This window comes from Flavonifractor sp. An92 (assembly GCF_002159175.1).
Classification (GTDB): Bacteria; Bacillota; Clostridia; order Oscillospirales; family Oscillospiraceae; genus Pseudoflavonifractor_A.
Map to the genome: position 1 here is coordinate 285,556 of NZ_NFGZ01000001.1, position 55,882 is coordinate 341,437.

The window sequence follows — 55,882 nt, forward strand, 5'->3', positions numbered from 1 at the left end:
GGCGGGTCTCCGTCTGGGCGGGGAGATAAGAGGTGATGTCGTTGTTGACCTGAACCTTGTCGATGGAGGCCGTGCAGAAGAGCACGGCGGCAAGAAAGACCAGGTAGAAGGCCTTGCGCTTATCGACGATAAAGCGGGCCACTTTGGTCATCGGGCTTTCGGTACGTTTTTCCTGCATAAGAGTGCCTCACTGAATGGGGATGAATTGCTCCAGATTCGCCAGCAGATAACTGGTCGGGAGGGGTTCGTCGCTGGTAAGCCACCAGCGGATCAGCGCGAGCATGGCTCCGGTGTAGAAGTGGGCGGCCACCTGGGGGTCCACCTGGGGCGATGCCTCCCGGAAGCGGGGCTCGGACAGCAGACGGCACACCTCTCCGGCGGCGCAGTCCTCCAGTGTGTGGGCCAGAGTGTCCGCCCCACTGTTGGCGCAGGCCCGGTACAGTGCCCGGCGCTGGGCAAAAAACTCAAAGACGTTCCGCGCGGCGGTGAGCAGATACTCCCGCGGACTGCGTTCCGGGTCCTGGGGCAGGCAGGTTTCGGTGCACTCCTGTTCCAGCCGCTCCAGCAGGTAGTGCAGCAGCTCCTGCTTGTCGTTGAAGTGGGCGTAGAAAGTGGTGCGGTGGACCATGGCCCGCCGGCAGATGTCGGTGACCGACAACTCCTGGAAGGGCTTTTCCTCCAGCAGTTGGGTCAGCGCGTCTACCAGCTGCTTGCGGGTCTTGCGCTGTCGCAGATCCAGATGTTCCTCACGCGAATGTTCCATAAGCATACCTCCCGAGCGAATAGCGTCATTGTAGTCTTTTATCCTACATTTGTCAAGATACCATACATTCGTAGTTTATCTTTTCTGCCATATCCAACCGTAAAAAAGAGCGAGCTGATGTATAAAATCAGCTCGCTCTTTTTCCTATTTTCGAAAATCAGCAGAGATAATGAACTTTTCAGGACCTTAAAGTTACTCCCATTCGGCAAATTCAGATATAGTAGGGTGTATTTGAGGTGATTTCGCAGGAAAAACTTTCGCAAATATGTTAATATTCCACCTGCTATTTTCGGCTGTAAAGTTTATTAGTATCAAAATAGTATCACAAAAGGCTGGGAAATACAACAGAATTATGTGGAGCTCTACATAATTCCGGCACGGACGGACGCTGTCAGGCACAGCGGATAACAGCCTTGCAAGAGGCGTTGTACCTGCGCTGGATATATTCTTGATAGGCTTTCTGGTCTGTCATGGAAATTCCCCCTCTCTGAATAATAGTGCGGGGCGGCAGCACTCCTTGCTGTCGCTCCTTGACTGCCTAACTGCGAAACCGGGCGGGGCTGTCAACGGTGGGCGAAGCCCGTTCATCTTGACCGCCCGCTGGCTCGGCTGGCTTTGCTATTTACCCGACAAACTTGAATTTATTGTAAGGTATCACGTTTTACCTTCTTAAGCCTTACTATCATTACCATAGGAATTTCTTTGTTGGTTTTGAAACATTCTTCATAAAATCCATCAATGACAAATCCAGCTCTAAAACAAAGGTTAAAAATATCTTGTATGGAACGATGATAATAAATCTGCTCTTTCGGTTGCCCTTCAATCGCTATATCATAGTAACTGTGCGGTGTCATATATTTTTCAGTCAACGTGACAAAACAAGGGTGTTGCGTTGCAAAGACAAAAATTCCGCTTTCCTGCAACAGTTCATAAACAGCCATAAGAAGTGGTTCAATATCCGTAATATCCATAATTGCCATATTAGAAACTGCTTTCGTAAAGGCTCGATTTCTTTTTAATTCTAATATACTTTTTCTATTGGTCGCATCCGCCACACAAAATTCAATTTGTTTTGCATATTGTGATTGCCGTCTTTTAGCCAATTCTATCATTTTTTTGCTGTAATCAAAAGCGACAACCGAAGCGCCTCTTTGTGCAAGATACGAAGAATAATTTCCATTGCCACACGCAATATCCAAAATATAATCCGCAGGATTAGGAGATAGAAGTTCCGTTACTTTGGGACGCACTACCTCTCTGTGAAATTCATTAGATTCGTCACCCATTGCATTATCCCAAAATTGTGCGTTCTCCTCCCAGATTTTTTTACTTTCCTCTGTTCCCATGTTCTCTCCCACTCCCAAAATTTGCTTTTTTGCTTCCATTAAATCTTCCTTACGATATTCCATTGTTACCCTCCATAACTTCTGATTGTTGCCGTCTTGACGATTATGTATCTTTACATTACCTTCTGAAACATATGGCGCACCTTGTCCAGGCGGTTGTTTGGACGGCGGGGCTGGATGACCGGCTGGCCGACAGCGGCCTGATACCCTTTTAGCTCTGTAAGGCATACGCTCTGCCCGTTGGTGTAAAAGGCCAGATCAGTACGGTATGCCTGTATACAGCGGGCGGGAATCTCGCCAGTAAAGACAACTTCATCCTTTTTTACCTGGGCCGTTTCGATGGTGGCACAGTATTTCGGTGCATCATGATAAGCCCTGGAAAGGTATTCCTGGGGCGCATAGAGGGTGAAGGAGAGATAAGGTTCCAGCAGCTGCGTCCCCGATTCCTTCAATGCCTGTTCCAATACAATCGGGGCCAATGAGCGGAAGTCCGCCGGCGTGCTGACTGGACTGTAATAAAGCCCGTATTCAAAGCAAATCTTACAGTCCGTTACGTTCCAGCCGAACAAGCCCTGCTCCAGCCCGTAACGGATACCATCCCTGACAGCGTTTTGAAAACTCTGGTTCAAGTATCCCAGCGAAACCCGGCTCTCGTATTGTACGCCGGAGCCAAGCGGGAGTGGTGTAACAGACAGTCCGATAGATGCCCAAAACGGGTTGGGCGGCACCTCGATATGGATGGTGTGGCTGGCTGCTTTGAGCGGCCGCTCCATATAAATGACGGTGGGTTCCTTTACCACTGTTTCAATCTTGTATTTTTCCGACAGCAAAGCGGAAACGACCTCCAACTGCACCCGGCCCAAAAAAGAAAGAATGATCTCATGGGTGATGGAATCCACTTCGCAGCGCAAAAGCGGGTCAGTATCCGCAAGTTGCGTAAGAGCGTCCAGCAGCCGTTCTCTTTGCGCTGCCGTTTTCGGCGCAATCGTCGTCCGCAGCATGGGGAGGGGGGCCTCGCGCCACCTTTTACGAGGGAGCCGGGTTTGATCCCCTAATACATCGTTTAACCTCACGCTGTCGCTGGGAAGGATAACAATTTCGCCCGGATAAGCGGTGTCTGTCCGAACAATTTCCCCTTTGGATGGAATACGCATCTCTGTGATTTTCAGCTTTTCTCTCCCGGCCAGGGCCACCGTATCCCGCAGGCGCAGCGTTCCGCTGTATAGCCGCAGATAGACACGCCGCTGGCCGCAATCGGTGTACTCAACCTTGAAAACGCTGCCGCATAGGGTGGCGCTCCCCTGTTCCCCAATCGGTTGGAACAGTCCTGTCACCGCATCCATCAACGGTTGAATGCCAAGGCCCTTTTTGGCGCTGCCATGATAGACCGGAAACAGGGAGGCTTCTTGAACCCGCCGCTGTTCCTCCCGCGCAAGTTTTTCCTGGCTGATTGGTTCTCCTGCGATATACTTTTCCAATAATGCATCGTTATTTTCGATGACCGCATCCCATGCTTCTATGTCGGTATTTTCCTCCAGGACTATTTCCGGGGACAGCGACACCGTCTGCTTGATGATAATATCGGCGGAGAGCTTATCCCGAACAGACTGAACCACGCTCTGCAAATCAACGCCAGCCTGGTCGATCTTGTTGATAAAGATAACGGTGGGAATGTTCATTTTCCGCAGGGCATGGAACAGAATACGGGTCTGGGCCTGCACGCCATCTTTCGCGGAGATCACCAAGATGGCCCCATCTAAAACAGCCAAAGAGCGGTACACCTCCGCCAAAAAATCCATGTGGCCGGGCGTATCCACAATGTTAACTTTACATCTGTGCCACTGGAAGGAAGTGACTGCCGCTTGAATGGTAATCCCACGCTGCCGCTCCAAAAACAAGGTGTCCGTCCTCGTTGTCCCTTTTTCGACGCTCCCTGGTTCTGAAATGGCTCCACTGGCATATAGCAGACTCTCCGTCAAGGTCGTCTTTCCAGCGTCTACATGGGCAAGAATCCCGATATTGATAATGTTCATGTCTATCCTCCATACAAGGCCCGAATGGGCGCAAAAATCCCCAGCGGCTAATACTTTTACCGCTGGGGATCATGACTTCGGACACACAGAAACATACACGACTTACATAAGCCGCGGTCCGTCACGATATTTACTAAAAAGGCAAAAGTATTCTTAAAATTGGGTACAAAAACCAAGCCCCTGCAAGGGGCAATCATTTTTGCGCCCATTATCAAATTTTATTTAAGAATACCTTGCCGCATATTTGATAGACTCCTCAAATCAGGATAATAGCAGTATATCATAGTACGCTCTAAAAAACAAGAAATCATTTTACCGATTCCACAAATAAAATCGGAGGGTATTCACTGGAATACCCTCCGGTTTTGGTGATTATCGTGCGTCTATCCGAATTTTTGACTTTGCGGCCCGTTTCCGTTCCTTTTCGGCATGTTCCTGCTGGTAAGCTGCCTCTAATATTCTGTCCACTTGTTCTGGGCCAAAGGCCCTTTTGACCCGCTCATAGTCAGCGGAGACTTGCCGCATGGCCTTGTTTTCCAACTTGACCTCCTGCAATCGATCAGACAGGCGGATGTTGCTCTCCCTCACCCGGCCATAGTCCCCTTGCAGACGCTCAAATTTCCCCCGCAGCTCCACATAGGCCAGATACAGGGAGCGCAGCACCTTGACGATTTGGGCCAGCAGGGGCTTTGCCTTTTTCTCTCGGTAGGCCCGGCCTGTTTCCAGCGTTCCCGGCTCCGGCAAAATCTCCTCCGGATTGGCGGAGAAATCCGCTGCCAACCGCTCCATATTTTTCACCGCCGGGGCAAGTTCTTTGAGCCGCCGTTCCTGGCTCTCCACCTGGTTTTCTTTCTCCGCCTTGACCGTCTCCAGAACGGCGATCTCCTTTGCCCGCTGCTCTTTCTTGTAGTCCAGCACAGACAAGTGCTTGTCGTGGGTGCCTTTGTCCTCCCACTCAATCCCGTGGCGCTCCATGACCAGGGAAAGCTGCTCCTTTTCCGAGCGCACCCACTGGCTCCACTCTGTGTCCCCTCTGGTGCCGCCCTGGAAACCCTGGGCCGCTAACGCCTGTTTCAAAGATACCCTCGTGTCCAGCCCTCGCTTGCTCCCGGTGGTGAATGGTACAAAGTCAATGTGCAGATGGGGCGTAGCCTCGTCCATGTGGAGGTGGGCAGAGAACACCCGGAGTTGGGGGTTGCGCTCTTGAAAGCCCTTCATGTACTCGTCCAAAACCGCTGCCGCAAGCTGTCCCTCCTCGCTGTCGGCGCTCATATCATCTCGATTGCCCACTTGCAGGATGATTTCATGGAACGGCTTTTCCTGCTTGCCGGAGCGGATCTTCTCATAGTAATCCTCTATCCTTCTGTCGGCCCTGGTTTGTTTAGCGTTGTACCGTTCCAGAGCCTCGTCAAAGAGTTCATGGTACACCGCCTTGATATTCTCCTGGCAGTAGGTTATATTCAAGTGGGAGCGTTCCGGGTCAGTGTTCTTGGCGTGGAATTTTCTACTGTTATGGTTCACCGATCCTTGGCCCACCATGGCGCTGATTGTCCTTTTCAAATCAATCCCTCCTCCCTTTTCCGCCGCGCAAGCGGCGAGCCTTTGTTACTTTCTGCGAAAGTAACGCAAAAGCACTTTTGACAGCCTGACGGCCATCAAAAGCGCATTTGCGCCCTACGGGGTGGTGTGGGGGCTTTGCCCCCGGCAACTGCGGTTGCCTCCCCCAGCAGGGCCGCCCTTTGAAAAGGGCACCCTGCACCCCGCCTAAACTTTGTCACTCGCCGTTGGGCAGGGTGGAAAGGCCAGGGGCCTTTCCACCGCCCGGCAAGTGTTTTCCGTGGGCCGAAAGTCAAGGGGTACGGGTTGTATTGACTTGCGGCAATCTCCACCCGCAGGTATGCCCCCCTTGACTTTCGCCCCCGCTCCCCGTGACAGCCGTGACGACCGTGACGATGTTTTACACACCGCCTCCGCACTCCGAAAAGCTGTCACAGCTGTCACGGTCGTCACGCCTGGGGTTCCTCCAACGTGAGCTTGATACTCCGCCCGGCATGGGTTCGGGCGCTTTCATAGTGGATGTGGTACTCATAGGACAGCCGCCACGCCCGGACATTCAGCCGCATAGCCAGGGCATTGGGTTTCATATCCAGCCCCAGGGCGGCGACAAGTTCCGTGGCCGTCCCTCTCCACTCTGGCCGTTCCGCCGTTACCAGGGCGGCAACAGCCTCCAACACCGGGTCAGGCGGCTCCTGCCGCAGCTCCGTTTCCCGCCGCTCCAGCTCCCACACAAGCCGTTCCTCGTCCCGCTTGAGGTAGAGGCGCTGGTCTTGCTGATCCCGCCCAGAAATGTCCAGGGTGGCGGCGTTGTCTGCCCGCCGCTCCTTTTGGAGCAGAAAGGCCCCGTCTGCCGCACCCAATAAGCCGTTGGTGCCGGAGATCATATCAAACTTATCATCGGCCTGCTGCTTGCGGGTGTGATGTACAACCAGGAGGCAAACCCCGCTTATATCGGCAAACCGTTTCAGTTTGGTGATTACCTCATAGTCGTTGGCATAGCTGTACTTCTCTGCCCCGGCCTCCCGGATTTTTTGCAGGGTGTCGATGATAATAAGCCGGGTGTCCGTGTGTTCCCGGACAAAGCCCTTTAGCTGCTCCTCCAGGCCACCGCCGAGCTGCTTAGCTCCGATGGCAAAGAACAGGTTTCCGGTACTCTCTACTCCAAACATCCGGTACAACCGCTCCTGTAAGCGACGGTGGTTGTCCTCCAGGGCCAGATAGAGGACTGTCCCCTGGCGCACCTCATACCCCCACAGGGAAAGGCCCATACTCACATGATAGGCAAGCTGGGCCATGAGAAAGGACTTGCCCACCTTGGGAGCGCCCACAAAGAGATATGTCCCCGCATAGAGCAGACCGTCTACCACAGGAGGTCTGCCGGGGTACACCTGTTCGTAGAGGTCATTCATAGACACGGTAGGCAGATAGGCCGGGTCATTGACCCGGCTTATCTGCCGCAGGATTTCCTCCAAATCTCTTTCCGGGGGCTTGTGTTCTGTCACGCCCTCTGCTATACTTTGGTTAGGTTTTTGTGAGAGCGACTGTCCCCCGTCTGCGCCAACAGGCGGATATGGGGCAGTCGTTTTCTCTTGCAATCTATCCATCTATCAATCCTCCCTCATGCCGTCCATGATGGCGGCGATCAGCCGGATGGTGTCCAGCAACTCCCCATCCACGCCATTCCCGGCCTCGATACGCTCCAGTTCTTCCAGAACGGCGGCCAGCTCGTTCCGCAGGGCCTTATACACCCTGGGGTTGCCCTGTACCACCACATCCCGGCACAGCAGCCGTCGGGTGATGTAGTCCTGTTTGGTAAGGCCGGAGAGCCGCACAGCGGTTTCAATTTCCCTGTCCTCATCCGGGGACACCCGGAAAGCCACAGTTTTGTTTCTCCAGCGGTTGTGTCGGTCAAGATTTTTCACTGACATGATTTAGGCCCCCTTTCGCTCCATGTCCAGTTTGTCCGCCATCTCCGCCTGCCGGGTGGGGAACAGGTGGGCGTAGCGGTAGGTAATATCAATGCTTTCATGTCCCACCCGGTCAGCGATTGCCAGGGCCGTAAAGCCCATGTCAATGAGCAGCGAAATGTGGGAGTGCCTCAGGTCGTGTATTCTGATCCGCTTTACCCCGGCCTCTTTCGCACCCCTGTCCATCTCCCGGTGGAGGTAGGATTTTGTCACCGTGAAAATGCGGTCGGTGGGCTTCACCCCATACAGGCTCTTGATATAGTCTCGCATTTCTTCACAGAGGAAAGCGGGCATTTGAATGACCCGGTTGCTCTTAGGGGTCTTGGGGTCGGTAATCACATCCTTGCCCTTAATCCGCTGGTAGGACTTGGAGATGGTGACGGTCTGTTTCTCAAAGTCGAAGTCGCCAGGAGTGAGGGCCAGCAGCTCCCCCTCCCGGACGCCGCACCAGTAGAGCATTTCAAAGGCGTAATAGGAAAGGGGCTTGTCCATCATGGCCTCGGCGAATTTCAGATACTCCGCCTTTGTCCAGAACAGCATTTCCCGTCCCTTTGGCTTTCCCATATTGCCCGCCTGGGCAGCGGGATTGACCTTTAGATTGTAGTGCCGTACCGCATGGTTGAACACGGCGCTCAACTGATTGTGCAGCGTTTTTAAGTACACCGGAGAGTAGGGCTTGCCGTTCTTGTCCCGGTAACCCAGCATTTCATTCTGCCAGGCGATGACCTCCTTGGAGTGAATGTCGCACATCTTCCGCTTGCCGAAGTACGGCACCAACTTCTTGTAGAGGATATGCTCTTTCGTCCCCCAGGTGTTTTCCTTGATACGGCCTTTCATGTCCGCCACATAGACAGCCACGAAGTTTTCAAAGGTCATTTCCAGGTCGGCGGTCTGTTGTTGCAGGAATGTCCGCTCCCACTCCAGAGCCTCCCGCTTGGTGGGAAAGCCCCGTTTCATTTTCTTTACTTTCTTGCCCGTCCAGTCCTCGTAGTAAAAGGACGCATACCATGTGCCCTTTGCCTTGTCTTTGTATGCCGGCATTGTGGTTCCCTCCTTATTGTCTGTCCCGCAGCCCATAGAATTTTTCCTCGAAGTAGCGCCTGCTTACCCGTCCGGGAATGGTGAGAAAGCCTTTTTTCTTCAGCTCCTCGTTCATCTCCCGCACCAGCTTGTAGGCGTAGGGCTTGGAAATGCCCAGCTCCCTGGCGACCTCCTCTGCTCTCACAAACAGCTCCTTTTCCATGGTCAGCACCTCCTTATTTTAGTTTCGCAAATATGTTAATGTCACCATCTTCATTATACATTAACATAAGTGTTAATGTCAAGAATTTATTTCGCATTTTTGTTAAAGATTATCTTGCATCTTTCGCTTTTTTGCGCTATACTATTGGCAAAGGCGGTGGGATATTATGACAGTCGGAGACAAGATAAAGAAAATCCGCACCTTTCGAGGCATGACACAAAAGGAATTGGGGCTTGCTATCGGCTTTGAGGAAAAGGGAGCGGACAACCGGATCGCCCAGTATGAGACGAATTACCGTGTTCCGAAACGGGAACTGCTGGACAAGATGGCCGAGGCGCTGCGGGTAGACCGCCAGAACTTCTACACCATCGCCCCCGGCTCTGCCGAGGACTTCATGCGGACATTCTTCTGGCTGGACGAGGACAGCCCTGGCGCTATCCGCCTGTTCCAACTTGTCCGCAATCCGGGCAGAGCAGGGGCCGCTGATGATACCGCTGTACGGTACAATGATAGCGATGACTGGCCCGCACACCCTCCCGTGGGTATGTACTTCCAGTATGGCCTTGTGGACGAGTTCATGCGGGAATGGCTTTTTCGTCAGCAGGAGTTACACGCCGGGGAGATCACCAGGGAAGAGTATTTTGAATGGAAACTCAACTGGCCCCATACCTGCGACGATGGCCTGGAAAGCGAATATTATATCCCTTGGCGGAAAAATAAATAAGACAAGCAAAAAAACCGCCCTGCTGAATTTGTCGTTCAGCAGGGCGGTTTTGCTTGTCCTTTTGGGATTTTTCTCTTGAGAATACCGGGCGGACACAAATAGTATCAATCCAGTATCAAGAGCAGTATGGACGGGCAAAAAAGCCTGTATTCATGCGGGTTTTCGCCGTTTCGAGCGTCATTCCCATTCGATGGTGCCGCTGGGCTTGGGCGTCAGGTCGTAGAGCACGCGGTTGACGCCCTTGACCTCATTGGTGATGCGGTGGGTGATCTTCTGCAGCAGGATAAAGGGCACATCCTCCACCGTGGCGGTCATGGCGTCCACCGTGTTCACCGCACGCAGGATCACCGGCCAGTCGAAGGTCCGGGCATTGTCCCGCACGCCCACCGACTTGAAATCGGGCACCACGGTAAAGTACTGCCACACCTTGCCCTCCAGGCCGGCGTTGCGGAACTCCTCCCGCAGGATGGCGTCGCTCTCCCGCACCGCCTCCAGGCGGTCCCGGGTGATGGCGCCCAGGCAGCGCACGCCCAGGCCGGGGCCGGGGAAGGGCTGGCGGTACACCATGCTGTCGGGCAGTCCCAGCGCCGCGCCGCAGGCGCGGACCTCGTCCTTGAAGAGCATCTTCAGAGGCTCCACCAGTTCAAAGTTCAGGTCCTCCGGCAGGCCGCCCACGTTGTGGTGGCTCTTCACCGCCTTGACCGTCTTGGTGCCGCTCTCGATGATGTCGGGGTAGATGGTGCCCTGAGCCAGGAAGTCGATGCCGTCCAGCTTGCGGGCCTCCTCCTCAAAGACGCGGATGAACTCCTCGCCGATGATCTTGCGCTTGCGCTCCGGCTCGGCCACGCCGGCCAGCTTGTCCAGGAAGCGGTCCACCGCATCCACGTAGATGAGGTTGGCGTCCATCTGGTTGCGGAACACCTCCACCACCTGCTCCGGCTCGCCCTTGCGCAGCAGGCCGTGGTTCACGTGGACGCAGGTGAGCTGCTTGCCGATGGCCTTGATGAGCAGCGCCGCCACCACCGACGAGTCCACGCCGCCGCTGAGGGCCAGCAGCACCTTCTTGTCCCCCACCTGCCGCCGGATCAGCTCCACCTGGTCGGCGATGAAGTTCTCCATATTCCAGTTGGCCTCCGCACCGCACAGGCCAAAGACGAAGTTGGACAGGACCTGCTTCCGCTCCTCCGGATCGGCGGGCCAGGGCTTGTCCCCCTTGTGGTCGGCCAGCAGCACCGGCACAGGAGCGTTGTAGATGTCTTTGGATACGTCGATCTCCACGCCGTCCACCACCCGGTTGGGGCCGCCGTTGAGAATGATGCCCTTCACATTGGGCAGAGCGGCCAGCTCCTCTGCGGTGATGTCGTGGGGATGGATCTCGCTGTAAACGCCAAGGGCCCGGATCTCGCGTGCCAGACGAGGATTCTCCTCGCTGCCCAGATCCAGAATAAGGATCATATCCTGCTTCAAGTCGGTTTCCTCCCTCAATAAAATCAGTGGGGATGCGGTGCGCGGGCACAGCTTTTTACTACGCTCTCTATCATAGAAGATTTTGATGCTATTTACAAGTTCTTCTTGCAACTTTTTCCCTTGACTTCGCCCGATTTCGGCCGGCCGCTGCGGAACCAACTTTGGTTTTCTATATTTTCTCAATCGGAATCTCCGATATACCAATTATTTCCCGGAAGATTGTGAATTTTTAGTCAATCCTGCCGAATGTGGTCCCATTCCGCCTTCCCATAATTTCTACGGGGAAAAACCGTTGACTTTAGAGCCAAAATCATCTATCCTTAAACATATGCATTTTCATATCCTCGTATGATATAAGGAGGACTTTTTATGGTCACCATTCAAGGTAAGGGTGTCTCCTCTGGCGTAGCCATCGGACCCCTGTATTTCTACCGCCGGACCAGCAGCAACATCCGCCGCTACACCGTGGAGGACACGCAGGCCGAGTGGCAGCGCTTCAAGGACGCCCAGACCAGCGCCATCGAGCAGCTGGGCGAGCTGGCCGAGAAGGCCCGGGCCGAGGCCGGTGACGACGCCGCTCTGCTCTTTGAGACCCATCAGATGATGGCGGAGGACCAGGACTACGAGGAGACCATCCAGGAGCTCATCCAGGAGCAGGCCCTCAACGCCGAGGCCGCCGTCACCGACACCTCCGCCCAGTTCGCGGAGATGTTCGCGTCCATGGATGACGAGTATATGCAGGCCCGCTCCGCCGACGTCAAGGACGTCTCCCGGCGCATCATCGGCATCCTCCAGGGCGCCGAGGACGGCGGCATCAACAGCCCGGTCCCCGTGGTGCTGGCCGCTGACGACCTGGCCCCCAGTGAGACCGTGCAGCTGGACAAGAGCAAGATCCTCGGCTTCATCACCGCCGGCGGCTCCTCCTCCAGCCACACCGCTATTCTGGCCCGCACCATGGGCATCCCCGCCATCATCGGCGTGGGCGACGCCATGAAGCCCGAGATGGAAGGCCGCGAGATCATCCTGGACGGCGGCACCGGCGAGGCCGTGGTGGAGGCCGATCCCCTCATCCGGGAGACCATGCTGAAGAAGCGTGAGGAGCAGCTGGAGCTCAAGCGCCTGCTGGAGACCCTGAAGGGCCAGGAGAACGTCACGCTGGACGGCCAGAAGGTGAAGGTCTACTGCAACATCGGCACCCCCCAGGACGTGCCCGCCGTGAAGAACAACGACGGCGGCGGCATCGGCCTGTTCCGCAGCGAGTTCCTCTATCTCCAGTGCGACGACTATCCCGATGAGGAGATGCAGTTCCAGGCCTACCGGGAGGTCCTCTCCGCCATGGAGGGCAAGATGGTCATCATCCGCACCCTGGACATCGGCGCGGACAAGCAGATCGGCTATTTCAATCTGGACAAGGAAGAGAACCCCGCCATGGGCATGCGCGCCCTGCGCATCTGCCTGACCCGGCCGGAGATCTTCCGCACCCAGCTGCGGGCCCTGTACCGCGCCTCCGCCTACGGCAAGCTGGGCATCATGTTCCCCATGGTCACCAGCCTGTGGGAGGTCCAGGAGTGCCGCCGCGCCTGCCAGGCCGTGGCTCAGGAGCTGGAGGACGAGGGTATCCCCTACGACAAGACCGGCATCCAGATCGGCATCATGGTGGAGACCCCTGCCGCTGTGGTCATGAGCGATCAGCTGGCCCGGGCGGTGGACTTCTTCAGCATCGGCACCAACGACCTGACCCAGTACACCCTGGCCTGCGACCGGCAGTCCAGCACCCTGGGCAAGTTCTTTGATCCCCACCACCCCGCCGTGCTGCGGTCCATCAAGACCGTGGTGGACAACGCCCACCGCTACGGCAAGTGGGTGGGCATCTGCGGCGAGCTGGCCGCCGACCTGGAGCTCACCGAGACCTTCCTGGCCATTGGCGTGGACGAGCTCAGTGTCAGCCCCAGCGCGGTGCTGCCTCTGCGCAACGCCATCCGCAAGACCGACGTGAGCAAGATCCGCAAGTCGGTCATGGCCGACCTGCTCTTCCCCTAATCGAAAAAACGAGGGACACGGCAAATTGCCGTGTCCCTTTTCTTTTACTCTCCTCTTCGGGCCGGAAACAAAAAAGAGAGACACGCATCTGCGTGTCTCTCTTTGGCAGCGGGTGAAGGATTCGAACCCTCACATACAGAGTCAGAGTCTGCTGTGCTACCCTTACACAAACCCGCTATTTGGTTTTTCGCATTGGCCTCTTGCCGAGCGCAGGATTTATTATAACAGAAAGCCGCAGAAAGTCAAGCACTATTTTCAAGTTTTTTCGAAAAATTTTTTGACCCCCAAAAAGAACCGGCAGGCGGTCCCCCGACGGGGCCCGTCTGCCGGTCTGGCCTTAATACTTGCTGGTGGGCTCGCTTTTGTTCTGCGCGCCGTTGTGCTTGCAGTTCTGAGCGCTGCCGCTCTGCTTCTGGTCCTGAGCGGCGGGATTCTTGGCCTTGTTGCTCTTACGGAGATCATTGCCGTTGCTCTGCATGGATCTCACCTCACTTTCCATGGCTCTAGTCTGCCCAGCTTGTGCCGGCGTCATACCTGCCATGAAAAATAAGGATACAAAACCCCCGCAAAGCGTGCTATAATACTCAGGTAGAATGTTTTGAATCGCCCCGCCGTCCGGGGCTTGTCTGTACGCAGTCAGGGAGGTTGCGCACCTATGAGATGTCCTTATTGTGGCAATCTGGAGAGTAAAGTCGTGGATTCCCGGCCCTCCGACGAGGGCTCCAGCATCCGCCGCCGCCGGGAGTGTCTGGTCTGTCACCGGCGCTTCACCACCTACGAAACCATGGAGAGCCTCCCTTTGGTCGTCATCAAGCGGGACGGCAGCCGTCAGACCTTTGACAAGAGCAAGGTGCTCAGCGGAATGCTCCGGGCCTGTGAGAAGCGCCCGGTGTCCTTTGACACCCTGGAGCGCATCGCCAATGAGATCGAGCAGACCCTCCAGAATGAGATGACCCGGGAGATCACCACCACCAACATCGGCGAGATGGTGATGGAGCGGCTGCGCACGGTGGACGAAGTGGCCTATGTCCGCTTTGCCTCGGTGTACCGCCAGTTCAAGGACATCAGCACCTTTATGGAGGAGCTGAACAAGCTTCTGAAGGAGAAGTGAGCCCTCACTCCTCTCCGGCCAGATAGGCGGCGATCCGCTCGCCGTAGTCGGTCACTCCGGCCTCGGCATAGACGCGGGCGTCCCGCTCCATGCGCTGGGAGTAGTAGGCACTGAAGTCCTCCCCATCCTGATAATCCCGCATCTCCTCCGCGTAGTCCTGCGCGGCGGAGAAGAGCTGCAGGTCCCGGTAGCGCTCCGGGCTCTGCCCGTAGAGCTCCACCAGGCTGTGCTGATAGGCGTGGTAGCACTCGTGAAGCACCGTATCCAGAATATCGCCCGCATCGTCCTCCGCCAGGTGTTCCAGGCTGAGGACGATTTGATTTGTCACGGAGTTGTACCGCCCCATGACGCCTTCCTCCAGCTCCGCGGCCCCCACCCGCAGCTCGTGGGGCACCCCCAGATAGGTGCGCTCGATATTGGCCACCGTCTGGAGGAGATCCAGCCGCCCGGACATGGGCAGCTTCACCCACACCTCCGCCTGCAGCTGGGTGAGTTCCTCGATGTGCCCGGAGATGGTGTCCTCCGTGCCGTCGTAGCCGTCCTCCGCCCGCTGGCTGGGCATCAGCAGCACGCCGCCCCGCATGGCTGCGGCCAGCGCCATGCCCAGTATCACCAGGGTACACGCGCACAGGATGGTGCGCCCTCCCAGCAGGACCACCGCTGTGCGGCGGAGCAGGATGGTCCGGCGCTCCTCCGGGCGGCGGATGGGGCTAAGGAGCACCCAAAGGCCATATGCCAGCGCCAGAACGCCCCCCACGGCCAGCGCCCCCAGTGCAATTTTGGGGAAATAGCGGCCGTAGGTCAGCATGGCATACACCTCAAAGGGAAAGAGCACCGTCAGCGACGCATTCAGCCCATTGCGCCGGGTCCGCCGGGAGAGCAGATACCCCACCAGCACACACCCTACCACCAGCACCCACAGCAGCACCTTGGATTGGCGGCTGCTCAGCGCGAACACGGGGCGGAACAAGATGGTCCGGTACCAGAACATGACCATGGTGCTCCAAAACAGCAGATCCAGCCGGTACTCCCAATACTCCATGGTATTGCGCTGCCTCATCTCCCGTCGCCCCCTCTCTTGTGTACCTCTCATCATAGCACACCTGGGCGAACTTGGAAACGGCAATTTGCACCTCCCGCCTCCTCCCCACCAGAAACAATATGAGGACGCGTTCTGGATCGAAAAGTCCGATAAACGCATATTCTCCTATATTTTGAACTATATTTATACAAAAATATGATGACAAAATATGGTGAAAGTACCCGAAAACGCTGATATAATGGGACTCGTGAATCTGCGGCCGGTTCCAGGCCGGCCGGAGGAGCGAGTAAATATGAATTTTCGGGACCAGGTGACTTTTCGTAATTATGACCGCGAGCGGCTCATCATCGACAGCGTGGCCTCCAAGCTGACGGCCGAGGAGAACGCCCTGCGCAACCACATCATCAACGCCATCGTGGACACCCACCGGCCCTACGCCCCCACTGCGGAGGAGCAGGCCATGGTGGAGACCCTCCAGAGCAAAAACGCCCTGGCCATCGCCGAGGACGGTAAGATCTATTCCATCTACCCCGTCTCCGCCAAGGAGACCCCCCACCGTGTGACCCTGGCCGACGGCCGCACCACCTACGTTATGTGCGCCATTGACGCGCTGGGGTGCACCTACACCTTCCACCAGGACATCGTGATCGACTCGGTGTGCAGCAACAGCGGCGTGCCCATCCACATCGAGGTGAAGGACGGCAAGATCGCCTCCGCCTCTTCCGATGAGATCCGCATCCTCCACGCCGACCTGAAGGCCAGCGACAACTGGGCCAGCTGCTGCTGCTGCCAGATGCTGTACTTCAACTCCCAGGCCGACTATGACGCCTACGCCAAGGCCCACGACCTCTGCCCCTGCTGCTCCTTCTGTCTGGATCTGAACGAAGGTCTGACGGTGGGCCGCATGCTCTTCAGCGACGACGAGTAACATCGAAAAAGACGCCCCCCGGGACTGGTCCCGGGGGGCGTTTTTCACGCGATTATTCGTCGCCGAGCATCAGGTGGATGATCTCTTCATTGGTGGAGCGCATGCCGTACTTGCCGATGATGCCCACGCCCCGGACGGTCTCCTCAATATTGCGCATCACGATACCGTCGCCGTTGTAGAACTGCTGGCCACTCCGGTACAGGTCCAGGCCCAGCAGCGCGCCGTCAATGGCGGCGGCGATTTTCGCCGCGCAGGAGGGCTTGGCTCCGTCGCACAGGATGCCGGACACCACAGCCAGAGCATTGACCACCGTGTGCTTCACCACGTCGAAGCTGCCCTCCGTCAGGTAGGCGATGCCGGCGCCGGCCGCCGCGCCCGCGCTCACTGCGCCGCAGTAGGCCGAGAGGGTGCCGATGCCGGTTTTCAGATGGATGGCGGTGAGGTTGGACAGGGCCAGAGCCCGATAGAGCTTGTCCTGGGAGGCGTTGACCTCCTTGGCGTACTCGATGACCGGCACGGAGCAGGTGATGCCCTGGTTGCCGCTGCCGGAGTTGATGACCACCGGCAGCTCACAGCCGCTCATGCGGGCGTCCGAGGCCGCCGCCGCCCGGGCCTTGGCCCGGTTCTTCACCCCGTCGCCGTAGGCCTCCAGCAGCACCTTGCCCACATTGGCGCCGTAGTCATTGCGCAGGCCCTCGTCGGCGATGGCGGTGTTATAGGCGATCTGCCGGTCCAGGATCTCCTGCACGTCCTGAGGGTCCATGGTGGTGATGAAGTCGTAGATGTCTTCCATATTGAGCAGGGAGCGGTCGGTGCGGTGCTCCGGCTTTTTCGCACCGCTGTCCTGGCATTCCAGCAGCACTTTGCCGTTTTTCTCGATCCCCACAATGTTGGTATGATGGTCCAGGATATGCACCAGGACGGAGTCCTCGCCCCGCTCCAGGGTCACCAGCAGCTCAAAGTCGTGCTCAGTGTCCAGCATCTCCACCTGGAAGGCGATCTGCTCCAGACAGGCGCGCATCTCCTCCTGCTGCTCCGGGGTGACCTGGGAGATGACCTCCAGCTTTTTGTCCGCCTCGCCGGCCACGATGCCAGCCGCCGCAGCAGCGGGCATGCCCTTCAGGCCGCCGGTATTGGGCACGATGACGCTCTTCACGTTCTTGATGATGCTGGGGCTGGCCTGGATCCGCACCCGCTCCGGCATGGCACCCAGCAGCTCCCGGGCCGTGGCAGCGGCATAGGCCAGCGCGATGGGCTCCGTACAGCCCATGGCGGCAATGAGCTCTTCCCGCAGAATGTCTACATAGGCCTGATAGCGTAGATCGGTACGTTCCATTCCATTCTCCTCCTGACACGGGCGGTCCGGTGCGGCCGCGCTTGCTTTCTTATGCCAGGAAGTATATACTACTTATATCATTTTGTGAAGCTGAATTATTTTAACGGATCATTTGGAAATTTTAAATTATGAATGAGTACCTGGACCTGAAAAAACTGCACTCCTTTGTTACCATCGCCGAAACCGGCAGCTTCGCCCGGGCGGCGGAGCTTCTGAGCTACTCCCCCGCCACCATCACCGTACAGATCCAACAGCTGGAGCGGGAGCTGGGCACCTGCCTCTTTGACCGCATTGGGAAAAAGATCTTTCTGACCAACGACGGGCGCAGGCTGTACCATTACGGCCAGCAGCTCCTCCGGCTCAGTGAGGAGACGACCGATGCTCTGCGGGTGGACGGCTCTCTGCCCGGCGGACGGCTGCGCATCGGCACCATCAACTCCCTGTGCGGTGGGCTGCTCCCGCCCCTGCTCCAGAGTTTCCACCGCCACTACCCCGGCGTGTCCATCTCGGTGACCAGCGACACCCCCGCCAACCTCTATGAGCATCTGAGCTACAACGACCTGGACTTTGTCCTGGTGTTGGACGAGCCGGTGTGCCGCCCCGACTTCGCCTCGGTTCTCCGCCTTCCCATGCGGGTGGAGTTCTGCGCCGCCCCCACACACCCGCTGAACACCGGCAGCGCCGTGTCTCTGGACGCCCTGCTGGAGCACCCCTGCATCCTGACGGAGAAGGACGCCAGCTACCGCCGCACCCTGGAGCGGGCCCTGGCGGAGCGCAGGCGGTACATCGCCCCCATCCTGGAGTCGGATGACACGGGCCTCCTCATCCAGCTGCTGACCCAGGGAATGGGCTATTCCGTCCTGCCTCGCTTTCTCATTCAGGACGCGCTGAACAGCGGCGCGCTGGTGACCCTGCCGGTGCCGGACCTCGAGCTGGAGATCCAGCTGCAAATGTTTTACCACACGGGCAAATATGTGGATCGGGAGATGCAGCTCTTTCTCTCCGTGGCCTCCCGGCACCTGTCCCAACTGGTCCAAAGCGGTACATCGTAAGAAAAACCCCCGGAACAGTCGTTCCGGGGGTTTTGAAAGTTTGGCGATTGCTTAGTACATGCCGCCCATGTCGGGAGCGGGAGCAGCGGGAGGAGTGGGCTCCTTCTTGTCGGCCACCAGAGCCTCGGTGGTCAGCAGGGTGGCGGAGATGGAAGCGGCGTTCTCCAGAGCGGAGCGGGTCACCTTGGTGGGGTCCACGATGCCAGCGGAGATCATGTCCACATAGGTCTCGTTGTAGGCGTCGAAGCCGTAGCCGGTCTTGCCGGAGTCCTTGATCTTCTCCAGGACCACGGAACCGTCGATGCCGGCGTTGGTGGCGATCTGCTTCACGGGCTCAGTGAGGGCCTTGGCGATGATGCGCACGCCGGTCTTCTCGTCGCCCTCGACCTCGGAGAGGAGCTTCTCCACAGCGGCCACGGCGTTCACATAGGCAGTGCCGCCGCCGGCCACGATGCCCTCTTCCACAGCGGCGCGGGTGGCGTTCAGAGCGTCCTCGATGCGGAGCTTCTTCTCCTTCATCTCCACCTCGGTGGCAGCGCCCACGCGGATGATAGCCACGCCGCCGGCCATCTTGGCCAGGCGCTCCTGCAGCTTCTCCTTGTCGTAGTCGGAAGTGGTGGTCTCGATCTGGCTGCGGATCTGAGCCACGCGGGCCTTGATGGCCTCGCTGTCGCCAGCGCCATCCACGATGATGGTGTTCTCCTTGGAAACCTTCACCTGGCGGGCCTGGCCCATCATCTCCAGGGTGGCGTCCTTCAGCTCATAGCCCAGGTCGGCGGAGATCACGGTGCCGCCGGTCAGGACCGCGATATCCTGCAGCATCTCCTTGCGGCGGTCGCCGAAGCCGGGGGCCTTTACGCACACCACGTTCAGGGTGCCGCGCAGCTTGTTGACGATGAGGGTGGACAGGGCCTCGCCCTCCACGTCCTCCGCGATGACCAGCAGCTTCTTGCCGGCCTGCACCACCTGCTCCAGCACGGGCAGCAGCTCCTGGATGTTGGAGATCTTCTTATCGGTGATGAGGATGAGGGCATCGTCCAGAACGGCCTCCATCTTCTCGGTATCGGTCACCATGTAGGGGGTGATATAGCCGCGGTCGAACTGCATGCCCTCGACCACCTCGCTGTAAGTCTCAGCGGTCTTGGACTCCTCGACGGTAATGACGCCGTCGTGGCTGACCTTCTCCATGGCCTCGGCGATCAGCTTGCCGATGGTCTCGTCGCCGGAGGACACAGCGCCGACACGGGCGATGTCATCGCTGCCGTTGACGGGCTTGGAGTTGGCCTTGATGGCCTCGATGGCGGCGGCGGTAGCCTTGGCGATGCCCTTCTTCATGACCATGGGGTTGGCACCGGCGGCCAGGTTCTTCAGGCCCTCGCGGATGATAGCCTGAGCCAGCAGGGTGGCGGTGGTGGTGCCGTCGCCGGCCACGTCGTTGGTCTTGGTGGAGACTTCCTTCACCAGCTGGGCGCCCATGTTCTCAAAGGGGTCCTCCAGCTCGATCTCCTTGGCGATGGTCACGCCGTCGTTGGTGATGAGGGGAGCACCGAACTTCTTGTCCAGCACCACGTTGCGGCCCTTGGGGCCCATGGTGATCTTCACAGTATCGGCCAGCTGGTTGACGCCGCGCTCCAGAGCGTGACGGGCTTCCTCGCCGTAGCAAATAATCTTAGCCATAACGAAATTACCTCCAAATTGTTAAGGGGCACTGTCCAAAAGCCCCGAGTGGTTCAAAAGGAACGAGGAACAAACCTGAACTTCAGGCCCGTTGGGAGAACTTACTCCACAATGGCGAGAATGTCGCCCTGACGCACGATGGTGTACTCCTCGCCGTCGATCTTGACCTGGGTGCCGGAGTACTTGCTGGTGATGACCTTGTCGCCCACCTTCACGGTCATGACGATCTCCTTGCCGTCCACGTTGCCGCCGGGGCCCACCTCGATGACTTCGGCCACCTCGGGCTTCTCCTTGGCGGCGCCGGTGAGGATGATGCCGCTCTTGGTGGTCTCCTCGGCCTCCACCATCTTCAGAACAACGCGGTCAGCCAAAGGTTTGAGTTTCATAACGGGTTCCTCCTTATATGTGATAAATGTTATAAACGAACCAAGCGTGTTAGCACTCTTTTTGCCTGAGTGCTAACACGCTTATTATAATATACGCAGATTGCTTTTTGTGCAAGTCTAAATTTTTAAACAATCTGTAAATTCTAAGGCGAATAAACAGAATAACTTGCGAAATCTCGTCAGATGGAGCTCACGCTCTCTTTTTCTTCGATTTTCTCGTTTCTAGATTGAAACTTTGCGGAGTGGGGCTTCCAGGAGGCGCCTTTCGGGAAAAAGAACCCCACTTTTTTAGCAGAGAGGGAGACGGAGAGCTGGTCGGTGTCGATGCGCTCCCCGTCCAGGTTGACCATGGACACCCGGTCACATTTGACCTTCATGGAGGAGCCCCGGCGCAGGGTGACCAGCTCCGGTATTTCCCGGGAACGCCCCGCAGCGTAGAGCTTCACCAGCCGGGCCACGGTGAGGCGGGAGACCCCCTTCACCAGCACGAAGTCCAGCAGTCCGTCGTCGGGGACGGCGTCGGGGGAGGGGTTGAAGCCGCCGCCGTAGTACCGCCCGTTGCAGGCGCACAGCAGGGTGAAGGAGCCGGAGAACTTTTCTCCGTCCACCTCCACCTCGTAGGGGCGGCGGATGCCGGCGATGAGGTTCTTCACCAGGGAGAGCTGGTAGGCCATAGGGCCGTTGACCATGGGGTACTTTTTGAACTCCGCCATGCCCAGCCCGATGCGGGCGTCAAAGCCCACCGAGCAGATGTTGAGAGCCAGATGTCCGTTGCAGTCGATGAGGTCGGCCTGGGCAGTGTCGGGGTCCAGCAGCTCCTTCAGGTCGTAGAAACGGGGGGCGTCGGGGCCGAAGAGGCGGAGGAAGTCGTTTCCCGAGCCGCAGGGGTACTGGGTGATGGCGGCGTTGGGAAAGCCCGCCGCGCCGTTGGCGATCTCGTTAAGGGTGCCGTCGCCGCCGCAGGCGTAGATGCGCACCTCCTCGCCGCTCTCCGCGGCGGAGCGGGCGAGCTCCTCGGCGTGGCCGGGATATTGGGTGACGGCCGCCTCCCAGTCCAGCCCCAGCCCGTCCAGATGGTGGGCCAGCTTGTGCCGCAGCTCCTCGCTGCGGTTATACATCCCGGCGGTGGGGTTGATGAGGAAAAGGTGCTTCATTCCAGTATCCCGTCCTGTCTGTTTTTATGATGAAAAGAGGGTGAGGCGCTGCTCCGCCCGGGCCAGCCGGGAGACGATGCCGGCGGTCTCGGCCCGGGTGATGGTGGCCTTGGGCCGGAAGGTATAGGAGGAGTCGGTGCCCGCCAGGATGCCCTTGGCATAGAGGCTGTAAATGGCGTCCGCGGCGTAGTCCCCCGCCTTCACGTCGGGGACCGAGGCCTTCACCTTGGCCAGATCGTTGCGGTTGGGTAGAGATTTGGCCAGAGAGGTGGCGGCGAAAATGCGGGCCATCTCCGCCCGGGTCACCGGCCGGTTGTAGTTGGAGAACTCGCCGGAGCGAATGATGCCGCTAGCGATGCAGTAGTCCACGGCGGGCTGGTACCACACCCGGTCGTGGTTGGGCTGGGTGTGGAAGTTGTCGCCGTTCTGGCGGCTCTCCATCCCGGCGGCCAGTTGAAGGGCCTCGGCCACCGTCATGGTGCGCCGGGGGGAAAAATAGTTGTCGCCGGTGCCGCTCATCAGGCCCAGGTTGTAGGCCAGATCCACCCACACGTCGAACCAGTCCCGGGGGGACACGTCGTCAAAGTCGGGCAGCACCCCCCGGCTCAGCGGGAAGCGGGCGGAGGGCACCTGCCGCTCCAGCATGAGCTGAGAGATTTGATAGAAGGGCACCACGGTTTTCTGGCCGTCTTTGGTAAGGACCAGGGTGTCCATGCCCCCCACCTTGGTGAACTCGGCGGAGTCATAGATGAAATCGTAGAACACCTGGGTGCTCCCGCCGTTGCCGTCGGGGAAGGGCACCAGGCTCAGCACCCCCCACTTGGTCCCTTTCTGGGCGATGTACAGCCCGGCGTCCATGTGGTAGAGGGAGCCGTACTCCGGCTGGATGAGGTAGGCGCCGTCCTGGCGGATGACCCCCAGACGGCTGCCCAGCTGCACCTGGGACAGGCCCAGGGAGAAGTCCAGCACCGAGGTGTACTGCATGGGAATGACGATCTCCCGCTTCAGATTGGCGAAGCCGAATTTGCCGTCCGGGCTCTGCGCCTTGGCCAGCCCCTCCTGGTAGCCCCAGATGATGGTCCCCTCCGGAGCGGCCAGGGCCAGGGGGCAGAGCAGAGCGCCGAGAATGGCCAGCGCGCCCGCCGTGCGGAACAGTTGCTTCCAAAACAGAGCCATGCCAAAGTCCTTTCTGTATCTTTAGGGCTTGTGATTCCGGTCCGTATACTGAAAGAGGTCACATTTGAGCATACCGTTGTAGAGCTTGCGGCGCTTGTCGGCGGTGCGGCCGAAGGTGCGCTCGAACTCGGTGTGGGAGGAGAGGACGCTCACCTTCCATCCGGCGGGCAGCGCCCGCACCGCGGAGCCGAAGGCCCGGTAGAGCACCTCGGCCTCCTGCTTTTCCATAATACGCTCGCCGTAGGGCGGGTTGGTGACGATGCGCCCGTAGGGCTCGTCCCGGTGGAAGGTCCGGGCGTCGGCCACCTCAAAGCGCACATAGTCCTCCACGCCGGCCTTGACGGCGTTGTCCCGGGCGATGGCCACGGCGGCGGGGTCGATGTCGCCGCCCCAGATGTCGTAGCTGCCCTGGAACTCCTTGTCCATGGCCTCGTCGGCGGCGTCCAGCCAGGTCTGGCCGGGGAGCCAGCGCCACTTCTGGGCGGAGAAGGAGCGGTCCAGGCCGGGGGCCCGGTTGAGGGCGATGAGGGCGGCCTCGATGGCGATGGTGCCCGAGCCGCAGAAGGGGTCACAGAAGGGGTCCTTGCCCCGGTACCGGGACAGCATCACCATGGCGGCGGCCAGGGTCTCCCGCAGGGGGGCGGCTACGCCCACGGCGCGGTAGCCCCGCTTGTGGAGCCCGGGACCGCTGGTGTCCAGCATGATGGTGACCTCGTCCTTCATGAGGGAGAACTGGATCTGGTGGAGGGCTCCGGTCTCCGGCAGGGTCTGAAGGCCGTACTTCTCCCCCAGCCGGGCGGCCACCGCCTTCTTGATGATGGACTGACAGGCGGGCACCGAGTGGAGGGCGGAGTTGAGGGAGTGGCCCTTCACCGGGAAGGCCCCGTCCCGGGGGATGAAGTCCTCCCAGGGGAGGGCGCGGACCCCCTCGAAGAGGGCGTCAAAATCCCCGGCGAAAAAGCGCCCCAGCACGATGAGCACCCGCTCGCCGGTGCGCAGGTTCAGATTCACCCGGGCGATGTCGGCGGGGGCGGCGGCGCAGAGCACCCGGCCGTTCTCGGCCTGCACGCCGCTGAGCCCCAGGCGGCGCAGCTCGTCGGCGGCCAGACCCTCTAGGCCGAACAGGGTGGGGATGGCAAGTTGCAGTTCAGGCATAAAAAAACTCCTCACGGAGGCATGGGCCTCCCAGCGATGATAACTGGTTCCAGTATAACGGATTGCGTATCATTAAGCAATTCTTTTGTGGAAAACCAGGGAAGAAAAGGAGATGGGGAATCCTCTGGTATTTTCCCGGCCGGTATGGTAAAATGGCGGTAACCTCCGGCCGGCTGCTCCGGCCGGAACACAGGCTGCCTTCCCCGGCCTCCGACGGCCCGGGGAAAAAGGAGGGAGCGATATGTGGCCTGCGAGTATCATCTGGCTCATTCTGATGGTGGTCTTTCTCGTCGTGGAGGGCCTGACGGTGAGCATGGTGTCCATCTGGTTCGCCCTGGGCGCCCTGGCCGCCACCCTGCTGGCCCTGGCGGTGGACAACATCTGGGTGCAGATCGCCGTATTCCTGGCGGTGTCGGCGGTGTGTCTGGCGGCCCTGCGGCCCCTGAGCCGCAAATGGCTCACCGGACGGAAGCAGCCCACCAACGCCGACCGGGTCATCGGCGCCGAAGGCCTGGTGTGTGAGGCCATCGACAATCTGGCGGGGACCGGGGCTGTGCAGGTGTGCGGCCAGACCTGGACCGCCCGCAGCGCGGACGGCAGCCCCATTGCCGTGGGGAGCCGCGTTCAGATCCTGCGCATCGAGGGCGTCAAGCTCTTTGTGCAGCCGGCGGACGTGCCGGCCGAGACCGCAAGCAACCGTTAATGTAAGGGAGGAATTGGTATGATGCCGTACATCCTGGCGATCCTTGGCGTGCTGATCCTGGTGATCCTGGTGCTGAACGTGAAATTCGTCCAGCAGTCCAAGGCCTATGTCATTGAGCGCATGGGCGCCTTCCGCACCATCTGGACGGTGGGCCCCCATCTGAAGGTCCCCTTCTTCGAGCGGGTGGTGAAGGTCGTCTCCCTGAAGGAGCAGGTGGTGGACTTCCCGCCCCAGCCCGTCATCACCAAGGATAACGTCACCATGCAGATCGACACCGTGATCTACTTCCAGATCACCGACCCCAAGCTCTACACCTACGGTGTGGAGCAGCCCATGAGCGCCATTGAGAACCTGACCGCCACCACCCTGCGCAACATCATCGGCGATCTGGAGCTGGACCAATCCCTCACCAGCCGGGACCACATCAACGGCCAGATGCGGGCCATCCTGGACGAGGCCACCGACAACTGGGGCATCAAGGTCAACCGGGTGGAGCTGAAGAACATCATGCCGCCCCGGGATATCCAGGAGTCCATGGAGAAGCAGATGCGGGCCGAGCGGGAGCGCCGGGAGGCCATCCTCCAGGCCGAGGGCCAGAAGCAGTCCCAGATCCTGGTGGCCGAGGGCGAAAAGCAGAGCGCCATCCTCCGGGCCGACGCGGCCAAGCAGGCCAAGATCATGGAGGCCGAGGCCCTCAAGACCGCCAAGATCCTGGAGGCGGAGGCCGAGGCCGAGGCCATCATGAAGGTGCAGCAGGCCACCGCCGACGCCATCCGGCTCATCAACGAGGCCGACCCCGGCGAGGCTGTGCTGAAAATCAAGGCCCTGGAGGCCTTCCAGGCCGCGGCTGACGGCAAGGCCACCAAGATCATCATTCCCAGCGAGATCCAGGGTCTGGCCGGGCTGTGCGCCAGCGCCAAGAGCGTGTTCGACGCGGTGGAGCCCCAGAGCCCCAACGGAAAATAACAGCGCGATGCACGCCGCGGGGAACACCCCCGCGGCGTGTGTGTTTTCGCAAAAGGAGGACCCATGAAGAACGAGACGGCGCGGAGCCTGTGCCTCCGCCTCTGGTACGGCGGCGCGGGGGGCCTGATGGGGGTCTTTCTGGCGGTGCGCCTGCGGGCCTTTCTGGTGCAGGCGTGGACCATGACCCTGCCGCTGGGTCTGGTGCTGCTGCTGGCCCCGGCGCTGGCCCTGCTGGGCGTGCTGCTGGCCCCGGTGGTGGAGCGGCATCTGAAGGCCATGGCCTTCGGCGGCCGGCGCTGGAGCTGGTGGATTTACATCCTGTGTCTGGCGGTGTGTGTGGCCGGACGGAAACTGGTGCTCGACGAGGCCATCCAGGGCGGCGGGCTGTGGCTCCCTTCGTGGCTGGAGCTGCTGACTCTGGTGGGCGGCGGAGTGCTGCTGGGGGTGTTCACCCTCCACCTGCTCTTCGCCGTGTGGGAGGGCCTGCCCGCCCTGGGGCGGTGGTTTGCGGGCCTTCAGCGGCGGGACTGGCTGACCCTGCTGGTGCTGTGGCTGCTGGTAAATGTGGCCGTGTTCGCCTACGCCACCGGCAGCCAGACGATCTGCAGCTGGGACAGCGCCATCTACTGGCGCAGCACCTACACCCTGGCCGAGACCTTCCGGGACCAGGGCTTCCTGGCCGCGTTACGGCAGATCTACGACTCCATCTTCACCACCGACTATAACGACACCATCGGCGTGCTGTGTGTGCCCTTCGCGCTGCTCTTCGGCCCCTCCCGCCGGGTGTACCTCATGTCCATCGGGAACTTCTGCCTCTTCCCCCTGCTGGCTCTGATGTGGGCCTACGCCCGCACCCGGCGGAAGCCGGGGCTGTGGCTGGGAGTGGCGGCCATGCTGGCCCTCCCCTCCCTCTTTTACACCTCGGTGACCGGCTTTGTGGACATCGCCGGGGCGGGCGTGTGTACCTTCGCCCTCATTCTCTGCCTCCGGGAGGGCGGCAAGGGCCGGTTCTCCCGCTTCCTCCTCATCGGCGTGCTGTGCGCTCTGGCGGTGGTGCTGCGGCGGTGGTACGCCTTTTTCGCCCTGGCCTTCCTTCTGGCCCTGGTCCTGGAGGGCGTGGCCTTCCGCCGCTCCCCAACGGGGATTCTGGGCTATCTGTGCGGCTTTGCCTTCCCGCTTTTGTTCTTCCTCCAGACCTTCGTCTCCAAGCGCCTGCTGGCTGACTACGCCGCCCAGTACGCCGCATACGACCTGGGACTGGGGGTGGACTTCCGGATGCTCTTCCGCTACTACGGCATCTGGCTGCTCCTGTGCGCTCTGGCGCTGGGGGTGTGGCTGCTGCTGGGAAAGAGGGACCGGAGTCGGGCGGCGGTGCTGCTGGTGGAGCCCCTGCTGTGCTTCTACATCTTCACCCGCATCCAGACCCACGGCCAGCAGCACCTGCTGCTCTATGTGCCGGCCCTGGCGTGCCTGCTCATCATCGCCTTCGACCGCCTGGCCGACCACGGACGGCTGGGGGCCCTGGCGGTGGCAGCGGCGGTGGTGCCCACCTGTCTGAGCCCCGCCATTCCCCGGACCCAGGGCACCATCATCCAGGACTATCCCCTCTTCATGCCCCTGCCCACCTTCTCCTACGCCCCGCCGGTGCGGGAGGGGGCCTGGGACCTGGTGGAGCTCATCCGGCGGCTGGACGAGTTCGGCGCGGAGGGCAAAAAAGTGGGCGTCCTGGCCTCCTCCTTCACCCTGAACAGCAGCGCCCTGCGCAACGCCGAGGACTCCCTGAACGCCGGACGGGTGTCCGATGTGGACCGGAGCTATCTCATCGAGCTGCCGGCGGTGGACTCCCGGGACGGGTTCAGCTCCGCCCTCTACGAGTGCGACATTCTGGCGGTGGCCGACCCCATCCAGCTCCACCTGGGGGAGGAAAACCAGCAGGTGGTGTACGCCCCGGCGGACTGTCTGCTCAACGGCGAGGCCATCGCGGGGGCCTATGAGCGCCTGGACGAGACCTTCGTGCTGGAGCACGACGGCATCACCGTCTATTTCTTCGAAAAGGTGCGGGAACCCACCGCCGAGGAGATGGGGGAACTGGCCGACCGGATCCTGGCGGTCCACCCGGACATGTACGTCTATCGCGGATAAAAAAACAGCGTGCCGTTCCTGCGGCACGCTGTTTTTTCTTTACTGGCCGATGTGGCTGCGGATGCGCTCCATGATCATGTCCAGGGCCACCAGATTGTGGCCGCCCTCCAGGACGATGATGTCGGCGCAGCGCTTGGAGGGCTCCACGAACTGCTCGTGCATGGGCTTCACCGTGGTGAGGTACTGGTTGACCACCGAGTCCAGGGAGCGCCCCCGCTCCTTCACGTCCCGCAGGATACGACGCAGGATGCGCACATCTGCGTCGGTGTCCACGAAGATCTTGATGTCCATCAGGTCCCGCAGGGCCTTGTTCTCAAAGATGAGGATGCCCTCCACCAGGATCACCTTGGTGGGATGGACCTCCAGGCGCTCCGTCCCCCGGTTGTGGATGGTGTAGTCGTATACCGGACAATAGATGGTCTCTCCCCGGCGCAGAGCCTGAAGGTCCTGGATCATCAGGTCGGTGTCAAAGGCGTCCGGGTGGTCGTAGTTGAGCTTGCAGCGCTCCTCATAGGGCATCTCGTCATGCCGCTTGTAGTAGTTGTCGTGGTACAGGACGCTGACGTTGTCCCCAAAGCGCTCCTTCAGTCGTCGGGTCAGTGTGGTCTTGCCCGAGCCGGTCCCTCCCGCGATGCCGATGACCATGGTGTCCATAAAATCCGAGCCCCTTCCTCCGTTTTTCCCAGTATAGCACAACGCCGCCCTCCCGCACAAGCGGAAGGGCGGCGGAATATGGAAAAACTCAGAGCTGGAACACGATGCCCACCACCGCCGAGGCGGCGATAAACACGATGGGGTGGAGTTTCTTCAAATGCTTTTCCCGCAGGCAGAGGAACACCACCGCCGCCAGCAGGATGGCCGGCCAGTAAAAGAGCTCCGTCTTGGGTACCGCCTGCCCTGGGGCAATTTCATGTCCCGTCTCATGGAACATCAGGGCGATGGAGGCCACCTCCAGCAGCGCCGCCGTAATGAGGGCGGTGGAGGCGGGGCGCAGGCCGTAAAAGACCGCGTCCACCGCTTTGCTCTGGCGGAAGCGCTGGAGAAAGCGGGCGATGATCAGGATCACGATGATGGAGGGGCACACCAGCCCCAGGGTGGCGATGACGCCGCCGGGGACGCCCCCCACGTGGTAGCCCACATAGGTGGCCATGTTCACCCCCATAGGGCCGGGGGTGGACTCGGATACGGCGATCATGTTGGCCAGATCTCCCGAGGTGAACCAGCCGGTACGGTTGCCGATGTCGGTGAGAAAGGGGATGGTGGCCAGGCCTCCGCCCACCGAGAAGAGGCCGGCCTTGAAGAACTCATAGAAGAGCCGTACATAGATCATCATGCCGCCTTCCCCCCTTTCGCCGCGCGGATGCACAGCCCCGCCGCGCCGGAGAGGACCACCAGCACCATGGGCGAGAGCAGGTAGTCCACCACGCCGCCGCCGGGGATGCGACCCTCAAAGGTCACGAAGGTCCCGGTGGCCGCCAGGGCCAGCACCAGGAGGTAGATGAACAGGGTGGCCTTGTCCACCACGGTGCCCTTGAGGAGCTTGAGGACGCTGGACAGGATCAGGGCGCACACACAGGCCCGCACGCCGTTGAAGGCGTGGATGACGATGGGGAGCTCCGCAAAATTCTGCAAGAAGGCCGCGATGAGCATGATGATGACCAGACAGGGAAACACCAGGCCCAGGGTGGCCACCACGCCCCCGGCCACGCCCCGCAGCTTGTGGCCTACGAAGGTGGCGGTGTTCACCGCGATGATGCCGGGGGTACACTGGCCGATGGCATAGTAGTCGGAGAGCTCCTCCTCAGTGGCCCAGTCCCGCTTCTCCACCAGCTCCCGCTGGAGGATGGGCAGCATGGCGTAGCCGCCGCCGAAGGTACACGCCCCGATCTTGGCAAAGGTCACGAACAGGTCGAGGTAGGGATTCACGTCAGTTCAGCCCCTCCAGCTCGTCCATCCACAGGGTGGCCACGGCGTCGGAGGGCATGCGCCAGTCGCCACGGGGGCTCAGGGCCACCGAGCCCACCTTGGGGCCGTCAGGGAGGGAGGAGCGCTTGAACTGCTGGGCAAAGAAGCGGCGGTAGAAGTTTTTCAGCCACTTCAGGAGGGTCTCCCGGTCGTAGCTGCGGCCAAAGGCGTACTCGGCCAGCCGGAACACCTTCCGGGGCGGGAAGCCCCAGCGGATGGCGTAGTAGAGGTAGAAGTCGTGGAGCTCGTAGGGGCCCACCAGGTCCTCGGTGCGCTGGGCGATCTTGCCCTCGATGGCGGGGAGGAGCTCCGGGGACACAGGGGTATCCAGGATGTCGGTGAGGACGGCGGAGAGGCGCTCGTCCTCCTCGGCCTTGTCGTCGGAGACGAAGGACACCAGATGGCGCACCAGGGTCTTTGGGATGGAGGCGTTGACGCCGTACATGCTCATGTGGTCGCCGTTGTAGGTACACCAGCCCAGGGCCAGCTCGGAGAGGTCGCCGGTGCCCACCACCAGGCCGCCGCACTGGTTGGCCACGTCCATGAGCACCTGGGTGCGCTCCCGGGCCTGGCCGTTCTCGAAGGTCACGTCGTGGTCCTCCATGGACTGGCCGATGTCCTTGAAGTGCTGCTTTACCGCCTCGCCGATGTCGATGCGCTTGAGGGTGGCTCCCAGGCGCTCGGCCAGCTCCACGGCGTTGTCCCGGGTGCGGTCGGTTGTGCCGAAGCAGGGCATGGTGACGGCGATGATGTCGCTGTCCGGGCGGCCCATCAGCTTCATGGCCACGCTGGTGATGAGGATGGCCAGGGTGGAGTCCAGTCCGCCGGAGAGACCCACCACGGCGGCCTTGGCGTGGGTGTGCTCCATGCGCTTCTTGAGGCCCAGGGCGGCCAGGAGCAAAATCTCGTTGCAGCGGTTCTTCCGGTCCCAGGCGTCGTCGGGGACGAAGGGGGTGCGGCTCACCGGGCGGGTGAGGCGGGTCTCCCCCACCTCCAGCGAGAAGAAACCGCGCCAGTATTCGTTCTTCTTGGGAGGCTGGAAGGTGGTCATACGCCGGCGCTCGTACACCAGGCGGTCCACATCCACCTCGCTGATGGTCAATCCGTTGGCAAAGCGCCGCTCGGCCAGCAGCACGCCGTTTTCGGCGATGAGATCGTGGCCGGTAAAGACCAGATCGGTGGTGGACTCACCCTCGCCGGCGTTGGCGTAGACGTAGCCGCACACCAGCCGGGCCGACTGTCCCACCACCAGCTGGCGGCGATAGCCGGCCTTGCCCACCAGCTCATCGCTGGCCGACAGGTTCAGGATCAGGGTGGCACCCTCCTTGGCCAGGTCCACGGAGGGGGGCTCAGCGGCCCACAGGTCCTCGCAGATCTCCACGCCCACCACCAGGTTGGGCACGGTCTCGCAGGCGAAGAGATTGCGGCGGTTCAGCTCCACATCCTGACCGCACAGCTCCAGGCTCACCTCCACATCGGCCCCGGAGACGAACCAGCGCTGCTCATAAAATTCGCTGTAATTGGGCAGGTAAGTCTTGGGGACCAAGCCCAGAATCTCTCCTTTATGGATAACCGCAGCGCAATTATACAGTTTGTTGTCCCATTTGTTGCGCACCGGCAGGCCCACCGCGGTGAGCAGATCCAGGTGCTTGGTGGCCTCCAGGATGGTCTGAAGGCCCTCCTCGGCGCCCTTCAGCAGAGTGTCGTGGAGGAAGAGGTCCCCGCAGGTGTAGCCGGTGAGGCACAGCTCGGGCAGGACCAGCACCTTCACACCCTGCTTGTCCGCCTCCCGCATGAGGGAAAAAATCTGTTCGGCATTATAGCGGCAGTCGGCCACCCGGATCTTGGGGGTGCCCGCCGCAACCTTGATAAAACCATCTCGCATGAGTCATGACCTCCCTTTGAGGATAACGTATGTCTTTCTTCATCATAAACCAACCCCATCCGGATTGCAAGATTGCAAGTAACCAGAAAACCCCGGCCTCCCGGCCGGGGTTTTCTGGGTGTGTGTTGTGTGTTTTGCAAAGGGGGTTGGAGAGGGATTGGTTGGCGTGTCTGTTTTGGAAGTCAGGTCTGCTCCTTCCTGCTTCCACCGTTATAGTACCCAATAATTACGGCTAAATCGTGACTGAATTATGAATAGTTTGTAAATAACCGCTTCACCGCTCCTGCTCACGCACTTCCGGGCTTTCCCGCGTCCCGTTCCACGCCTGCCAGGCTCCTGGTGCGGTTTTCCAGGGAAAAGCGCCGCCCGGTGCTTGACACGGCCCCCATTTGGTGATATAGTGTCCGCGTATCAAAAACTGGCTTTGACGGAGACGAAACCGCACAGCGGCGGACAGAGAGGTGCCCATTGGCTGAAAGGGCGCTACGACACGCGGCGGCTGTACCACTCCTGAGCCGCCCGGGAGGACCGGGCCGGGATTCGCCCGTTACAGCGGTCACGAGCGACGGCATTTGCCGTAAGCAGGGTGGAACCGTGGAGCTGATCGCTTCACCCCTGACCATATCAGGGGTGAAGCGTTTTTTATACCCTCCGCCCCGGAATCGATTCTGCAAGGAGGTTTTTTATCATGTCCGAAGAGAACAAGTTTACCTTTGAAAATCCGGAATACCGCCAGACCTACTGGCACACCTGCTCTCACATCCTGGCCCAGGCCGTCAAGCGCCTGTACCCCGAGGTGAAGCTGGCCATCGGCCCCTCCATCGAAGAGGGTTTTTACTATGATATGGACTCCCCCTTCCCCTTCACCCCCGAGATCCTGGAGAAGATCGAGGCGGAGATGCGCAAGATCTGCAAGGAGAAGCTGAAGCTGGAGCGCTTCGAGCTGCCCCGGGAAGAGGCCATCAAGTTCATGGAGGAGAAGGGTGAGCCCTACAAGGTGGAGCTCATCAACGACCTGCCCGAGGACGCCCACATCTCCTTCTATAAGCAGGGCGAGTTCACCGACCTGTGCGCCGGTCCCCACCTGGACTCCACCGGCCGGGTGAAGGGCAACGCCATCAAGCTCACCGCCTGCAACGCCGCCTACTGGCGCGGCGACTCCAACCGCGAGACCCTCCAGCGCATCTACGGCATCGCCTTCCCCAAGAAGGATGAGCTGGACGCCTACCTCCAGCGCATCGAGGAGGCCAAGCGCCGCGACCACCGGAAGCTGGGCAAGGAGCTGGGCCTGTTCATGCTGCGGGACGAGGGCCCCGGCTTCCCCTTCTTCCTGCCCAAGGGCATGGTGCTGCGCAACACCCTGATCGACTACTGGCGTCAGGTCCACAAGCGCTACGGCTATGTGGAGATCTCCACCCCCATGATGCTCAACCGTCAGCTGTGGGAGCGCTCCGGCCACTGGGACCACTATAAGAACAATATGTACACCACCGTCATCGACGATGTGGACTTCGCCGTCAAGCCCATGAACTGCCCCGGCGGTATGCTGGTCTACTCCAGCGAGCCCCACTCCTACAAGGAGCTGCCCCTGCGGGTGGGCGAGCTGGGTCTGGTCCACCGCCATGAGCTCTCCGGTGCCCTCCACGGCCTGTTTCGGGTGCGCTGCTTCACCCAGGACGACGCCCACGTGTTCATGACCCGGGAGCAGATGAAGGACGTCATCCAGGAGACCGTCCGCCTCTTTGACGAGGTGTACTCCACCTTCGGCCTGTCCTACACCATCGAGCTCTCCACCATGCCCGAGGACCACATCGGCACCGTGGAGGAGTGGGAGCACAACCAGGACATCCTCAAGAACGCCATCACCGAGATGGGCAAGGACTTCGTCATCAACGAAGGTGACGGCGCTTTCTACGGCCCCAAGCTGGACTTCCATCTGGCCGACTCCCTGGGCCGTACCTGGCAGTGCGGCACCATCCAGCTGGACTCCCAGCTGCCCGAGCGCTTTGAGCTGGAGTACACCGGCGCCGACAACGAGAAGCACCGCCCCGTCATGATCCACCGGGTGGTCCTGGGCTCCATCGAGCGCTTCATCGGCGTCATCACCGAGCACTTCGCCGGTGCCTTCCCCGCCTGGCTCTCCCCCGTGCAGGTGAAGGTCCTCACCATCACCGACCGCGTGGACGGCTACGCCGCCGACATCGCCGCCAAGCTGGACGCCATGGGCTTCCGCGTGGAGGTGGACACCCGCAACGAGAAGATCGGCTACAAGATCCGCGAGGCCCAGCTCCAGAAGGTTCCCTATATGCTGGTGGTGGGCGACCGCGATCAGGAGAACGGCACTGTCTCCGTCCGGCACCGCTCCGGCGAGGACCAGGGCGCCATGTCCCTGGACGCCTTCGCCGCCCTCCTCAAGGAGGAAGTGGACACCAAGGCCATCCGCTAAACCGCTTCGACCGCGGGACTGCGCCCTTCGGGGCCGGTCCCGCGGTCTTTTTTCAAAAAGCTGAAAAATTTACACAAGGAATCCGGAACATCTTACCAGTTTTTTCGTCTAATAGTCTAACCAAAGGGGACCGCCCCAAAAAGGAGGATTTGAAGATGAAACGCTTGCTCAGCCTTTTCCTCTCCCTGGCGCTGCTGTGCGCCCTCGCCCTCCCCGCCTCCGCCGCCGCGGCGGATGAGCGCCTCACCCAGGTCACCCTGAAAGTCAAGCAGACCCTGGACATCGGTAACGAATACGAGTCCTTCTCCGGCGATCTGCAGGAGGGCCTGCGCCCCTACTGGTCCCTGCGCTGGACCAAGGGCGACGAGGAGCTCCATGTGGTGGCAGACGAGACCGGCAAGATCTATCAGTATTATCGCTATTCCTCCGGCTCCGTCAGCAGCCCCAGCTCCGACTCTGTGCCCACCCTCCCCACTGTGAGCCGTACCGAGGCCCAGAAAGCGGCCCAGGCCTTCCTGGACCGGGTCCTCACGGACGGCGAGAGCGCCGTGTTTGACGAGGGCACCGACCGCCCCGGCACGACCTCTTATTACCTCAGCGGCTCCATCCGGCTCAACGACCTGCCCTCCCCCTTCACCTTCTCGGTGGACGTGTCCGCCAGCGACGGCACCGTGCAGTCCTTCTCCCGCAGCGACCTGGATCAGCCCTTTGAGGACGGCGTGCCCGCCCCGGACGCCGCCGTCTCCGCCGCCGACGCGGGGAGCAAGCTGCGCTCCACTCTGGCCCTGCGCCTGGAGTACGTCCTGGACGGCGACAGCGACACCGCCGTTCTCCGCTACCTCCCCGACCACAGCGGCCAGTTCTATGTGGATGCCGCCACCGGGGAACTCATCGACCTGAGCGCCCTCTATGAGAATGTGGGCAACGGCAGCGACTCCGCCACCGGCGGTGAGTCCGGCATGGCCCCTGACAAAGGCGAAGAGGGCCTCTCCGAGGCCGAGCAGGCGGGCATCGCCAAGCTGGAGGGCGTCCAGAGCAAGGAAAAGCTGGACTCCCTGCTCCGCGCCCAGAAGGCCCTGGGCCTGAACGGCGCGCAGCTGTCCTATTTCGCCTACACCCTGGACGAGGAGACCGACCAGGTCTCTGCCTCTCTCCGCTACACCCGCTCCCTGGACGAGGGCTTCTGGACCCGCAATATCACGGTGGATGCCCGCACCGGCGAGATCCTCTTCCTCTACTCCAGCCGCCCCTATGAGGAGGACGCCAAGGCCGCCGTCACCCAGCAGCAGGCCCAGGCCACGGCCGAGGCCTTCCTGAAAAACCTCTGGGGTGAGGAGTTCGCCCAGTGCGCCCTCTACGGCTCCAGCGACGGGCAGGACTACACCTTCCGTTACGCCCAGAAGGTCAACGGCTACTTCTTCCCCGACAACTACCTCTATGTGTCGGTGGACGCCGCCGATGGCACCATCTCCCACCTCTCCAAGAGCTATGACCCCGACGTGACCTTCGACAGCGCCGACGGCCTCATCGCCCCCGAGGCGGCCATGGACGCCTACTTCGGCGCGTATACCGTCACCCTTAGCTATCTGGCCGTCCCCACCGCCCTTGACCCCAATGCCCCCGAGGTCGCTCCCCTGCTGAACCGGGGCTACTCCTACGTCTTTGCCCTCACCCTGGGCTACACCCTGGAGACTGAGCGGTCCATCCGGGGCGTGGACGCCAAGACCGGCGAGGTCCTCTATCCCCAGACCTACGACCGCTCCATCACCTATGACGATCTGGAGGGCTGCTGGGGCAAACAGCAGGCCCTCACCCTGGCCCAGTACAGCGTGGGCTGGCGGGGCGGCAGCCTGCGGCCCTACGAGGCCCTGACCCAGCTGGATCTGGTGGCCCTGCTGGCCAGTTCCCGTGGCTACTTCTTCGACCCGGCGCAGGACGACGTTGACTCCCTCTACGAGTACGCCTACCGCACCGGCATCCTCACCCCCGACCAGCGCGATGACAGCGCTCCGGTCACCCGTCTGGAGCTGGTAAAGCTCCTGCTGGACGGCGCGGGCTACGGCCCGGTGGCCCGGCTGGAGGGCATCTACCGCTGTGACTACACCGACGCCGCTGCCATCCCCGCCGCTGACCTGGGCTACGCCGCCCTGGCGCAGGGCCTGGGCCTGGTGGCCGGCGACAGCGCCGGGCGCTTCGCCCCCGACCGCACCGCCACCCGCATCGAGGCCATTGCGGTGCTCTACCAGTACATGACACGCTGACCCCATAAGAAACGGGAGCCGGCGGCTAATTTCAGCCGTCGGCTCCCGTTTTGTCCTTTTGTTAAAAACCGCTGGCACCGTAGTTCTTGAGCACCCGGGCGGAGGGATCGTCCACGTCGCAGCCCTCCCACGCCCGGTTGGGCATCCAGAAGTCTGCAATCATGCGGGCCTGGCCGGGGTAGTACCGCTCGAAGAGCTCCCGGTACAGCAGGCTCTCCTTGGTGAAGGGGGGCCGGTAGGAATAGCGGCCACAGCCCTTCCAGAAAGCCCGGTCGGTGTAGTGCTCGGCGGCGTACTCCTTCAGGTCATCCACCATGGAGTGGCCCACCGCGTCGGAGAAGGCCGCCTTCTCCCGCCAGAGGATCTCGTCGGGGAGGATGTGGTCCTTCTCAAAGGCCCGGCGGAGGAGATACTTGCCCTTGCCGTAGGTGTTGAGCTTTTTCTCCGGGTCGATGGACATGACGTACTTCACAAAGTCCAGGTCGCCGAAGGGCACCCGGGCCTCCATGGAGTGGACGCTGATGCACCGGTCGGCCCGGAGGACGTCGTACATATAGAGCTCATCCACCCGCTTCTTGGACTCGGCCTGGAAGGCCTCAGCGGAGGGGGCAAAGTCGGTGTACTTGTAGCCAAAGAGCTCGTCGGAGATTTCGCCGGTGAGGAGCACCCGCACGTCGGTCTGCTCCCGGATGGCCTTGCAGCACAGGTACATGCCCATGCTGGCCCGGATGGTGGTGATGTCCCAGGTTCCCAGGGCGGCCACCACCTCGGGGAGAGCCTTCAGCACATCGTCTTTGGTGATGATGACCTCGGTGTGATCGGAGCCGATAAACTCCGCCGCCTGCCGGGCGTACTTCAGGTCGATGGCGTCCACGTCCATGCCGATGGCGAAGGTGCGGATGGGTTTCTTCAGGAGCTTGGCGGCGATGGCGCACACCAGGCTGGAGTCCAGGCCGCCGGAGAGCAGGAAGCCCAGCGGGGCATCGGCGTCCAGGCGCTTTTCCACGGCGGCGATGAGCTTGTCGTGGATTTTCTGGCAGATGGTGTCCAGATCGTCGGTGGAGTACTCCTCCACGGTGGTCAGGTCGGCGTAGCGGACGAACGCGCCGCGGTAGTAGTAGTGGCCCGGCGGGAAGGGGAAGATCTCCTTGCACACGCCGGTCAGGTTTTTGGCCTCACTGGCAAAGACGATGGAGCCGTCGGTGTCATAGCCGTAGAACAGAGGCCGGATGCCGATGGGGTCCCGGGCGGCGAGATAGGAATCCTCCCGTCCGTCGTAGAGGATGAGGGCGAACTCGGCATCCAGCTTCTCGAACATGCCCAGGCCGTACTCCCGGTACAGGGGGAGGAGGATCTCACAGTCGCTCTCGCTGTGGAAGGAATACTTGCCCTCCAACTGCTGCCGCCACTTGCGCCATCCGTAGAGCTCACCGTTGCACACCACCATGTCCCCGTCCAGGGTAAAGGGCTGCATGCCCCGCTCGTCCAGACCCATGATGGCCAGACGCTGGAAGCCCAGATAGCCCGACGGGGTCTCCACCACCCGGGTCATGTCGGGCCCCCGGCTCTTCGTACGCTCCAGACAGGTCCACACGTCCTGCTCGCTTCTGCTCTTGCTGGTAAAACCGATCACTGTACACATAAAAAGCACCTCCGGAATTGGCGCAGCACATCCATACTTTAGGACGGATGCTGCGTTCCGCGGTGCCACCTAATTTGCCGCCCGAGAGCGGCCCCTTTCGGGGCTCTGACAAGCCCCCGCGATATAACGGTCGCACCCGGCCCCCCTACTGGCGCAAGCGTTCAGGGGTGCTGCTCCGGAGTGTTCTTCCCACGGCCTCTGGTACGGGGTTTCCACTCTCCCCCGCTCACTGGGACTGACCTGCCGCGGTACTTTTCTCCCTCATCGCACATGGTTTTATTCTGGAAAACGGCAAAGGGCGCTGTGGTCTATACCACAGCGCCCTTGCTGATGGGTGCATTATAGCGGCTCGCTCCGCTGTTGTCAAGCCTTTTTTCTCAGACCCGGATGGGATACTGCCCGGTAAAGCACCCGTCACAGAAGCCGCAGGCGGCGTCGGGGGCGATGTGGTGCAGGTCCTCCAGAGAGAGGAAGCCCAGGCTGTCCGCCCCGATGAGGTTCCGGATCTCCTCCACCGAATAGCGGCAGGCGATGAGGTTTTCCCGGTCGGGGATGTCGGTGCCAAAGTAGCAGGGGGCGATGAAAGGGGGCGCGGAGGAGCGCATGTGGACCTCCCTGGCCCCCGCCTCCCGCAGGAGGGCGACGATCTGCCGAGAGGTGGTGCCCCGGACGATGGAATCGTCGATCATGACCACCCGCTTGCCCTCCACGCAGCTCTTGAGGGCCCCCAGCTTGATGCGCACCGCCTGCTCCCGGCTCTGCTGGCCGGGGGTGATGAAGGTGCGGCCGATGTAGCGGTTTTTCACCAGACCCACCCCGTAGGGGATGCCCGACTCCTCGGCGTAGCCCATGGCGGCATCCAGCCCTGAGTCGGGCACGCCGATGACCACGTCGGCCTCCACCGGGTAGGCCCGGGCCAGCAGTCGCCCGGCGGTGCGCCGGGCCTCGTGGACGCTCTGGCCGCAGATGACCGAGTCCGGCCGGGCGAAGTAGATATACTCGAAAATACACATGTGGCTGGTGGCGCTCTCGCAATTCTCCCGCAGGGAAGTAATGGTCCCGTTCTCCACCACCACGATCTCGCCGGGCTCCACCTCCCGGACGAACTTGGCCCCCACGGCGCTGAGGGCACAGCTCTCCGAGGCGAAGAGCACTGCCTCCCCCCGGCGGCCCATGCACAGGGGCCGGAAGCCCCAGGGGTCCCGGGCGGCGATGAGCTTCTGAGGGGACATGACCAGCAGGGAGTAGGCCCCCCGCAGGCCCTTTACCGCCTGGCACACCGCCTCCTCCGCCGAGGCACAGCGCAGGCGCTCCTGGGCGATGGCGTAGGCGATGAGCTCCGAGTCGGTGGTGGTCTGGAAGATGGCTCCCCGGTACTCAAAGGCAGTGCGCAGCTCCTTGGTGTTCACCAGGTTGCCGTTGTGGGCCACGGCCAGGGTGCCCTTCACATAGTTGAGGGTCAGGGGCTGGGCGTTTTCCCGCCGGGCTCCGCCGGTGGTGGCGTAGCGCACGTGCCCCACCGCCATGGTGCCGCCCAGCCGGTCCAGGGTGGCTTGGTCGAACACCTCGCCCACCAGACCCACATCCTTGTGGAAGGACAGCTCCCGGTCGTTGATGGCGGCGATGCCGCAGGCCTCCTGCCCCCGGTGCTGTAAGGCGTACAGCCCGTAGTAGGTCGTGCGGGCACAGTCCCCGGCAGGGTCCCAGATCCCAAAGACTCCGCATTCCTCGTGTATCGACATTGTGATCCCCCTATCCGTAGTACATGAAAAAAGGCGCAAGGGCGCTGCGGCTCAATGCCGCAGCGCCCTTGCTGCCGACCCGATCATTATACGAGTTCCCGCTCTCTTTGTCAAGAAAACCGCCCCGCCTCCTTGAATGAAGAAACTATTTTTCTTGCACTTGCAAGTTTATCTTTTTTCTTCCACCTCTCTGTCCAAAAATGCAGTCGAGATTTTTTTGAAAATAACTCTTGACATTTTCAAAAAAGAGGGATATACTTGCGCCCATAGTTGAGGACAAAGGCGTTCCAACCCAAGTGGTCGGTTCGCCTTTGTCCTTTTCTTTTTGAAAGAACGAAGGAGGAATCCTGCATGTCGTACACAAAGGAAGATATTATCCGCATGGTGAAGGAAGAGGACATCGCCTTTATCCGGCTCCAGTTCACCGACATTTTCGGCCAGCTCAAGAACGTGGCCATCACCGCCTCCCAGATCGAGAAGGCGGTCAACAACCAGATCATGTTCGACGGCTCCTCCATCGAGGGTTTTGTCCGCATCGACGAGTCGGATCAGTATCTGTACCCCGATCTGGACTCCTTCGTGGTCTTTCCCTGGCAGCCCAACCACGGCAAGGTGGCCCGCCTGATCTGTGACGTCTACAACCCCGACGGCTCCCCCTTCGTGGGCGACCCCCGGGGCGTGCTGAAGCGGGTGCTGGAGAAGGCCAAGTCCATGGGCTACGACGCCTTCAACGTGGGTCCCGAGGCCGAGTTCTTCCTCTTCCAGACCGACGAGGCCGGCAAGCCCACCACCAAGACCAACGACGAGGCCGGCTACTTCGACCTGGGCCCCCTGGACCACGGCGAGGGCACCCGCCGGGAGATCTGCCTGGCGCTGGAAAAGATGGGCTTTGAGATCGAGGCCAGCCACCACGAAGTGGCCGAGGGCCAGCACGAGATCGACTTCAAGTACGGCGACGCCCTCCACACCGCCGATAACATCATGACCTTCAAGCTGGCGGTCAAGACCCTGGCCCAGCGCAACGGCCTCCACGCCACCTTCATGCCCAAGCCCATCTTCGGCATCAACGGCTCCGGCATGCACACCAACATGTCCCTCTTCCGGGACGGCAAGAACGTCTTTTATGATCCCGCCGATCCCAAGGGCCTGTCCAAGGAGGCCTATTCCTTCATCGCCGGCCTTCTGGCCCATGTGAAGGGCATGGCGGCGGTGACCAACCCGCTGGTGAACTCCTACAAGCGCCTGGTGCCCGGCTATGAGGCCCCCTGCTACCTGGCCTGGAGCGCCTCCAACCGCTCCGCCCTCATCCGTATCCCAGCCGCCCGCGGCCAGTCCACCCGCGTGGAGCTGCGCTCCCCCGACCCGGCCTGCAACCCCTATCTGGAGCTGGCCGTCTGCCTGGCCGCCGGTCTGGACGGCATCGAGAAGGGCATGGTCCCCCCTGCCGAGGTCACCGAGAACATCTTCGTCATGGACAAGGCCACCCGGGAGGCCCACGGCATCGACTCCCTCCCCGCCTCCCTGGAGGAGGCCATCGAGGCCCTGGAGGCCGATCCCCTCATCCTGGATACCCTGGGCCCCCACGTGACCGAGTATTACCTGGACGGCAAGCGGAAAGAATGGGATGAGTACCGTACCCGTGTCTCCTCCTGGGAACGCGAAAAGTATATCATCAACTACTAAGCCATGCGCCCACGGCGCAGGCGGCAGACCGGTTCCAATACACGGTGAGACAAAGCGGTCTCGAGGCGGCAGTCCGAGGGCGTGACTGCCGCCTTTTTTACTACCAACCGGAAAGGGGACCTCCACATGAGAGCACAAGCAAATCCAGCGCGGGGGCTGTATCACCCCTCCTTTGAACACGACGCCTGCGGCATCGGCGCCGTGGTAGATATCCAGGGCCACCCCAGCCACGAGACCGTGGACGACGTTCTGAAAATCGTGGAAAAGCTGGAACACCGGGCCGGAAAGGATGCCGCCGGGGAGACCGGCGACGGCGTGGGCATCCTGCTCCAGGTGTCCCACCGCTTCTTCTCCAAAGCGGCGGCTGCCTGCGGCATCACCCTGCCCGGCCCCCGGGACTACGGCGTGGGCATGTTCTTCTTCCCCCGGGACGTCCTCCGGCGGAGCCAGGCCAAGAAGATGTTCGAGGTCATTCTGGAAAAAGAGGGTCTCCCCTTCCTGGGCTGGCGGACCGTGCCGGTCTGCCCCGACATCCTGGGCCAGCGTGCCCGGGACAAGATGCCCTGCATCGAGCAGGCGTTTGTGGCCCGCCCGGAGGGGGTGGAGCAGGGACTGGCCTTCGACCGGAAGCTCTATGTGGCCCGGCGGGTCTTTGAGCAGTCCAACGACAACACCTATGTCCCCTCCTTCTCCAGCCGCACCGTCGTCTACAAGGGCATGTTTTTGGTGGGCCAGCTGCGGAAGTTCTACCCCGACCTCCAGGACCCGGACTATGAGTCCGCCCTGGCCCTGGTCCACTCCCGCTTTTCCACCAACACCAACCCCTCCTGGGAGCGGGCCCACCCCAACCGCCTGATGGCCCACAACGGCGAGATCAACACCATCCGGGGCAACGTGGACCGCATGCTGGCCCGGGAGGAGACCATGTCCTCCCCCCTGCTGGAGGCCGACATGGACAAGGTTCTCCCCGTGGTGGACGTGTCCGGCTCCGACTCGGCCATGCTGGACAACACCCTGGAATTCCTGATGATGGCCGGGATGGACCTGCCCCTGGCGGTGATGGCCTGCATCCCGGAGCCCTGGATGGGCGACCAGGCCATCTCCCGCACCAAGCGGGACCTCTACCAGTACTACGCCACCCTCATGGAGCCCTGGGACGGCCCGGCCTCCATCCTTTTCTCCGACGGCGACGTGGTGGGCGCCGTGCTGGACCGCAACGGCCTGCGCCCCTCCCGCTACTACGTCACCAAGGACGGCCGGCTCATCCTGGCCTCCGAGGTGGGCGTGCTGGACATCCCCGCCGACCAGATTCTGGAGAAATCCCGCCTCCAGCCTGGCCGGATGCTGCTGGTGGACCTGAAACAGGGCCGCATCCTCAGCGACGAGGAGCTGAAGGAGACCTATGCCGCGCGCCAGCCCTACGGCGAGTGGCTGGACCGGAACCTCCTCCACCTCTCCGACCTGCCCATCCCCAACAAGCGGGTGGAGCGCCGCTCCAAGACCGAGCGGCAGCGGCTGCGCAAGGCCTTCGGCTACACCTACGAGGACGTGCGCAGCACCATCCTCCCCATGGCCCGCACCGGGGCCGAGCCCACTGCCGCCATGGGCATCGACATCCCCCTGGCGGTGCTGGACAGCCAGGATCAGCCCCTGTTCCAGTACTTCAAGCAGCTCTTTGCCCAGGTCACCAACCCGCCCATCGACGCCATCCGGGAGGAGATCGTCACCGACACCACCGTGTACGTGGGTGACGACGGAAACCTTCTGGAGGAACGGCCGGAAAACTGCCGGGTCCTCCAGATCCACAACCCCATCCTCACCTCCACCGACCTCATGAAGATCAAGGCTATGAAGCAGCCCGGCTTCCAGGTGGCCACGGTGTCCCTTCTCTACTACAAAAACACCCCCCTGGACCGGGCGCTGGACCGGCTGGAGGTGGCGGTGGACCGGGCCTACCGGGAGGGCGCCAATGTGGTGATCCTCTCCGACCGGGGCGTGGATGAGAACCACGTGGCCATCCCCTCCCTGCTGGCGGTGGCCGATGTGGAACAGCACCTCATCCGCACCAAGAAGCGCACCGCCGTGTCCATCCTCCTGGAGTCCGCCGAGCCCCGGGACGTCCACCACTTCGCCACCCTCCTGGGCTACGGCGCCCGGGCCATCAACCCCTATCTGGTGGAGGAGACCATCGTGGAGCTCATCGAGGAGGGCGTGCTGGACAAGGATTTCCACACCGCCGTCCACGACTACAACGCCGCCATCCTTCACGGCATCGTGAAGATCGCCTCCAAAATGGGCATTTCCACCCTCCAGTCCTACCAGTCCGCCCAGATCTTTGAGGCGGTGGGCATCGACCAGGCCGTCATCGACCGGTGCTTCACCAACACCGTCTCCCGGGTGGGCGGCATCGGCCTGAAGGAGATCGCCGCCATGGTGGACCGCAACCACTCCAAGGCCTTTGACCCCCTGGGACAGGAAGTGGACCTGGAGCTGGACAGCCTGGGCGCCCACAAAGCCCGCTCCGGCGGCGAGGACCACCTCTACAACCCCCAGACCATCCATCTGCTCCAGCAGGCCGCCCGCCGGGGCGATTACGCCCTCTTCCGGCAGTACACCGCCCTGGTGGACGACGAGACCAAGCCCCACACCCTGCGCGGCCTGCTGGACATGAAGTACGCCGATACTCCCATCCCGCTGGACGAGGTGGAGAGCGTGGACTCCATTGTGAAACGCTTCAAGACCGGCGCCATGAGCTACGGCTCCATCTCTCAGGAGGCCCACGAGTGCCTGGCCCAGGCCATGAACCTGCTGGGCGGCAAGTCCAACTCCGGCGAGGGCGGTGAGGAGCCCGACCGGCTCCAGGACCCGGCCCGCTGCTCGGCCATCAAGCAGGTGGCCTCCGGCCGCTTCGGCGTCACCAGTGAGTACCTGGTCTCCGCCAAGGAGATCCAAATCAAAATGGCCCAGGGCGCCAAGCCCGGCGAGGGCGGCCACCTGCCCGCCGGGAAGGTGTACCCCTGGATCGCCAAGTGCCGCCACTCCACCCCCGGCGTCACCCTCATCTCTCCCCCGCCCCACCACGATATCTACTCCATCGAGGACCTGGCCCAGCTGATCTACGACCTGAAGAACGCCAACCGTCGGGCTCGCATCAGCGTGAAGCTGGTCAGCGAGGCCGGCGTGGGCACCATCGCCGCAGGCGTGGCCAAGGCCGGCGCCCAGGTGGTGCTCATCTCCGGCTACGACGGCGGCACCGGCGCCGCCCCCCGCACCTCCATCCACAATGCGGGCCTGCCGTGGGAGCTGGGCCTGGCGGAGACCCACCAGACCCTCATCCAGAACGGCCTGCGCTCCCGGGTGGTGGTGGAGACCGACGGCAAGCTCATGTCCGGCCGGGACGTGGCCATCGCCTGTATGCTGGGCGCCGAGGAATTCGGCTTTGCTACCGCTCCCCTGGTCACCCTGGGGTGCGTGATGATGCGGGTGTGCAACCTGGACACCTGCCCCGTGGGCGTGGCCACCCAGAACCCGGAGCTGCGCAAGCGCTTTGCGGGCAAGCCGGAGTATGTGGTCAACTTCATGCGCTTCATCGCCCAGGAGCTGCGGGAGCACATGGCCAAGCTGGGCGTGCGCACCGTGGAGGAGCTGGTGGGCCGCACCGACCTGCTCCAGGTCCGCAAGCCCGCCGTCAACGCCCGGGCCGCCTCGGTGGACCTGTCCGCCATTCTGGACAATCCCTATCTGGGCACCGACGCCAAGACCCACTTCGACCCCGCGGACGTGTATGACTTCCACCTGGAGGACACGGTGGACATGGGCCTGGAGCAGGAGCTGGGCAATGCCCTCCAGACCGGCGAGCCCCGCCGCCTGGAGCGCACCGCCTCCTCCACCGACCGGGCCGTGGGGACCCTGCTGGGCTCCGACATCACCCGCCTCCACGGAAGCGCCCTCCCCGAGGGCACCTTCACCGTCCACTGCACCGGCGGCGGCGGCCAGTCCTTCGGCGCGTTCCTTCCCCAGGGCCTCACCCTGGAGCTGGAGGGCGACGCCAACGACTACCTGGGCAAGGGCCTGTCCGGCGGCACCCTGGTGGTCTATCCGCCCCAGAACAGCGCCTTTGAGGCGTCGGAAAACATTCTGGTGGGCAACGTGGCCCTGTACGGCGCCACCAGCGGCAAGGCCTTCCTCAGCGGCGTGGCCGGCGAGCGCTTCTGCGTGCGCAACTCCGGCGCCACCGCGGTGGTGGAGGGCGTGGGCGACCACGGCTGCGAGTATATGACCGGCGGCCGTGTGGTGGTGCTGGGTCCCACCGGCAAGAACTTCGCCGCCGGTATGTCGGGCGGCGTGGCCTTCGTGCTGGATGAGCACCGGGACCTGTACCTGCGTCTGAACAAGTCCCTGGTGTCCATGGACCCGGTCACCGAGCCCCACGACATCGCCGAACTGCGGGGGCTCATCGAGGCCCACGCCGAGGCCACCGGCTCGGTCAAGGCCAAGCACATCCTGGAACAGTTCGAGCACTATCTGCCCCTTTTTAAGAAGATCCTGCCCCATGACTACGACCGGATGCTCCGCACCATCGCCCAGTACGAGGAGCGGGGCATGACCTGGGAGCAGGCCCAGGTGGAGGCCTTCTATGTGAACACCAGAAAGGTGGGGGAATAATGGGAAAACCAACTGGATTTTTGGAATACGCGCGCCAGGGGAACCCCGCGGAGGCCCCTCTGGATCGTATCCACCACTTTAACGAGTTCCACCCCCGGCTCAGCCGGGATGACCGCCGGCGGCAGGGCGCCCGGTGCATGGAGTGCGGTGTGCCCTTCTGCCAGTCCGGCGCGGTGCTCAACGGCATGGTCTCCGGCTGCCCCCTCCACAACCTGGTCCCCGAGTGGAACGACCTCATCTACCACGGCAATTTCGGCCACGCCCTGGAGCGGCTGCTGAAAACCAACGACTTCCCCGAGTTCACCGGCCGGGTCTGCCCCGCCCTATGCGAGGCGGCCTGTACCTGCGGACTCCACGGCGACCCCGTCACCGTGAAGGAGAACGAGCTGGGCGTCATCGAGGACGCCTGGGAGGCGGGGCTCATGGGTCCCCGGCTCCCCAAGACCCGCACCGGCAAGAAGGTGGCGGTGGTGGGCTCCGGCCCCTCGGGCCTGGCGTGCGCCAACCAGCTCAACCGACGGGGCCACACCGTCACCGTGTTCGAGCGGGAGGACCGCCCCGGCGGCCTTCTGATGTACGGCATCCCCAACATGAAGCTGGAAAAGACCATCGTCCAGCGCCGCCTGGACAAGATGACCGCTGAGGGCATCACTTTCCGCACCGGCGTGGAGGTGGGCCGCGACGCGGACCCCCGGGACCTGCTGAACGAGTACGACGCGGTGGTGCTCTGCTGCGGCGCGGCCAAGCCCCGGGACCTGAAGGTCCCCGGCCGGGAAGCGGAGGGCATCTGGTTCGCCGTGGATTTCCTCAAGGAGACCACCCGGAGCCTGCTCAGCACCGGCCTGGCCGAGGGCACCTATCCCTCCGCCAAGGGCAAGCACGTCATCATCGTGGGTGGCGGCGACACCGGCAACGACTGCGTGGGCACCTGCATCCGCCACGGCTGCGAGAGCGTTATCCAGCTGGAGATGATGCCCAAGCCCCCCGACTGCCGGGCCGAAAATAACCCCTGGCCAGAGTGGCCAAGGGTGTGCAAGACCGACTACGGTCAGGAGGAGTGCATTGCCGTCTTTGCGCACGACCCCCGCATCTACCAGACCACGGTGGCCGAGCTGCTCGCCGACGAGGACGGGGCCCTGCGGGCGGTACGCACCGTGAAGCTGGACCAGTCCCTCCAGCCTGTCCCCGGCTCGGAGGAAGAGCTGCCCTGTGAGCTGCTTCTCATCGCCGCCGGCTTCCTGGGGCCCCAGGACACGCTGCCTCAGGCTCTGGGCCTGGAACGCACCCCTCGCTCCTGTATCGCCACCCCCGAGGGGAGCTACGCTACCAACGTCCCCGGCGTGTTCGCCGCCGGAGACATGCGCCGGGGCCAGTCCCTGGTCGTTTGGGCCATCCGAGAAGGCCGGGAGGCCGCCCGGGAGGTGGACGCCTTCCTCATGGGCACCGGGTCGGAAGCATGACCCGCACATCATAAAAAAGAAAGACACGACATATGTCGTGTCTTTCTTTTTTGCACATCTGAAAGCCAAAGGGACCAGCGGGACAACGCTGAACCGGCTTCTGTATTTGCTTGATGCGGCACAAGGCCTGCGTACTGTCTTGTATCCGTCCAAAGCCTATGAAGATGCGATTGTTCCATTCCGTAGGAGAGGAGGAGACCGATGATCTACTGCATGGCAGATCTTCACGGAGATGATCGCGACACCCGCATTTGGGGTCGCGTGGAACCAGACAGTGCAGGTCCGTACCCGGATACGGTCTGTATCGTCGGTCACACACCCACGGTATTTCTTACCGGTAGAATGGATGAGGATTATTCCATCTGGCATGGACACAGGATCCTTGATATCGACTGCACTGCACATAGCCCAACAGGAGGCGTGCAGAAAAAGCTTGGACGCCGCAGCGGTCAGAGCCTCATGGCCTGCCGCATGACCTGAGCGACCTGGACGCGGGTAGCGCTGCCCTGGGGGTCCAGGACGCCGCTGCCATTGCCCTGGAAAATACCGTTCTCCACGGCCCAAGCCAGTGCGGTGCGGGCATAGGGGCTCACGGAAGCTCCGTCGGAGAAGGCACTCAGGTCGCCCTCTGTCTCGGGGGCACCGGCGTAGCGGTACAAGGCCACAGCCAGCTGCTCCCGGGTGATGGGGTCCTCAGGGCCGAAGCTGCCGTCGCCATACCCGGCAAAGATTCCCGCCTCACTGGCCCAGGAGGCGGCCTGGGCGTACCAGGCATTCAAAGGAACATCGGAGAAGGTGGCACTTTCCGAAGCGGGGCGGCCCTGGAGGTTATAGAGCACCTGGGCCAGCATGCCCCGGGACAAAGAGATGTCCGGGGAGAACCGGCCGTCGCCGGTGCCGGAGAACAGTTCCCGGCTGCTGGCAAAGGCCACGGCGTCAGCGCCCCAGTGGGAGGCGGGCACGTCGGAGAAAGTCTTGGCGTTGTCCAAGATCTTTACGGTGTCGCCGTCGGACAGGGTCACCGCCATACCGGTTTGGGTGGGGATGGAGGCAGAGAGGATCTTTTCGGTGCCGTCGGCTGCCACCAGCACAGCTACGGTGCCGGGAGTGACGTCAGCGACAGGGATCTCCACCCGGACCGGATCGGAGCCGGACAGGGACACTGTGACAGTGGGCGCCTCATCCCTGCGGGTGGTGACGGGGAGCTCGGGGATAGGCAGCACGGCGGTCTCCCCGGCCTGAGCGGCGGCGGACAGAGTTACCTTGCTCTCCAGGCGTCCGTCGGCACTTTGGGTCGTGGTAGAGGAAGAACCGTCCTTCTGCTGGAAGGTGGTGACCGAGGAGCCGTCGGCCTTGGCAATGACCTGCGTCTGGTTGCCGTCAGCGTCAGTAAGTGTCGTGGTCTTGGTGCCGTCCTTGGCGGTCTCCACCACAGCGGTTTCGCCGTCCGGGTACTTGGTGGTCTCGGTGACCGAACCATCCGGCTTGGTCACGGTAGTGGTGGTGGAGCCATCCGAGTTGGTCGTGGTCTGGGTCTTGTTACCCGAAGAGGTGGAAGAACTGCTTCCCCCGCCGCTGGTACCGGAAGAGAGGCGGGTGAATTGGGCGGAGACCACAGCGCTGTCCGGGCGGCCATCCAGTACGGCGAAGACCTGGACCGTGGCCGATTCGGTGAGGGTGAAGGGGCCGGTATAGCGGATGGAGTCCCGGGTGGGCTGGGTACCGTCGGTGGTGTAGTAAAGAACGGCGTCCGTGTCGGCGCAGGTGAGGGTCACGGTCTGGCTGCCGGTAAAGGAGCCGCCGTTGGGGGCGATCACCGGGGAATCTACCGGCTGGGGCGCGGCCTCCTCCACAGTGACGGTGATTGATACGGCGGTGCCGGCAGGATCAACTGCGTTCTCCGGCGGGGTCAGCAGGCCGGAGATGGTGTACTGGCCCGGGGTGTTGGCCCGATAGTTCCCGGTGTACCAGGTGACCATGGCCTGGACAGTGGTACCATCCGAGAGAGTAACAGGCACCTGCTCCGGCAGGCCCAATTGGTCCGCCGCAGTGTCCAGAGGCACGGAGATGGAGGCGGGGGTCTGGACCGAGGCGACAGAGGGCAGGCGCGCTCCGTCGGTCAGCACCACAGTGACGGTGGGGGCCAGATTTTGGGGGTTGGTGATGCTGCCGTCGCCGGGCAGCTCCAGGGTGAACTGGGATTCCAGCGGATAGGTCCCGCTGTCAAAGAGATTGAGCAGCTCGTCCGTGACATCCCACTCGTCAAATATCAGCGGCAGGCGGACCGCCGTTCCGTCCTCCAGAACAGCGCCCACCTCGCTGGGGAACTGGGCGATGGGATTTCCGCTGTATCCCAGGTCGTCCATGGTGAGAGCGATGGTAGGAGAGCTCACCAGAGCCAGAGTTCCGGTGGGAACCACAGGTGTAGGCTCCTCGACTGTGATCGTGATTTGGACCGTGAGCTGGTCCGGGTTGGTGACCCCCACCGGCAGCGTGAGGGTGCCGGTGAGGATCTGGGAGCCAGTTGTCTCAGACTGATAGCTGGAGGTGTCCCAGGAGACGGCCAGCTCCAGAATCTGCCCGTCGCTGATTTGGGCGCTGACTTTACCGGGCAGATTCAGCGCAGAGGCGACGGTGCCATAGGAGACAGTGATCCCCTCCGGCTGGGTGATCGAGATGACTGTCACCGGCTGAGGCTCGGGGTCCACACCGGAGCCCTCACCGGCGTAGTAGCCCTTCAGGCAGAGATTGCCGATGATACCGACATAGGGTATTTCCTCTGAGGTGTCAATCAGAACAGCTGGTTCCATCTCCATATTGAACATTCCGCCTGCATCATAGACATAGGTCTCACCTGTGGAGATGACCGCGTCCTGACTGGCAGGATTGCGCTCAGAACGGCTCTCAAATACATAGTCGTGGGAACCATCCACCATATTCATGTAATCGAAGTGGTCGCCTGCGTCCATTTCCAGACCGATGGCATACTTCTGCCCTTTTTGAAGAGTGAGAGGCTGCTTCAGATCGACTCTATGGTATCCGGCGTACGGCAGTATTCCACTGTGATCCGTATAGGCCTGGCGGACATCCGACAGATAGACTCCTGGGAATTGTGTCTGAAATGCGGAAAAATCCGGGATGACAAACAAGGTATAGGACGCCTCGATTCCCATAGCGTAAAATCCAACGGCCTCCAAGGTCGTATCCTCTTCCGCCTCAAAGACGTTGAAGTAAACGTCCAGTTCATCGCCATAGCTGAAGTCGTTGCCCATAAATTTACTCAGCCCCAGCGCGTCATGCTGGGCGATGCCGGAGTAGCCCTGATTCGCCTTCACCACTTCGGTAAAGCAGAACTGGGTGGTAGTGACGCAGGCGCTCTGGTAGGACACCCAGTAGAAGCCGTCCTGTCCAAATGTGGCACCCTGGGCGTCCTTGCACAGCCAGGCCCCGTCGATTGTGGGCTGGGTGGCAAAATTCTCCTTGGGGAAGCTGTCGTCCCAGCCCACGATGGCCACTGCGTGATTGGCCACATGCTCATAGCCGGGGGCGTTTCCGTCGCAGTAGTAGGCGGCCGTATCCGGGTTGTAGTAGGCGGCGTTGGTGTAGGGGAACGTGCCGTTGCCGTCGTGAGCCTGGTAGAGGTTGGTAGACACCGCGCCATACTGCATGATTGCCTCCTTGGTGGGGGTAATGGCGGCCTGGACCGTGTCGGCGGTCAGCTCCAGGGCGTTGACGTTCTCCAGAAACTGCACGCCCAGCACCTGATAAGGGATGACCGGATCGGTGGGAGTGGCCTCCTCGGGTACGGAGAGCGCGGAGCCGGTGGGAGTGGGCGAGGTGGCCTCCTCCGGGAGGACATAGGGGTAGTCGGACTCCAGATAGGGGCCATCCCCCCGCAGCAGGTAGGACAGGGCCAGCTCATACCGCCCACCCACCAGGCGGGGGCCGTAGTCAAAACCGTGGTGGCGGTCCATATGGTCCTCGGAGAGGTCCAGAGTGTCGGCGGTGACGGAGGAGTCCACGCCCTGCTTCAAAATGGCCGATTCCAGAGCGGCCATGGCGGCGAAGGCCCAGCAGTCGCCGTACCTCCCCTGATTGCGGGCGGGGGTGACAGCGTGGTCGGTGCGCAGATCGTAGGTGGGAAGGGACGGGGCGGCCAGAGCGGCGGCTGGGAGGGTCCCCAGGGCTACGGAAGCGGCCAGCAGGAGACCGGCGATGCGTCGGAACATGGTACACCTTTCCTTTCAAGGTCGGAGGGACCCGGCATCAGGCCGGGCAGGGGCGGTCAGGTTTGATGACAGGCCACCTTGTGGCCGGGCTCCACTTCCCGCAGGGCGGGGGCCTCCCGGCGGCAGCGGTCGGTGGCGTAGGGACAGCGGGTGTGGAACACGCACCCCTGGAATTCGTCGGTGCGGACAGGCAGCTCACCCCCCAGGGACACATGGGTCTTGCCCCGCTTGGAGAGGTCGGGGATGGAGGAAAAGAGGGCCTGGGTATAGGGGTGGCGGGGGTCAGCGAACAGGTCGTCGGTAGGGGCCTCCTCCACCAGGGCGCCCAGGTACATCACGCCGATGCGGTCGGAGAGGTAGCGCACCACCCCCATGTCGTGGGAGATGAAGAGAAGGGTGAGGCCCATCTCCCGCTGCAAGGCAGTGAGCATGTTGAGGATCTGGGCCTGGATGGACACATCCAGGGCGGACACCGGCTCGTCACAGACGATCAGTTTGGGCTCGATGATGAGGGCCCGGGCGATGCCCAGCCGCTGGACCTGGCCGCCGGAGAGCTCATGTGGGTAGCGGAAGTAGTGTTCCTCGGAAAGCCCCACCTTCTCCAGAATGGCCAGCACCCGTGCCCGGCGGGCATCGGCGTCCTCCATCCCCTGGATGATGAGGGGCTCTTCCAGCAGAGAGCCGATGCGCTGCCGGGGGTTGAGGGAGGAAAGGGGGTCCTGAAAGACCAGCTGGATGTCCCGCCGCAGGGGGCGGAACTCCCGGTCGGAGAGCTTGGTGAGGTCATGGCCCTGGTACTGGATCTCACCGCCGTCCGGATGGGTGAGGCCCAAAATGCACCGGCCGGTGGTGGTCTTGCCGCAGCCCGACTCCCCCACCAGGCCGTAGGTCTCTCCCTCGTAGAGCTGGAGGGACAGGCCGGAGACGGCATTCATGTGGGTTTTCGGGGGAAAGAGCTTGCCCAGGGGGCCGTAGATGGGGTAGCGCTTGCACAGGTCTTTCACTTCCAGCAGGGGCGTGCTCATGGCGCTCCCTCCTCTCCCGCCCCGGCGGGGGCGTTCTTCCAGCACTTCACCCGGTGACCGGGGGACACTTCAAAAGCCGGGGGCACGCTCTGGCGGCAGCGGTCATCCGCGTAGGGACAGCGGGTGCAGAAATGACACCCCTCCGGCACCGCCGACAGAGGTGGCACATTACCCTCGATGACCGGCAGAGGCTCTCCGCGCTGCACATCCAGTCTGGGAATACAGGACAAAAGCCCCTGGGTATAGGGGTGCAGGGGGTGGGCGAAGAGCTCCTCTGTCTCGGCCTCCTCCACGATCTGCCCCAGGTACATCACCCGCACGCTGTGGCAGAGCTGAGCCATGGCGCTCAGATCGTGGGTGATGAAGAGCACCGACATGCCCAGCTTCCGGTTGAGCTGGGCGATCAGGTCCAAAATCTGCTCCTGGATGGTGACGTCCAGTGCGGTGGTGGGCTCGTCGGCGATGAGGAGGGCGGGCTCGCAGGCCAGGGCCATGGCGATCATCACCCGCTGCTGCATGCCGCCAGAGAGCTCATAGGGGTACTGGCGCAGGCGGCGCTCCGGGTCGGGGATGCCCACCAGCCCCAGCAGCTCCACGCTGCGGGTGTGGGCCTCTTTCCTGGAGAGGCCCTTGTGCAGGCGCAGCACCTCGCCGATCTGCTTGCCCACGGTGTGGACCGGGCTTAGGGAGGTGAGCGGGTCCTGGAAGATCACCGAGATGCGGTTGCCCCGGATGCGCCGCAAGGCGGCCAGGGGCAGCTTCAGGAGGTCCTGCCCCTCGAAGCGGATGGAGCCCTCATAGGTCACGGCGGATTCATATTCCCGCAGACGGAGGATGGACTGGGACATGACGCTCTTGCCCGAGCCGGACTCCCCCACCACCCCCACGATCTCGCCGGGATAGAGGGTCAGGTCCACCCCGTCCACCGCGGGGAGGGGCCCCTTTCGGCCGGGGAAGAGAACCCGGAAGCCCTCCATCTCCAGCAGCGGGGTCTGCTTTACCTTCGTTTGTTCCATCATTTCTTCCCCCTCCCTGCCGTGCGCGGGTCCAGATAGTCCCGCAGGCCGTCACCCAGCAGATTCAGGCTGAGCACGCACAGGATCACCGCCGCGCCGGGGAAAATCACCGTCCAGGGCGCCTTCTGGAGCACCTGCTTGCTGGCCTGCAAAATGTTGCCCCAGCTGGCGGCGGGAGCGGGAATGCCGGCCCCCAGGAAGCTGAGGGAGGCCTCGGACAAAATGGCCTGGGCAAAGATGAAGGAGGCCTGTACCGTCAGAGGGGAGATGACGCTGGGGAGGATGAGCTTCCACAGAATGCGTCCGCTGCCGGCCCCCTGGACCTTGGCGGCCTCCACATAGGTCTGCTCCCGGGTGACCAGGGCGCTGGAGCGCACCACCCGGGCCACGCTGGGGGTATAGACGATGGTCAGGGCCAGAATCACATTCCAGTTGGTGGCCCCCAGGGCCGCCATGAGGGCGATGGCCAGCAGGATACCGGGGATGGCGATGAGGCCGTCACAGATGCGCATGAGGATGTGGTCCAGGACCTTGAAGTAGCTGGCATAGATGCCGATGACGGTGCCCAGCAGGCAGGAGAACACCGCCACGGCGCCCCCCACCAACAGCGAGGACCGGGCTCCGTAGAGCACCCGGGTGAAGAGGTCCCGGCCGAACTCGTCGGTGCCGAAGAGGTGTTCCAGGCTGGGGGGCTGCAGGCGCTGGGGGACGTTGGTAGCGTTGGGGTCCACCGGGCTCACCGCCGGAATGATGAGGGCGCACAGCACGATGATGGCAAAGACCACCGCACCGAAGATCAGGCCCGGATTGGACAGCAGCCGCTCCCGGCGCAGCTGCTTCTGTTCCCGGACAATGGCTGCCCCCACGGCGGGGGCATGGGTACGTTTTGACATGTTCACCCCTCCTTACTTCCGCCCCAGCTGGATGCGGGGGTCCACCAGGCCGTAGAGGATGTCCACTGCCAGGTTGACCAGCACATACACCAGGGTGACGAAGAGGACCACGCCCTGAATGACAAACACGTCCCGCTGGTTGATGGAACTCATGGTGAGCATCCCCAGGCCGGGGATGTTGAAGATGGTCTCGGTGACGATGGTGCCGGTGACCAGGCTGCCGAAGGACTGCCCCGCCACGGTGAGGATGGTGGGGGCGGCATTCTTGAGGGCCTGCCCGAAGAGGACGGCGCTCTCCCGCAGACCTTTGGCCCGGGCGGTGCGGATGTAGTTCATATAGAGCACATCCAGCAGGGCCGAGCGGGTCATGCGGGTGATGTAGGCCGCCTGCACCACGCCCAGGGAGAGGGCGGGCAGGATGAGGTAGCGCAGATGCTGCCCGAGCCCCTGACTCAGAGGGGCGTAGCCCGCCACCGGCAGCCACTTCAGATACACGCCAAAAAAGAGCATGAGAAACATGCTCAACAGGAATCCAGGGATCGCGGTGCCCAGCAGAGAGAGGGACACCGTGGTCAGATCCACAGCGGTGCCCCGCTTATAGGCGGCCAGAATGCCCATAGGGATGGCCAGCACCAGCGCCAAGAGCTGGGCCAGCACGGCCAGGCTCAGGGTGGGGCCGAAGTACTCGGCGATGGCGGAGAGCACCGGCATGTCCAGAAAGTAGGACTGTCCCCAGTCGCCCCGGAACACGCCGGCCAGCCAGTCGGCGTACTGCACCAGAAAGGGCCGGTCAAAGCCAAGTTCAGCATTGAGCTCGGCGATCTGCTCGGCAGAGGCCTCCAGTCCCAGCATGGCGGTGGCCGGGCCGCCGGGGATGAGGTAGACCACCAGGAAGATGACCACCGATACCACGAACATCACCGGGATCAGGGAGAGGATGCGTTTGAGGATGTAGGACAGCATATGGCGTTACCCCTTTGTTGAAATCGAAACGGCGGCGGG

At 61.9% G+C, this 55,882-nt stretch carries 43 protein-coding genes, 1 tRNA gene, 1 pseudogene and 1 other annotated feature (1 of these 46 cut by a window edge); of the genes and pseudogenes, 14 read left to right on the plus strand and 31 right to left on the minus strand.

Annotated elements, in window-relative coordinates; translation table 11 throughout:
- The 10 genes and pseudogenes from B5G43_RS01465 to B5G43_RS01510 form a co-directional block, all read right to left on the minus strand.
- Positions 1–178: the beginning of an MMPL family transporter gene (locus tag B5G43_RS01465; protein ID WP_087258239.1), read on the minus strand. It extends 2,264 nt beyond the left edge of the window; only the first 178 of its 2,442 coding nucleotides appear in the window; its start codon is at positions 176–178; its stop codon lies beyond the left edge, outside the window.
- Positions 179–187: 9 nt separating this feature from the next.
- Positions 188–763, minus strand: a complete 576-nt coding sequence (locus B5G43_RS01470) for a TetR/AcrR family transcriptional regulator (RefSeq protein ID WP_158097325.1) — start codon at positions 761–763, stop codon at positions 188–190.
- Between the two features lie 394 nt (positions 764–1,157).
- A pseudogene (locus B5G43_RS17625) lies at positions 1,158–1,235 on the minus strand (sigma-70 family RNA polymerase sigma factor); the annotation flags it as partial.
- Between the two features lie 169 nt (positions 1,236–1,404).
- Positions 1,405–2,172: a class I SAM-dependent methyltransferase gene (locus tag B5G43_RS01480; protein ID WP_004010385.1), complete on the minus strand. Its 768-nt coding sequence runs from the start codon at positions 2,170–2,172 to the stop codon at positions 1,405–1,407.
- 50 nt (positions 2,173–2,222) lie between these two features.
- A complete protein-coding gene (gene tet(W) / locus B5G43_RS01485; protein ID WP_031474227.1) occupies positions 2,223–4,142 on the minus strand; it encodes a tetracycline resistance ribosomal protection protein Tet(W) in 1,920 nt (639 codons plus the stop codon).
- Positions 4,143–4,514: 372 nt separating this feature from the next.
- Positions 4,515–5,702 (minus strand): plasmid recombination protein, encoded by a 1,188-nt coding sequence (locus B5G43_RS01490; protein WP_228275371.1) that lies wholly within the window; start codon positions 5,700–5,702, stop codon positions 4,515–4,517.
- Positions 5,703–6,148: 446 nt separating this feature from the next.
- Entirely contained in the window at positions 6,149–7,303 is a 1,155-nt protein-coding gene (locus B5G43_RS01495) for a helicase RepA family protein (protein WP_031474225.1), read from the minus strand.
- 3 nt (positions 7,304–7,306) lie between these two features.
- Positions 7,307–7,627 carry a hypothetical protein gene (locus tag B5G43_RS01500; protein WP_004010381.1) on the minus strand — a complete coding sequence of 107 codons (321 nt, stop codon included), beginning with the start codon at positions 7,625–7,627 and terminating at the stop codon, positions 7,307–7,309.
- A 3-nt stretch (positions 7,628–7,630) separates the two neighbouring features.
- Positions 7,631–8,707 carry a site-specific integrase gene (locus B5G43_RS01505; protein WP_004010380.1) on the minus strand — a complete coding sequence of 359 codons (1,077 nt, stop codon included), beginning with the start codon at positions 8,705–8,707 and terminating at the stop codon, positions 7,631–7,633.
- 13 nt (positions 8,708–8,720) lie between these two features.
- Positions 8,721–8,909, minus strand: a complete 189-nt coding sequence (locus tag B5G43_RS01510) for a hypothetical protein (RefSeq protein ID WP_004010379.1) — start codon at positions 8,907–8,909, stop codon at positions 8,721–8,723.
- Between the two features lie 166 nt (positions 8,910–9,075).
- On the opposite strand from B5G43_RS01510, the gene B5G43_RS01515 reads away from it, so the two are divergent.
- Positions 9,076–9,633: a helix-turn-helix transcriptional regulator gene (locus B5G43_RS01515; RefSeq protein WP_004010378.1), complete on the plus strand. Its 558-nt coding sequence runs from the start codon at positions 9,076–9,078 to the stop codon at positions 9,631–9,633.
- Positions 9,634–9,810: 177 nt separating this feature from the next.
- Here the strand turns inward: B5G43_RS01515 and guaA are convergent, their stop codons facing one another.
- Positions 9,811–11,088, minus strand: coding sequence for a glutamine-hydrolyzing GMP synthase (gene guaA, locus B5G43_RS01520; protein WP_343214369.1), 1,278 nt, complete (start codon positions 11,086–11,088; stop codon positions 9,811–9,813).
- A 381-nt stretch (positions 11,089–11,469) separates the two neighbouring features.
- Between guaA and ptsP the strand changes: the two genes are divergently transcribed.
- On the plus strand, positions 11,470–13,140 hold the full coding sequence (gene ptsP / locus B5G43_RS01525; RefSeq protein ID WP_087258248.1) for a phosphoenolpyruvate--protein phosphotransferase: 1,671 nt from the start codon (positions 11,470–11,472) through the stop codon (positions 13,138–13,140).
- Between the two features lie 103 nt (positions 13,141–13,243).
- Here the strand turns inward: ptsP and B5G43_RS01530 are convergent.
- Positions 13,244–13,317: transfer RNA gene (locus tag B5G43_RS01530), tRNA-Gln, on the minus strand.
- Between the two features lie 160 nt (positions 13,318–13,477).
- Positions 13,478–13,639, minus strand: a complete 162-nt coding sequence (locus B5G43_RS17220; protein WP_158097326.1) for a hypothetical protein — start codon at positions 13,637–13,639, stop codon at positions 13,478–13,480.
- A gap of 156 nt (positions 13,640–13,795) precedes the next feature.
- Here B5G43_RS17220 and nrdR point away from each other — a divergent pair, with 156 nt between their 5' ends.
- Positions 13,796–14,251, plus strand: coding sequence for a transcriptional regulator NrdR (gene nrdR / locus B5G43_RS01535; RefSeq protein ID WP_087258251.1), 456 nt, complete (start codon positions 13,796–13,798; stop codon positions 14,249–14,251).
- Between the two features lie 4 nt (positions 14,252–14,255).
- Here nrdR and B5G43_RS01540 read toward each other — a convergent pair whose 3' ends face one another.
- Positions 14,256–15,311 carry a hypothetical protein gene (locus B5G43_RS01540; RefSeq protein WP_087258254.1) on the minus strand — a complete coding sequence of 352 codons (1,056 nt, stop codon included), beginning with the start codon at positions 15,309–15,311 and terminating at the stop codon, positions 14,256–14,258.
- A 274-nt stretch (positions 15,312–15,585) separates the two neighbouring features.
- Here B5G43_RS01540 and saoL point away from each other — a divergent pair, with 274 nt between their 5' ends.
- A complete protein-coding gene (gene saoL, locus B5G43_RS01545) occupies positions 15,586–16,221 on the plus strand; it encodes a MerB-like organometallic lyase SaoL (RefSeq protein WP_087258257.1) in 636 nt (211 codons plus the stop codon).
- Positions 16,222–16,273: 52 nt separating this feature from the next.
- Here the strand turns inward: saoL and B5G43_RS01550 are convergent, their stop codons facing one another.
- A complete protein-coding gene (locus B5G43_RS01550; protein ID WP_087258260.1) occupies positions 16,274–17,557 on the minus strand; it encodes an L-serine ammonia-lyase, iron-sulfur-dependent, subunit alpha in 1,284 nt (427 codons plus the stop codon).
- Between the two features lie 128 nt (positions 17,558–17,685).
- Here B5G43_RS01550 and B5G43_RS01555 point away from each other — a divergent pair, with 128 nt between their 5' ends.
- Positions 17,686–18,609 (plus strand): LysR family transcriptional regulator, encoded by a 924-nt coding sequence (locus B5G43_RS01555; RefSeq protein ID WP_087258263.1) that lies wholly within the window; start codon positions 17,686–17,688, stop codon positions 18,607–18,609.
- Positions 18,610–18,660: 51 nt separating this feature from the next.
- On the opposite strand, the gene groL is transcribed toward B5G43_RS01555, so the two are convergent.
- From groL to B5G43_RS01580, 5 genes are all read right to left on the minus strand, one after another.
- Positions 18,661–20,286 (minus strand): chaperonin GroEL, encoded by a 1,626-nt coding sequence (gene groL, locus B5G43_RS01560; protein ID WP_087258266.1) that lies wholly within the window; start codon positions 20,284–20,286, stop codon positions 18,661–18,663.
- Between the two features lie 101 nt (positions 20,287–20,387).
- The gene (locus tag B5G43_RS01565) at positions 20,388–20,672 is read right to left on the minus strand and encodes a co-chaperone GroES (RefSeq protein ID WP_087258269.1); all 285 of its coding nucleotides are present in this window, start codon (positions 20,670–20,672) and stop codon (positions 20,388–20,390) included.
- A gap of 179 nt (positions 20,673–20,851) precedes the next feature.
- Positions 20,852–21,826, minus strand: coding sequence for a diacylglycerol kinase family protein (locus B5G43_RS01570; protein ID WP_087258272.1), 975 nt, complete (start codon positions 21,824–21,826; stop codon positions 20,852–20,854).
- A 24-nt stretch (positions 21,827–21,850) separates the two neighbouring features.
- Entirely contained in the window at positions 21,851–23,002 is a 1,152-nt protein-coding gene (locus B5G43_RS01575) for an S-layer homology domain-containing protein (RefSeq protein WP_087258275.1), read from the minus strand.
- Positions 23,003–23,023: 21 nt separating this feature from the next.
- Positions 23,024–24,157, minus strand: a complete 1,134-nt coding sequence (locus tag B5G43_RS01580; protein WP_087258278.1) for a class I SAM-dependent RNA methyltransferase — start codon at positions 24,155–24,157, stop codon at positions 23,024–23,026.
- Between the two features lie 241 nt (positions 24,158–24,398).
- Between B5G43_RS01580 and B5G43_RS01585 the strand changes: the two genes are divergently transcribed.
- From B5G43_RS01585 to B5G43_RS01595, 3 genes are all read left to right on the plus strand, one after another.
- Complete coding sequence (locus B5G43_RS01585) at positions 24,399–24,860, plus strand: NfeD family protein (RefSeq protein WP_087258282.1); 462 nt, start codon at positions 24,399–24,401, stop codon at positions 24,858–24,860.
- A gap of 21 nt (positions 24,861–24,881) precedes the next feature.
- Entirely contained in the window at positions 24,882–25,826 is a 945-nt protein-coding gene (locus B5G43_RS01590) for a stomatin-like protein (protein WP_343214370.1), read from the plus strand.
- Between the two features lie 63 nt (positions 25,827–25,889).
- Positions 25,890–27,968, plus strand: coding sequence for a hypothetical protein (locus B5G43_RS01595; RefSeq protein WP_087258287.1), 2,079 nt, complete (start codon positions 25,890–25,892; stop codon positions 27,966–27,968).
- 39 nt (positions 27,969–28,007) lie between these two features.
- Here B5G43_RS01595 and udk read toward each other — a convergent pair whose 3' ends face one another.
- The 4 genes from udk to B5G43_RS01615 form a co-directional block, all read right to left on the minus strand.
- Complete coding sequence (gene udk / locus B5G43_RS01600) at positions 28,008–28,622, minus strand: uridine kinase (RefSeq protein ID WP_087258290.1); 615 nt, start codon at positions 28,620–28,622, stop codon at positions 28,008–28,010.
- An 88-nt stretch (positions 28,623–28,710) separates the two neighbouring features.
- Positions 28,711–29,298 (minus strand): chromate transporter, encoded by a 588-nt coding sequence (locus B5G43_RS01605; RefSeq protein ID WP_087258293.1) that lies wholly within the window; start codon positions 29,296–29,298, stop codon positions 28,711–28,713.
- The gene (locus B5G43_RS01610; RefSeq protein WP_087258296.1) at positions 29,298–29,894 is read right to left on the minus strand and encodes a chromate transporter; all 597 of its coding nucleotides are present in this window, start codon (positions 29,892–29,894) and stop codon (positions 29,298–29,300) included. Before B5G43_RS01610 ends, B5G43_RS01605 begins: the two co-directional genes overlap by 1 nt.
- Position 29,895: 1 nt before the next feature.
- On the minus strand, positions 29,896–31,818 hold the full coding sequence (locus B5G43_RS01615) for an NAD(+) synthase (RefSeq protein ID WP_087258299.1): 1,923 nt from the start codon (positions 31,816–31,818) through the stop codon (positions 29,896–29,898).
- A 688-nt stretch (positions 31,819–32,506) separates the two neighbouring features.
- Here B5G43_RS01615 and thrS point away from each other — a divergent pair.
- Both thrS and B5G43_RS01625 read left to right on the plus strand, forming a co-directional pair.
- A complete protein-coding gene (thrS, locus tag B5G43_RS01620; protein WP_087258303.1) occupies positions 32,507–34,264 on the plus strand; it encodes a threonine--tRNA ligase in 1,758 nt (585 codons plus the stop codon).
- A gap of 155 nt (positions 34,265–34,419) precedes the next feature.
- Positions 34,420–36,525: an S-layer homology domain-containing protein gene (locus tag B5G43_RS01625; protein WP_087258305.1), complete on the plus strand. Its 2,106-nt coding sequence runs from the start codon at positions 34,420–34,422 to the stop codon at positions 36,523–36,525.
- A 61-nt stretch (positions 36,526–36,586) separates the two neighbouring features.
- Here the strand turns inward: B5G43_RS01625 and asnB are convergent, their stop codons facing one another.
- Both asnB and purF read right to left on the minus strand, forming a co-directional pair.
- Positions 36,587–38,167, minus strand: a complete 1,581-nt coding sequence (asnB, locus tag B5G43_RS01630) for an asparagine synthase B (RefSeq protein WP_087258308.1) — start codon at positions 38,165–38,167, stop codon at positions 36,587–36,589.
- A 36-nt stretch (positions 38,168–38,203) separates the two neighbouring features.
- Positions 38,204–38,441: a binding site (T-box leader), on the minus strand.
- Between the two features lie 103 nt (positions 38,442–38,544).
- Positions 38,545–39,909 carry an amidophosphoribosyltransferase gene (gene purF, locus B5G43_RS01635; protein ID WP_087258311.1) on the minus strand — a complete coding sequence of 455 codons (1,365 nt, stop codon included), beginning with the start codon at positions 39,907–39,909 and terminating at the stop codon, positions 38,545–38,547.
- A gap of 351 nt (positions 39,910–40,260) precedes the next feature.
- Here purF and glnA point away from each other — a divergent pair, with 351 nt between their 5' ends.
- The 4 genes from glnA (at position 40,261) to B5G43_RS01655 (ending at position 48,197) form a co-directional block, all read left to right on the plus strand.
- Positions 40,261–41,592 (plus strand): type I glutamate--ammonia ligase, encoded by a 1,332-nt coding sequence (gene glnA / locus B5G43_RS01640; protein WP_087258314.1) that lies wholly within the window; start codon positions 40,261–40,263, stop codon positions 41,590–41,592.
- A gap of 126 nt (positions 41,593–41,718) precedes the next feature.
- Positions 41,719–46,257, plus strand: coding sequence for a glutamate synthase large subunit (gltB, locus tag B5G43_RS01645; protein ID WP_087258317.1), 4,539 nt, complete (start codon positions 41,719–41,721; stop codon positions 46,255–46,257).
- Positions 46,257–47,717, plus strand: coding sequence for a glutamate synthase subunit beta (locus B5G43_RS01650; protein ID WP_087258320.1), 1,461 nt, complete (start codon positions 46,257–46,259; stop codon positions 47,715–47,717). The genes gltB and B5G43_RS01650 overlap by 1 nt, the downstream gene beginning before the upstream one ends.
- 201 nt (positions 47,718–47,918) lie before the next feature.
- Positions 47,919–48,197, plus strand: coding sequence for a hypothetical protein (locus B5G43_RS01655; protein ID WP_087258322.1), 279 nt, complete (start codon positions 47,919–47,921; stop codon positions 48,195–48,197).
- On the opposite strand, the gene B5G43_RS01660 is transcribed toward B5G43_RS01655, so the two are convergent.
- From B5G43_RS01660 to B5G43_RS01680, 5 genes are read right to left on the minus strand one after another with little or no spacing between them, the layout of a single operon-like run.
- On the minus strand, positions 48,167–51,946 hold the full coding sequence (locus B5G43_RS01660) for an S-layer homology domain-containing protein (RefSeq protein ID WP_087258324.1): 3,780 nt from the start codon (positions 51,944–51,946) through the stop codon (positions 48,167–48,169). The genes B5G43_RS01655 and B5G43_RS01660 overlap by 31 nt on opposite strands.
- A gap of 56 nt (positions 51,947–52,002) precedes the next feature.
- Positions 52,003–52,971 carry an oligopeptide/dipeptide ABC transporter ATP-binding protein gene (locus B5G43_RS01665; protein ID WP_087258327.1) on the minus strand — a complete coding sequence of 323 codons (969 nt, stop codon included), beginning with the start codon at positions 52,969–52,971 and terminating at the stop codon, positions 52,003–52,005.
- Positions 52,968–53,990 carry an ABC transporter ATP-binding protein gene (locus B5G43_RS01670; protein ID WP_087258330.1) on the minus strand — a complete coding sequence of 341 codons (1,023 nt, stop codon included), beginning with the start codon at positions 53,988–53,990 and terminating at the stop codon, positions 52,968–52,970. The genes B5G43_RS01665 and B5G43_RS01670 overlap by 4 nt, the downstream gene beginning before the upstream one ends.
- Positions 53,987–54,880, minus strand: a complete 894-nt coding sequence (locus B5G43_RS01675; protein ID WP_087258334.1) for an ABC transporter permease — start codon at positions 54,878–54,880, stop codon at positions 53,987–53,989. The genes B5G43_RS01670 and B5G43_RS01675 overlap by 4 nt, the downstream gene beginning before the upstream one ends.
- 12 nt (positions 54,881–54,892) lie before the next feature.
- Positions 54,893–55,843, minus strand: coding sequence for an ABC transporter permease (locus B5G43_RS01680; protein WP_087258338.1), 951 nt, complete (start codon positions 55,841–55,843; stop codon positions 54,893–54,895).
- Positions 55,844–55,882 lie beyond the last annotated feature (39 nt).

What these genes read in the sequence shown, in the direction of transcription:
- B5G43_RS01470 (WP_158097325.1), bottom strand. Translation starts at nt 763, where the DNA reads ATGGAACATTCGCGTGAGGAACATCTGGATCTGCGACAGCGCAAGACC.
- B5G43_RS01480 (WP_004010385.1), bottom strand. Translation starts at nt 2,172, where the DNA reads ATGGAATATCGTAAGGAAGATTTAATGGAAGCAAAAAAGCAAATTTTG.
- B5G43_RS01495 (WP_031474225.1), bottom strand. Translation starts at nt 7,303, where the DNA reads ATGGATAGATTGCAAGAGAAAACGACTGCCCCATATCCGCCTGTTGGC.
- B5G43_RS01500 (WP_004010381.1), bottom strand. Translation starts at nt 7,627, where the DNA reads ATGTCAGTGAAAAATCTTGACCGACACAACCGCTGGAGAAACAAAACT.
- B5G43_RS01505 (WP_004010380.1), bottom strand. Translation starts at nt 8,707, where the DNA reads ATGCCGGCATACAAAGACAAGGCAAAGGGCACATGGTATGCGTCCTTT.
- B5G43_RS01510 (WP_004010379.1), bottom strand. Translation starts at nt 8,909, where the DNA reads ATGGAAAAGGAGCTGTTTGTGAGAGCAGAGGAGGTCGCCAGGGAGCTG.
- B5G43_RS01515 (WP_004010378.1), top strand. Translation starts at nt 9,076, where the DNA reads ATGACAGTCGGAGACAAGATAAAGAAAATCCGCACCTTTCGAGGCATG.
- guaA (WP_343214369.1), bottom strand. Translation starts at nt 11,088, where the DNA reads ATGATCCTTATTCTGGATCTGGGCAGCGAGGAGAATCCTCGTCTGGCA.
- ptsP (WP_087258248.1), top strand. Translation starts at nt 11,470, where the DNA reads ATGGTCACCATTCAAGGTAAGGGTGTCTCCTCTGGCGTAGCCATCGGA.
- B5G43_RS17220 (WP_158097326.1), bottom strand. Translation starts at nt 13,639, where the DNA reads ATGGAAAGTGAGGTGAGATCCATGCAGAGCAACGGCAATGATCTCCGT.
- nrdR (WP_087258251.1), top strand. Translation starts at nt 13,796, where the DNA reads ATGAGATGTCCTTATTGTGGCAATCTGGAGAGTAAAGTCGTGGATTCC.
- B5G43_RS01540 (WP_087258254.1), bottom strand. Translation starts at nt 15,311, where the DNA reads ATGAGGCAGCGCAATACCATGGAGTATTGGGAGTACCGGCTGGATCTG.
- saoL (WP_087258257.1), top strand. Translation starts at nt 15,586, where the DNA reads ATGAATTTTCGGGACCAGGTGACTTTTCGTAATTATGACCGCGAGCGG.
- B5G43_RS01550 (WP_087258260.1), bottom strand. Translation starts at nt 17,557, where the DNA reads ATGGAACGTACCGATCTACGCTATCAGGCCTATGTAGACATTCTGCGG.
- B5G43_RS01555 (WP_087258263.1), top strand. Translation starts at nt 17,686, where the DNA reads ATGAATGAGTACCTGGACCTGAAAAAACTGCACTCCTTTGTTACCATC.
- groL (WP_087258266.1), bottom strand. Translation starts at nt 20,286, where the DNA reads ATGGCTAAGATTATTTGCTACGGCGAGGAAGCCCGTCACGCTCTGGAG.
- B5G43_RS01565 (WP_087258269.1), bottom strand. Translation starts at nt 20,672, where the DNA reads ATGAAACTCAAACCTTTGGCTGACCGCGTTGTTCTGAAGATGGTGGAG.
- B5G43_RS01570 (WP_087258272.1), bottom strand. Translation starts at nt 21,826, where the DNA reads ATGAAGCACCTTTTCCTCATCAACCCCACCGCCGGGATGTATAACCGC.
- B5G43_RS01575 (WP_087258275.1), bottom strand. Translation starts at nt 23,002, where the DNA reads ATGGCTCTGTTTTGGAAGCAACTGTTCCGCACGGCGGGCGCGCTGGCC.
- B5G43_RS01580 (WP_087258278.1), bottom strand. Translation starts at nt 24,157, where the DNA reads ATGCCTGAACTGCAACTTGCCATCCCCACCCTGTTCGGCCTAGAGGGT.
- B5G43_RS01585 (WP_087258282.1), top strand. Translation starts at nt 24,399, where the DNA reads ATGTGGCCTGCGAGTATCATCTGGCTCATTCTGATGGTGGTCTTTCTC.
- B5G43_RS01590 (WP_343214370.1), top strand. Translation starts at nt 24,882, where the DNA reads ATGCCGTACATCCTGGCGATCCTTGGCGTGCTGATCCTGGTGATCCTG.
- B5G43_RS01595 (WP_087258287.1), top strand. Translation starts at nt 25,890, where the DNA reads ATGAAGAACGAGACGGCGCGGAGCCTGTGCCTCCGCCTCTGGTACGGC.
- udk (WP_087258290.1), bottom strand. Translation starts at nt 28,622, where the DNA reads ATGGACACCATGGTCATCGGCATCGCGGGAGGGACCGGCTCGGGCAAG.
- B5G43_RS01605 (WP_087258293.1), bottom strand. Translation starts at nt 29,298, where the DNA reads ATGATCTATGTACGGCTCTTCTATGAGTTCTTCAAGGCCGGCCTCTTC.
- B5G43_RS01615 (WP_087258299.1), bottom strand. Translation starts at nt 31,818, where the DNA reads ATGCGAGATGGTTTTATCAAGGTTGCGGCGGGCACCCCCAAGATCCGG.
- thrS (WP_087258303.1), top strand. Translation starts at nt 32,507, where the DNA reads ATGTCCGAAGAGAACAAGTTTACCTTTGAAAATCCGGAATACCGCCAG.
- B5G43_RS01625 (WP_087258305.1), top strand. Translation starts at nt 34,420, where the DNA reads ATGAAACGCTTGCTCAGCCTTTTCCTCTCCCTGGCGCTGCTGTGCGCC.
- asnB (WP_087258308.1), bottom strand. Translation starts at nt 38,167, where the DNA reads ATGTGTACAGTGATCGGTTTTACCAGCAAGAGCAGAAGCGAGCAGGAC.
- purF (WP_087258311.1), bottom strand. Translation starts at nt 39,909, where the DNA reads ATGTCGATACACGAGGAATGCGGAGTCTTTGGGATCTGGGACCCTGCC.
- glnA (WP_087258314.1), top strand. Translation starts at nt 40,261, where the DNA reads ATGTCGTACACAAAGGAAGATATTATCCGCATGGTGAAGGAAGAGGAC.
- gltB (WP_087258317.1), top strand. Translation starts at nt 41,719, where the DNA reads ATGAGAGCACAAGCAAATCCAGCGCGGGGGCTGTATCACCCCTCCTTT.
- B5G43_RS01650 (WP_087258320.1), top strand. Translation starts at nt 46,257, where the DNA reads ATGGGAAAACCAACTGGATTTTTGGAATACGCGCGCCAGGGGAACCCC.
- B5G43_RS01655 (WP_087258322.1), top strand. Translation starts at nt 47,919, where the DNA reads ATGATCTACTGCATGGCAGATCTTCACGGAGATGATCGCGACACCCGC.
- B5G43_RS01660 (WP_087258324.1), bottom strand. Translation starts at nt 51,946, where the DNA reads ATGTTCCGACGCATCGCCGGTCTCCTGCTGGCCGCTTCCGTAGCCCTG.
- B5G43_RS01665 (WP_087258327.1), bottom strand. Translation starts at nt 52,971, where the DNA reads ATGAGCACGCCCCTGCTGGAAGTGAAAGACCTGTGCAAGCGCTACCCC.
- B5G43_RS01670 (WP_087258330.1), bottom strand. Translation starts at nt 53,990, where the DNA reads ATGATGGAACAAACGAAGGTAAAGCAGACCCCGCTGCTGGAGATGGAG.
- B5G43_RS01675 (WP_087258334.1), bottom strand. Translation starts at nt 54,880, where the DNA reads ATGTCAAAACGTACCCATGCCCCCGCCGTGGGGGCAGCCATTGTCCGG.
- B5G43_RS01680 (WP_087258338.1), bottom strand. Translation starts at nt 55,843, where the DNA reads ATGCTGTCCTACATCCTCAAACGCATCCTCTCCCTGATCCCGGTGATG.